This is a genomic window from Niallia tiangongensis, assembly GCF_044704065.1.
Lineage (GTDB): Bacteria > Bacillota > Bacilli > Bacillales > Cytobacillaceae > Niallia > Niallia tiangongensis.
Genome location: NZ_CP162613.1, coordinates 4,839,556 through 4,897,226 on the forward strand (window position 1 = coordinate 4,839,556; position 57,671 = coordinate 4,897,226).

52 protein-coding genes, 2 pseudogenes and 1 riboswitch (2 of these 55 only partly in view) are annotated in these 57,671 nt (G+C 37.2%); of the genes and pseudogenes, 17 read left to right on the forward strand and 37 right to left on the reverse strand.

The window, feature by feature from the left end; all coding sequences use genetic code 11:
* The 4 genes in view from AB3U99_RS22910 to cydC are tightly spaced (at most 12 nt apart) and all read left to right on the forward strand, a layout consistent with a single transcriptional unit that may run on beyond the window.
* A protein-coding gene (locus AB3U99_RS22910; protein ID WP_400244168.1) for a cytochrome ubiquinol oxidase subunit I crosses the window boundary here: on the forward strand, nucleotides 1-625 show its 3' portion. The gene continues 779 nt to the left of window position 1, outside the view; only the last 625 of its 1,404 coding nucleotides appear in the window; its start codon lies beyond the left edge, outside the window; it ends in the stop codon at nucleotides 623-625.
* Nucleotides 618-1,634 carry a cytochrome d ubiquinol oxidase subunit II gene (gene cydB, locus AB3U99_RS22915; RefSeq protein ID WP_400244170.1) on the forward strand — a complete coding sequence of 339 codons (1,017 nt, stop codon included), beginning with the start codon at nucleotides 618-620 and terminating at the stop codon, nucleotides 1,632-1,634. The genes AB3U99_RS22910 and cydB overlap by 8 nt, the downstream gene beginning before the upstream one ends.
* Nucleotides 1,634-3,334, forward strand: a complete 1,701-nt coding sequence (gene cydD / locus AB3U99_RS22920) for a thiol reductant ABC exporter subunit CydD (RefSeq protein ID WP_400244172.1) — start codon at nucleotides 1,634-1,636, stop codon at nucleotides 3,332-3,334. Before cydB ends, cydD begins: the two co-directional genes overlap by 1 nt.
* A 12-nt stretch (nucleotides 3,335-3,346) precedes the next feature.
* Nucleotides 3,347-5,080 carry a thiol reductant ABC exporter subunit CydC gene (cydC, locus tag AB3U99_RS22925; protein WP_400244174.1) on the forward strand — a complete coding sequence of 578 codons (1,734 nt, stop codon included), beginning with the start codon at nucleotides 3,347-3,349 and terminating at the stop codon, nucleotides 5,078-5,080.
* Nucleotides 5,081-5,252: 172 nt separating this feature from the next.
* Here cydC and AB3U99_RS22930 read toward each other — a convergent pair whose 3' ends face one another.
* On the reverse strand, nucleotides 5,253-6,152 hold the full coding sequence (locus tag AB3U99_RS22930) for an SDR family oxidoreductase (RefSeq protein WP_400244176.1): 900 nt from the start codon (nucleotides 6,150-6,152) through the stop codon (nucleotides 5,253-5,255).
* A 147-nt stretch (nucleotides 6,153-6,299) separates the two neighbouring features.
* Here AB3U99_RS22930 and AB3U99_RS22935 point away from each other — a divergent pair, with 147 nt between their 5' ends.
* The gene (locus AB3U99_RS22935; protein WP_400244177.1) at nucleotides 6,300-7,223 is read left to right on the forward strand and encodes an EamA family transporter; all 924 of its coding nucleotides are present in this window, start codon (nucleotides 6,300-6,302) and stop codon (nucleotides 7,221-7,223) included.
* A 55-nt stretch (nucleotides 7,224-7,278) separates the two neighbouring features.
* Here the strand turns inward: AB3U99_RS22935 and ybaK are convergent, their stop codons facing one another.
* Nucleotides 7,279-7,755: a Cys-tRNA(Pro) deacylase gene (gene ybaK / locus AB3U99_RS22940; protein WP_400244178.1), complete on the reverse strand. Its 477-nt coding sequence runs from the start codon at nucleotides 7,753-7,755 to the stop codon at nucleotides 7,279-7,281.
* Nucleotides 7,756-7,909: 154 nt separating this feature from the next.
* On the opposite strand from ybaK, the gene AB3U99_RS22945 reads away from it, so the two are divergent.
* The gene (locus tag AB3U99_RS22945) at nucleotides 7,910-8,632 is read left to right on the forward strand and encodes a class I SAM-dependent methyltransferase (protein ID WP_400244180.1); all 723 of its coding nucleotides are present in this window, start codon (nucleotides 7,910-7,912) and stop codon (nucleotides 8,630-8,632) included.
* A gap of 35 nt (nucleotides 8,633-8,667) precedes the next feature.
* Here the strand turns inward: AB3U99_RS22945 and AB3U99_RS22950 are convergent, their stop codons facing one another.
* The 5 genes from AB3U99_RS22950 to AB3U99_RS22970 all read right to left on the reverse strand — a co-directional run bounded on the left by AB3U99_RS22950 (nucleotide 8,668) and on the right by AB3U99_RS22970 (nucleotide 14,057).
* Nucleotides 8,668-9,576, reverse strand: coding sequence for an NAD(P)/FAD-dependent oxidoreductase (locus tag AB3U99_RS22950; protein WP_400244182.1), 909 nt, complete (start codon nucleotides 9,574-9,576; stop codon nucleotides 8,668-8,670).
* A 147-nt stretch (nucleotides 9,577-9,723) separates the two neighbouring features.
* Nucleotides 9,724-11,052: a 6-phospho-beta-glucosidase gene (locus AB3U99_RS22955; RefSeq protein ID WP_400244184.1), complete on the reverse strand. Its 1,329-nt coding sequence runs from the start codon at nucleotides 11,050-11,052 to the stop codon at nucleotides 9,724-9,726.
* An 827-nt stretch (nucleotides 11,053-11,879) separates the two neighbouring features.
* Entirely contained in the window at nucleotides 11,880-12,338 is a 459-nt protein-coding gene (locus AB3U99_RS22960) for a threonine/serine exporter family protein (protein ID WP_400244186.1), read from the reverse strand.
* A 15-nt stretch (nucleotides 12,339-12,353) separates the two neighbouring features.
* Nucleotides 12,354-13,118 (reverse strand): threonine/serine exporter family protein, encoded by a 765-nt coding sequence (locus AB3U99_RS22965; RefSeq protein ID WP_400244187.1) that lies wholly within the window; start codon nucleotides 13,116-13,118, stop codon nucleotides 12,354-12,356.
* 612 nt (nucleotides 13,119-13,730) lie between these two features.
* The gene (locus AB3U99_RS22970) at nucleotides 13,731-14,057 is read right to left on the reverse strand and encodes a MerR family transcriptional regulator (RefSeq protein WP_016202571.1); all 327 of its coding nucleotides are present in this window, start codon (nucleotides 14,055-14,057) and stop codon (nucleotides 13,731-13,733) included.
* A gap of 250 nt (nucleotides 14,058-14,307) precedes the next feature.
* Here AB3U99_RS22970 and AB3U99_RS22975 point away from each other — a divergent pair, with 250 nt between their 5' ends.
* Nucleotides 14,308-14,445, forward strand: coding sequence for a hypothetical protein (locus tag AB3U99_RS22975; protein WP_192840934.1), 138 nt, complete (start codon nucleotides 14,308-14,310; stop codon nucleotides 14,443-14,445).
* 321 nt (nucleotides 14,446-14,766) lie between these two features.
* On the opposite strand, the gene AB3U99_RS22980 is transcribed toward AB3U99_RS22975, so the two are convergent.
* The 13 genes from AB3U99_RS22980 to AB3U99_RS23040 form a co-directional block, all read right to left on the reverse strand.
* A complete protein-coding gene (locus AB3U99_RS22980; protein WP_400244191.1) occupies nucleotides 14,767-15,753 on the reverse strand; it encodes an ABC transporter permease in 987 nt (328 codons plus the stop codon).
* On the reverse strand, nucleotides 15,750-16,691 hold the full coding sequence (locus tag AB3U99_RS22985) for an ABC transporter ATP-binding protein (protein ID WP_400244193.1): 942 nt from the start codon (nucleotides 16,689-16,691) through the stop codon (nucleotides 15,750-15,752). The genes AB3U99_RS22980 and AB3U99_RS22985 overlap by 4 nt, the downstream gene beginning before the upstream one ends.
* 361 nt (nucleotides 16,692-17,052) lie before the next feature.
* On the reverse strand, nucleotides 17,053-18,189 hold the full coding sequence (gene ald / locus AB3U99_RS22990) for an alanine dehydrogenase (RefSeq protein WP_400244195.1): 1,137 nt from the start codon (nucleotides 18,187-18,189) through the stop codon (nucleotides 17,053-17,055).
* Nucleotides 18,190-18,649: 460 nt separating this feature from the next.
* Complete coding sequence (locus AB3U99_RS22995) at nucleotides 18,650-19,891, reverse strand: PucR family transcriptional regulator (RefSeq protein ID WP_400244196.1); 1,242 nt, start codon at nucleotides 19,889-19,891, stop codon at nucleotides 18,650-18,652.
* 112 nt (nucleotides 19,892-20,003) lie between these two features.
* Entirely contained in the window at nucleotides 20,004-20,201 is a 198-nt protein-coding gene (locus tag AB3U99_RS23000) for a hypothetical protein (protein ID WP_400244198.1), read from the reverse strand.
* Nucleotides 20,202-20,241: 40 nt separating this feature from the next.
* A complete protein-coding gene (locus AB3U99_RS23005; protein WP_400244199.1) occupies nucleotides 20,242-20,946 on the reverse strand; it encodes a hypothetical protein in 705 nt (234 codons plus the stop codon).
* Complete coding sequence (locus AB3U99_RS23010; RefSeq protein WP_400244201.1) at nucleotides 20,930-21,820, reverse strand: ATP-binding cassette domain-containing protein; 891 nt, start codon at nucleotides 21,818-21,820, stop codon at nucleotides 20,930-20,932. Before AB3U99_RS23010 ends, AB3U99_RS23005 begins: the two co-directional genes overlap by 17 nt.
* Nucleotides 21,821-21,822: 2 nt before the next feature.
* A complete protein-coding gene (locus tag AB3U99_RS23015) occupies nucleotides 21,823-22,194 on the reverse strand; it encodes a GntR family transcriptional regulator (protein WP_400244203.1) in 372 nt (123 codons plus the stop codon).
* A gap of 214 nt (nucleotides 22,195-22,408) precedes the next feature.
* The gene (gene chbG, locus AB3U99_RS23020; RefSeq protein WP_400244205.1) at nucleotides 22,409-23,110 is read right to left on the reverse strand and encodes a chitin disaccharide deacetylase; all 702 of its coding nucleotides are present in this window, start codon (nucleotides 23,108-23,110) and stop codon (nucleotides 22,409-22,411) included.
* A 59-nt stretch (nucleotides 23,111-23,169) separates the two neighbouring features.
* The gene (locus tag AB3U99_RS23025; protein ID WP_400244207.1) at nucleotides 23,170-24,501 is read right to left on the reverse strand and encodes a 6-phospho-beta-glucosidase; all 1,332 of its coding nucleotides are present in this window, start codon (nucleotides 24,499-24,501) and stop codon (nucleotides 23,170-23,172) included.
* Complete coding sequence (locus tag AB3U99_RS23030; RefSeq protein WP_400244209.1) at nucleotides 24,498-24,842, reverse strand: PTS lactose/cellobiose transporter subunit IIA; 345 nt, start codon at nucleotides 24,840-24,842, stop codon at nucleotides 24,498-24,500. The genes AB3U99_RS23025 and AB3U99_RS23030 overlap by 4 nt, the downstream gene beginning before the upstream one ends.
* Before the next feature lie 19 nt (nucleotides 24,843-24,861).
* On the reverse strand, nucleotides 24,862-26,220 hold the full coding sequence (locus AB3U99_RS23035; protein WP_400244210.1) for a PTS sugar transporter subunit IIC: 1,359 nt from the start codon (nucleotides 26,218-26,220) through the stop codon (nucleotides 24,862-24,864).
* 4 nt (nucleotides 26,221-26,224) lie between these two features.
* Entirely contained in the window at nucleotides 26,225-26,533 is a 309-nt protein-coding gene (locus AB3U99_RS23040) for a PTS sugar transporter subunit IIB (RefSeq protein WP_400244211.1), read from the reverse strand.
* A 273-nt stretch (nucleotides 26,534-26,806) separates the two neighbouring features.
* On the opposite strand from AB3U99_RS23040, the gene AB3U99_RS23045 reads away from it, so the two are divergent.
* On the forward strand, nucleotides 26,807-27,532 hold the full coding sequence (locus tag AB3U99_RS23045) for a GntR family transcriptional regulator (protein ID WP_400244213.1): 726 nt from the start codon (nucleotides 26,807-26,809) through the stop codon (nucleotides 27,530-27,532).
* A 400-nt stretch (nucleotides 27,533-27,932) separates the two neighbouring features.
* On the opposite strand, the gene thiW is transcribed toward AB3U99_RS23045, so the two are convergent.
* From thiW to AB3U99_RS23065, 4 genes are all read right to left on the reverse strand, one after another.
* Nucleotides 27,933-28,430, reverse strand: coding sequence for an energy coupling factor transporter S component ThiW (gene thiW / locus AB3U99_RS23050; RefSeq protein WP_400244215.1), 498 nt, complete (start codon nucleotides 28,428-28,430; stop codon nucleotides 27,933-27,935).
* 174 nt (nucleotides 28,431-28,604) lie between these two features.
* Nucleotides 28,605-28,714, reverse strand: a riboswitch (TPP riboswitch).
* A gap of 131 nt (nucleotides 28,715-28,845) precedes the next feature.
* Nucleotides 28,846-29,868: an ABC transporter substrate-binding protein gene (locus AB3U99_RS23055; protein ID WP_400244217.1), complete on the reverse strand. Its 1,023-nt coding sequence runs from the start codon at nucleotides 29,866-29,868 to the stop codon at nucleotides 28,846-28,848.
* A 164-nt stretch (nucleotides 29,869-30,032) separates the two neighbouring features.
* On the reverse strand, nucleotides 30,033-30,851 hold the full coding sequence (locus AB3U99_RS23060; protein WP_400244218.1) for an ABC transporter permease: 819 nt from the start codon (nucleotides 30,849-30,851) through the stop codon (nucleotides 30,033-30,035).
* A gap of 18 nt (nucleotides 30,852-30,869) precedes the next feature.
* On the reverse strand, nucleotides 30,870-31,637 hold the full coding sequence (locus AB3U99_RS23065; RefSeq protein ID WP_400244220.1) for an ABC transporter ATP-binding protein: 768 nt from the start codon (nucleotides 31,635-31,637) through the stop codon (nucleotides 30,870-30,872).
* Between the two features lie 302 nt (nucleotides 31,638-31,939).
* On the opposite strand from AB3U99_RS23065, the gene AB3U99_RS23070 reads away from it, so the two are divergent.
* Nucleotides 31,940-32,911, forward strand: coding sequence for a bile acid:sodium symporter family protein (locus AB3U99_RS23070; protein ID WP_400244222.1), 972 nt, complete (start codon nucleotides 31,940-31,942; stop codon nucleotides 32,909-32,911).
* Between the two features lie 51 nt (nucleotides 32,912-32,962).
* Here AB3U99_RS23070 and AB3U99_RS23075 read toward each other — a convergent pair whose 3' ends face one another.
* The 9 genes and pseudogenes from AB3U99_RS23075 to AB3U99_RS23115 form a co-directional block, all read right to left on the reverse strand.
* Entirely contained in the window at nucleotides 32,963-33,292 is a 330-nt protein-coding gene (locus AB3U99_RS23075) for a PTS lactose/cellobiose transporter subunit IIA (protein ID WP_400244224.1), read from the reverse strand.
* A gap of 22 nt (nucleotides 33,293-33,314) precedes the next feature.
* A pseudogene (locus AB3U99_RS23080) lies at nucleotides 33,315-33,635 on the reverse strand (PTS sugar transporter subunit IIB).
* Nucleotides 33,636-33,650: 15 nt separating this feature from the next.
* Complete coding sequence (locus tag AB3U99_RS23085; protein WP_400244226.1) at nucleotides 33,651-35,087, reverse strand: glycoside hydrolase family 1 protein; 1,437 nt, start codon at nucleotides 35,085-35,087, stop codon at nucleotides 33,651-33,653.
* Nucleotides 35,087-36,139: a mannonate dehydratase gene (gene uxuA / locus AB3U99_RS23090; RefSeq protein WP_400244228.1), complete on the reverse strand. Its 1,053-nt coding sequence runs from the start codon at nucleotides 36,137-36,139 to the stop codon at nucleotides 35,087-35,089. Before uxuA ends, AB3U99_RS23085 begins: the two co-directional genes overlap by 1 nt.
* A 116-nt stretch (nucleotides 36,140-36,255) precedes the next feature.
* Nucleotides 36,256-36,430, reverse strand: a pseudogene (locus AB3U99_RS23095) (PTS sugar transporter subunit IIC); the annotation flags it as partial.
* Nucleotides 36,431-36,785: 355 nt separating this feature from the next.
* Complete coding sequence (locus AB3U99_RS23100) at nucleotides 36,786-37,394, reverse strand: DNA-3-methyladenine glycosylase (RefSeq protein WP_400248162.1); 609 nt, start codon at nucleotides 37,392-37,394, stop codon at nucleotides 36,786-36,788.
* Nucleotides 37,395-37,499: 105 nt separating this feature from the next.
* Nucleotides 37,500-38,858: an FAD-dependent oxidoreductase gene (locus tag AB3U99_RS23105; RefSeq protein ID WP_400244230.1), complete on the reverse strand. Its 1,359-nt coding sequence runs from the start codon at nucleotides 38,856-38,858 to the stop codon at nucleotides 37,500-37,502.
* Between the two features lie 533 nt (nucleotides 38,859-39,391).
* Nucleotides 39,392-40,411, reverse strand: a complete 1,020-nt coding sequence (locus tag AB3U99_RS23110) for a PTS transporter subunit IIC (protein WP_400244232.1) — start codon at nucleotides 40,409-40,411, stop codon at nucleotides 39,392-39,394.
* Nucleotides 40,412-41,019: 608 nt separating this feature from the next.
* Nucleotides 41,020-42,225, reverse strand: coding sequence for an MFS transporter (locus AB3U99_RS23115; protein WP_400248164.1), 1,206 nt, complete (start codon nucleotides 42,223-42,225; stop codon nucleotides 41,020-41,022).
* Between the two features lie 350 nt (nucleotides 42,226-42,575).
* Between AB3U99_RS23115 and AB3U99_RS23120 the strand changes: the two genes are divergently transcribed.
* The 7 genes from AB3U99_RS23120 (at nucleotide 42,576) to hxlB (ending at nucleotide 50,022) form a co-directional block, all read left to right on the forward strand.
* Nucleotides 42,576-43,940, forward strand: a complete 1,365-nt coding sequence (locus AB3U99_RS23120; protein ID WP_400244234.1) for an MATE family efflux transporter — start codon at nucleotides 42,576-42,578, stop codon at nucleotides 43,938-43,940.
* A gap of 618 nt (nucleotides 43,941-44,558) precedes the next feature.
* Complete coding sequence (locus AB3U99_RS23125; protein ID WP_400244236.1) at nucleotides 44,559-45,344, forward strand: sugar phosphate isomerase/epimerase family protein; 786 nt, start codon at nucleotides 44,559-44,561, stop codon at nucleotides 45,342-45,344.
* On the forward strand, nucleotides 45,331-46,296 hold the full coding sequence (locus AB3U99_RS23130) for a sugar kinase (RefSeq protein ID WP_400244238.1): 966 nt from the start codon (nucleotides 45,331-45,333) through the stop codon (nucleotides 46,294-46,296). The genes AB3U99_RS23125 and AB3U99_RS23130 overlap by 14 nt, the downstream gene beginning before the upstream one ends.
* The gene (locus tag AB3U99_RS23135) at nucleotides 46,293-47,582 is read left to right on the forward strand and encodes an MFS transporter (RefSeq protein WP_400244240.1); all 1,290 of its coding nucleotides are present in this window, start codon (nucleotides 46,293-46,295) and stop codon (nucleotides 47,580-47,582) included. The genes AB3U99_RS23130 and AB3U99_RS23135 overlap by 4 nt, the downstream gene beginning before the upstream one ends.
* Before the next feature lie 93 nt (nucleotides 47,583-47,675).
* Entirely contained in the window at nucleotides 47,676-48,680 is a 1,005-nt protein-coding gene (locus AB3U99_RS23140; RefSeq protein WP_400244242.1) for a LacI family DNA-binding transcriptional regulator, read from the forward strand.
* Between the two features lie 153 nt (nucleotides 48,681-48,833).
* Nucleotides 48,834-49,481 carry a 3-hexulose-6-phosphate synthase gene (gene hxlA / locus AB3U99_RS23145; protein WP_400244244.1) on the forward strand — a complete coding sequence of 216 codons (648 nt, stop codon included), beginning with the start codon at nucleotides 48,834-48,836 and terminating at the stop codon, nucleotides 49,479-49,481.
* Entirely contained in the window at nucleotides 49,474-50,022 is a 549-nt protein-coding gene (hxlB, locus tag AB3U99_RS23150) for a 6-phospho-3-hexuloisomerase (protein ID WP_400244246.1), read from the forward strand. Before hxlA ends, hxlB begins: the two co-directional genes overlap by 8 nt.
* A 751-nt stretch (nucleotides 50,023-50,773) precedes the next feature.
* Here the strand turns inward: hxlB and AB3U99_RS23155 are convergent.
* Nucleotides 50,774-51,730, reverse strand: coding sequence for a LacI family DNA-binding transcriptional regulator (locus AB3U99_RS23155; RefSeq protein WP_400244247.1), 957 nt, complete (start codon nucleotides 51,728-51,730; stop codon nucleotides 50,774-50,776).
* A gap of 279 nt (nucleotides 51,731-52,009) precedes the next feature.
* On the opposite strand from AB3U99_RS23155, the gene AB3U99_RS23160 reads away from it, so the two are divergent.
* Nucleotides 52,010-53,776, forward strand: a complete 1,767-nt coding sequence (locus tag AB3U99_RS23160; RefSeq protein ID WP_400244249.1) for a glycoside hydrolase family 13 protein — start codon at nucleotides 52,010-52,012, stop codon at nucleotides 53,774-53,776.
* A 197-nt stretch (nucleotides 53,777-53,973) separates the two neighbouring features.
* Here AB3U99_RS23160 and pgmB read toward each other — a convergent pair whose 3' ends face one another.
* The 3 genes from pgmB to AB3U99_RS23175 form a co-directional block, all read right to left on the reverse strand.
* The gene (pgmB, locus tag AB3U99_RS23165; RefSeq protein WP_400244251.1) at nucleotides 53,974-54,633 is read right to left on the reverse strand and encodes a beta-phosphoglucomutase; all 660 of its coding nucleotides are present in this window, start codon (nucleotides 54,631-54,633) and stop codon (nucleotides 53,974-53,976) included.
* A gap of 105 nt (nucleotides 54,634-54,738) precedes the next feature.
* Nucleotides 54,739-57,015, reverse strand: coding sequence for a glycoside hydrolase family 65 protein (locus AB3U99_RS23170; RefSeq protein ID WP_400244253.1), 2,277 nt, complete (start codon nucleotides 57,013-57,015; stop codon nucleotides 54,739-54,741).
* A 12-nt stretch (nucleotides 57,016-57,027) separates the two neighbouring features.
* Nucleotides 57,028-57,671, reverse strand: partial view of a DUF1189 family protein gene (locus tag AB3U99_RS23175; protein WP_400244254.1) — the 3' portion only. Its footprint extends 229 nt past the window's final position; 644 of the gene's 873 nt are visible here — the last part of the coding sequence; its start codon lies beyond the right edge, outside the window; it ends in the stop codon at nucleotides 57,028-57,030.

Genomic DNA, 57,671 nt, shown 5'->3' on the forward strand with positions numbered 1-57,671 from the left:
TGAAGATCCAGCACCATGGACTGTTTTTGCCAATATCGATGTAGAAAACAAACAAAATAGCGCCGAATTAAAAATCCCTTATCTATTAAGCATTCTTTCTTATAACACATTGGATGGAAGCGTAAAAGGGATGAACGAGCTTCAAGCAGAGTATGTGCAAAAATATGGGGAAGGTGATTATATTCCTCCTGTCAAAACTACTTTCTGGAGCTTTAGAATAATGGTTGCAGCAGGAGTATCCATGATTCTCCTCGGCATATATGGCGTATATTTAGCATGGAAAAAGAAATTAGTCGCTAAGCCAAATAAATGGTTCTATCGCTTAATGGTAGCAGGAATATCTCTTCCTTTCATTGCCAATACTTCTGGATGGATTATGACGGAGATTGGGAGACAGCCATGGACCGTTTTCGGATTAATGACAACAGCAGATAGTATTTCTCCAAGTGTTTCAGCAGGGCAAGTCTTATTCTCCATTATTGCATTCTGTACTATCTATGCAGTATTAGGTGCAATCATGGTTTATCTATATGTAAAAGTTATTAAAAAAGGGCCATATATGATGGAAAAAGAAGATACAAAAGTAACGAATGACCCGTTTGCGAAGGAGGGTTTCCATGCTTGAGTTAAATGTTCTATGGTTTATTTTAGTCGCAGTTTTATTTATCGGGTTCTTCTTCTTAGAGGGTTTTGATTTTGGTGTCGGGATGTCAACAAAGCTTTTAGCCAAAAATGATATAGAAAAACGGATTCTCATTAATTCGATTGGTCCTTATTGGGACGCTAATGAGGTATGGTTAATTACTGCAGGCGGCGCTATGTTTGCAGCATTTCCTCATTGGTACGCTACGATGTTCAGCGGATTTTATACACCACTTGTAGTTGTTTTATTAGCACTTATCGTTCGGGCAACGGGCTTTGAATTCCGTGCAAAAGATAGCCACCCAACATGGAAAAAAGCATGGGATGCTTGTATTTTCTTAGGCAGCTTCCTTCCTCCACTATTATTCGGAGTGGTATTTGCTTGCTTCATGCAAGGTTTGCCAATTGATCAAAATATGGAATTAAACGCAGGATTCTTTGATGTTGTAAACTACTATACGTTAACAGGCGGTCTTACTGTGCTCGTCCTATGCCTTGTACATGGATTAGTATTCACCACATTACGAACTGTCGGTGATTTGCAAGAAAGAGCACGTAACTTAGCTCAAAAACTTTTACCTTTACTAGGTATATTATTAACACTGTTTTCTGCCTTAACGTATATCAAAACAGATATTTTCCAAGAACGTGGCTTAACCCTTTCCTTTATCTTCTCATTAGGGGTTATTGCCTTTGTAGTTGGCGGATTCTTTATTTCCAGAAAAATGGATGGATGGGCTTTCGGAATGACTGGTGCGGTTATCACCTTATCCTTTGCCTCTATTTTCATCGGCTTATTCCCTAGAGTAATGGTTAGTTCTATAAATGATGCTTTTAGCTTAACGATTCACAACGCAGCTTCCGGCCACTACTCCTTAAAAGTAATGACAATTGTAGCTTTAACTCTACTGCCATTCGTTTTAGGTTATCAGATTTGGAGCTATATTGTTTTCCGGAAACGTATTACTGAAAAGTCCCATTTAGAATACTAATGGACAAAAATCTAGTAAAACTTAATGGAATTAAGCCGATACTCACCCTTATTGGAATATTAACAATTGTAGAAGGAGCTGCTATTATTCTGCAGGCCAAATGGCTTGCAGAAATAATAGCCTCTTTATATAACGGAAACACCTTTCAAGAGCAGTATGTAAAAATCATATTGTTCTTATTAGCTTTTTTAGGACGACACTTCTTGCACACCATTCAGCAAAATATCGCGACCACGTTTGCTGAAAAAACAAGCAAGGAGCTTCGTTTTCATTTGATGCAAAAACTCTTTGAACTTGGTCCTAAATACACAAAAAAACAAGGCAGCGGGAACATTGCCACACTTGTCCTTGAAGGAGTAGCCCAATATAGAACTTACTTGGAGCTTTTCTTACCAAGAATGCTTGCTACAGGGGTTATCCCTGGCATGATTATACTATATGTATATTGGAATGATTGGCTCTCAGGTGTAATTTTAACAGTTACAATGCCGATTTTAATCATTTTTTTAATACTCGTTGGCATGGCAGCCAGCGGCCAAATGAATCGCCAGCTAGCAACATACAAAATATTATCTAATCATTTCTTAGACTCTTTAAGAGGATTAGAAACACTTAAATTTTTAGGAAGAAGCAGACAGCATAGCGGAAATATCGAAAAGGTTAGTGAACAATATCGAGGAGCAACGATGAAAACATTGCGATTAGCGTTTTTATCCTCCTTTTCCTTAGACTTCTTTACCTCACTTTCCGTTGCAGTTGTCGCTGTAAATTTAGGTTTACGCTTAATAAATGGCGATTTAGTGTTATTACCTGCTTTAATGATTCTTATTTTGGCACCAGAATTCTTTCTACCAGTGAGAATGGTTGGAGCAGATTATCACGCAACATTAGATGGAAAGGAAGCTGGAGAAGCGATCCAACAGATTATTCAACTTCCAAACCATGAACAGAGAACTGGGCAATCTATTTCTCTAGGCGACAAACCCTCCCTTACATTTCATGATGTTGCATTTCAACATCGTCCAGAGGAAGCAGTAACCTTAAGAAATCTTTCTTTTATGATTGATGGTTATAAAAAAATTGGCATTGTCGGTGAAAGTGGAGCAGGTAAGTCTACTCTTATTGACCTGCTAAGTGGTTTTTCAAAGCATTGTGAAGGGACCATTTCTTTAAATGGTGATGCAATTTCTAGTCTAATGGCAGATGAATGGAGACAGCTTACTACGTATATCCCACAATCTCCTTATATCTTTAGCATGACCTTACGAGAGAATATCGCTTTTTATCAACCAGAAGCTACGGATGAAGAAATTATCCAAGCATTAAAAGCAACTGGTTTATATGACATTTTCACTACCTTCCCTAATGGTCTAGATGAGGTACTAGGTGATGGAGGAAGGAATTTAAGTGGTGGGCAAGAACAAAGAATCGCTTTAGCGAGAGCCTTTTTAACGAATCGAAAAATCATGCTCTTAGATGAACCTACTTCCCATTTAGATATTGAAACCGAATTTGAATTAAAGGAAACGATGCTGCCACTATTTAAAGAGAAGCTAGTATTCCTTGCAACACATCGGCTTCATTGGATGAAGGACATGGACTATATCTTCGTTATGGATGAGGGCTCAATTGTAGAAACAGGCACACATGAAGAATTAATAGCAGCCAAAGGTTATTATTATAAGCTATTACAGCAGTAAGGAGGAGCTCAATTGAATGAAAATAAATGGATTTTCCCATTTCTAAAAGCAAATAAAAGCCGTATTATCTTAATTCTTTTTTTGAGCATCCTTGCTTTACTTACAGCTGCGATGCTTACCTTTACCTCTGGCTATCTTATTTCTAAATCAGCCATTCCTGTTGAAAATATTCTAATGGTTTATGTGCCGATTGTTGGTGTAAGAACGTTTGGTATTAGCCGGGCTGTGTTTAGCTATTTGGAAAAGTTGGCTGGTCATCATACCGTCCTGCGCATTTTATCAAAGATGCGCATAAAGCTCTACCGAATTTTAGAACCACAGGCTTTATTTTTAAAAAGCAGATTTAAAGTCGGCGATATGCTAGGTATTCTTTCTGATGATATTGAGAAACTACAAAATATTTATTTGCGGACTATTTTCCCGACTTTTGCAACAATGGTATTATATATCATCGTTGTCTGTGCAATTGGCATTTTGGATGTTCCTTTCGCTTTCCTTATGGCACTATATTTAGGATTGTTATTATTCATTTTCCCTGTTTTCTCTTTGGTGCTTATGCGCAAAAAACAGAGAGCATTTAAACAAAGAAGAAATGGACTCTATCAAAAACTAACAGATAGCATATTAGGAATGAGCGACTGGGTGATTAGCGGTCGTTCCAAAGGCTTTATAGAGGAGTACGAAAAAGAGGAAGCGATTGTTTCACGGATTAATCATCAGCTTGTTCAATTTACTCGTTGGCGCAACTTTGCTTCCCAAGCAGTTGCTGCTCTTATTATCCTTTCTCTCGTATTCTGGTCTAGCCAGCAATATTTAGAAGGAAATATACCCGTTACCTTAATTGCTGCTATCATTCTTGTTGCTTTACCAATTCTTGATGCTTTTTTAGTCGTTTCTGACGCATTTGAAAAGCTGCCTGCTTATCAAGATTCTCTAGCCAGACTTAGAAAACTAGAAGTACCAGTGCAGAAAAATGCAAATAATCGTCCGGCAATCCAAACCGATAAGGTGGATATTCAGGTTAATCAAATCTCTTGCCGCTATGATCGAGAGCAAGCATTATCTCTATCGAATGTAAGCTTGGACATTCCACAGGGGAAAAAAATTGCCCTAATTGGACGTAGTGGTGCTGGTAAGTCCACCTTACTAAAGTTACTACAAGGAGTTATCGAGCCAACAGCAGGTAGTGTAACATATAATGGTGAATCAGCTGCTTCCTTTCAAGCAGATACCTCTTCCATTATTTCTGTACTCAATCAAACACCTCATCTGTTTGCTACGACGCTGCGAAATAATATTTTACTTGGCGTGGAAGAAGCTACGGAGGAAGAACTAGCAAAAGCCATTAAATTGGCTCAATTAGAGGATTTGGTTTCATCTTTACCGAACGGTTTGGATACTTTTATGGAGGAAACTGGACAACGCTTTTCTGGTGGAGAGAGGCAAAGAGTAGCACTAGCAAGAATTTTGCTACAAAAGACTCCTATTGTCCTTATGGATGAACCAAATGCGAGTCTTGATCCAAAGACAGAAAAAGCGTTACTTAAAACAATCTTTTCATCGTTGAATGGAAAAACCATGATTTGGATTACCCACCATCTAGTAGGTGTAGAAGAAATGGATGAAATCATTTTTATGGATCAGGGCGAAATTGTTCTAAGAGGAATCCACCAAGAACTTCTTGAAACAAGTAGCCGCTATCAAAGGCTGTATGCTTTAGACCATCCAGAATTCCATGTGTCATAATAGGAGGCGATCTTCGTTAGAGGATCGCCTATTGTTTTTTATGGTAATGTTTGGAAAATAAAAAGATATGCTATCCATTACCTTGTTACTTTATTATCTTATCGAAAGGACATCGACAGAGAGTACTACCTTTTCCTATAGATTCTCCACATTAACACAAACTTCACTACTACTATGTCGTTACCATTTGCCCTCCATTTACATGAATAACTTCCCCTGTTGCATACATAGAATCATCAGAGGCTAAATAAACATATGCAGGAGCAAGCTCAAAGGGCTGCCCTGCTCTTTTAGCTGGGGAGTCGGTACCGAACTTCATTACTTTCTTCTCCGAGAAGCTTCCCGTAATTAATGGTGTCCAGAAGGATCCTGGCGCAATTGCGTTTACTCTTATTTTCTTCTCTACTAAGGAAAGCGATAATGATCTTGTTAATGTGACTACGGCACCCTTTGTAGCAGAATAGTCAATCAGCTCTTTAAATCCATTGTATGCAGTAATGGAAGCTGTATTAATAATAGAGCTTCCTGCTTTTAAATAAGGAAGTACTGCTTTAATTAAGTAAAAATAAGAAAAAACATTGGTTTTAAACGTATGCTCTAATTGTGCTTTTGAGATATCTAAAATACTTTTTTGTATATATTGAACGGCATGGTTATTGACAAGGACATCAATTTTACCGAAACGCTGCAAGGTTTTTTGTACGACTAAGGCTGAATTTTCTTCTATCGTTAAGTCAGCAGGAAGCAGGAAGCATTCTCCGCCTAGCTCTCTAATCCTCTGTTCTGTCTCCTCTGCATCGCGGTGTTCGTTTAAATATACAATGACTACCTTTGCACCCTCTTTAACGAAAGCATAAGCAGCCGCCCTTCCAATTCCACTATCTCCGCCAGTTATGATAGCGACTTTTCCCTTTAACTTACCGCTCCCCTTATAATTGGGATTTTCAGAAATAGGACGGGGATTCATTACATATTCAAACCCTGGCATTCTATCTTGATGCTGTGGTGGAAATGCAATTGGTACATCCTTTGTTTCTTTTTTATGACCATAATAAGGATATTCTGGATACATTCCTTTCCCTCCTCTAGGCGATTATCATTGATAAGATATGCGCGGAGGAAAAAAAGGTGCCCAGAAACACACTTTTCTGCATATTCAAACTTCTTTAATTTTTATATAATAGATACAAAATCTATTCTGACAAAAGAGGAAACATAAATGAAAAAAAAGTCTATCGGGATATTCCTTGTCCTAACTGCTGCTATTTCATGGGGAGTCTCTGGATCTGTAGCACAATTCTTATTTACTCAAAAACAATTTAGCACTGGCTGGCTTGTATGTATTCGCCTTCTTACTAGCGGCGCTATATTACTGCTTTATTTAGGGTTATCAAAAAACCCAGATATATGGAGTATTTGGAAAAGAAGAGCAAGCGTTGTAAATATACTTATTTTCGGACTGCTGGGGATGGCTGGAGTTCAGTTTACGTATTTTGCAGCGATAGAAAGCAGCAATGCAGCAACAGCAACGTTATTGCAGTACTTAGCACCTGTCCTTATTATTCTTTATACTGCTCTTAACAGGAAAGCTATTCCTCCTTTTCAGCATATAATTGGAATCGTTACTGCTTTACTAGGAACCTATTTTCTTGTATCTGCTGGAAATTTTTCGACCATTTCCATTAAACCTGAAGCTTTAGCCTGGGGATTAAGCTCGGCCTTCTTCCTTGCCCTTTACACCTTACAGCCTGCTCAGCTGTTGAAGGAGTTCGGTTCTACAGTGGTTGTTGCATGGGGAATGGTTCTTGGCGGTCTTGGTATGTCGTTTTTCTATCCGCCTTGGAAGACCGGGGATGGGATATTTTCCTTTTCTTCTATCCTAGCAATCGTATTTGTCATTTTATTTGGTACTTTGATCGCTTTCTTCTGTTATTTAGAAAGCTTAAAGCATTTGGAGGCAGCTGAGACTAGTTTGTTATCATGTGCAGAGCCATTGTCCGCAGCATTCCTTGCCGTTATATGGTTAAAGGTTCCATTTAGTATATTCGAATGGATTGGCGCTTTCTTTATTTTAACCACCATTCTATTGCTTTCTCTTAAGCGTAAAAGCACGACAAGAAAATTGGCAGAAAAGACAATTTAGCAAGTTAAGGGCTCAGCACGAAGATTTTTTATAGTGCATGAGCCGAATAATTTCTTCAATGAATAACCTCTTCCACCTTTGCATCTGTAACCTGGATTAACAGCTCGACATCAATTTCGATTTGAACACCAATCTTTCCTCCGCTAACAATAATCGAGGATTGCTTGTTCACGCTTTTATCTAAGATGGTTTCATATTTTTTCTTCATGCCAATCGGTGAACAACCACCTCGAATATAGCCGGTCATTTTTTGAATATCCTTTACCGCAATCATTTCGATTTTTTTAGCCTTGACTACTTTGGCTGCCTTTTTTAAATCAAGCTCTGCTGCAACAGGGATAACAAATACATAGATTCCTGAGCCGCCATCTTTTACCACAAGTGTTTTGTACACCATTTCTATTTCTTTTCCAATCTTGCCTGCAACGGAAATGCCATCAATTTTCCCATCCTTATTATCATATGTATGAACACTGTATGGAATCTTTTCGGCGTCCAAAATTCGCATTGCATTTGTTTTAGTAATAGCCATGTATAATCTTCCTCTCACAATCGAGTGTAAATACTTCCCTTCTTAAACCTTATCATAACAAAGTGAAAATGAATGTTAAATTATCTCGGAACCAAAGCTTCTTATTCTTCATATAGTAAGGAAAAGTAGAAATTGACTTGTTGGGAGGAAAAAGATGAAACCGACCTATCAAGATGCCCTTGCCTATTTCGGGGTAAGTGGTGCACATCCAGGTGGATTAACGCTAACGAAGTTCTTATTAGAGCAGGAAAAAATCACAAAAGAAACAACACTCCTAGATGGCGGCTGTGGAACCGGCCAAACATCTGCCTATATAAAAAAGAACTATCCTTGTTCTGTGACAAGTATTGACTACCATCCGACTATGGTAAAAAGAGCCAAAAACCGATTTGAAAAAGAAAAGCTTTCCATCCAATTAGTTCAAGGAAGCCTAGAAAAACTGCCCTTTCCTTCCAACAGCTTCGACATTATATTAGTAGAATCGGTGCTTATTTTTACTAATTGCAAAAACTCTCTTGCCGAAGTCAAAAGAGTGCTAAAACCAGGTGGTGTACTGCTTTTGCTAGAGATGACAGCCGAAAGAGCTCTTCATGCAATGGAACATCAGAATATGTGTGAAGTATATGGAATTGAGAAAGTTTATACAGAAAATGAATGGATCCATTTGATGAAGGAAGCGGGATTCCCAAAAGTAGAAGTAAAGCTTGGCCACTCTGTTTTTTCCCATATGATGACAGGAATGGAACCAGAGGACGAAGCAATCGATACGTCTGTGCCCGTAAATATGCAGCTAGAAGGAAAGCTGATGGACCACTCCTATATTCTTTATACGTATGGAAATATAATCGGCTATCGTGTTTATCGAGCTAACCTTTAAGAAGGAAGAGGTTCTCCCATTAAGAGAGCCTCTTTTTATTTCTCCCCCTCTTTTAACAAGGCTTTATGAATCCAAATAGCTGCTTGGGATCCTTCACCCATCGCGATTGTAACCTGTTCAGAATGGGCAACTACATCCCCTGCCGCCCAAACACCATCAATATTTGTCATTTTCGTACGCGGATTTACGATAATGTGATTGTTTTCCATTATTTCGACTCCTAAAGGTACTGCCAGGTCTGACTTTACTTTATTCCCTCCAAATGCAATAAAACTAGAGTGCGCTTCGATTTTCTTTCCATCCTCTAATTCATATCCTTTTATTTGGGAATCTTCTGCTATCACTTGTTTTATTTTTGCTGTAAAAACAGGAATATTCTTTGCGGCCAATTGCTTTTCCAATTTCTCCTCTAAAGCTTCTCCACCATGGTTAATGTATAGTATATCCTTTGTCCAATACATTAAAGTAATTGCCATATTTGCGCCGACATTTCCGTTCCCGATTACAATCGTTTTCTTATCCTTTACTTCATAGCCATCACAATCTGGGCATAAATAGACACTTACTCCTAGACAAGGATATAATTCAGGAAAGGGAGGAATATTATCCATTACGCCTGTTGCAATCAAGATTTTTCGAGAACGGATAATATCTGTTTCTGTTTGAGCAGTAAAGTAATTGCCTTCTTTTTTTATAGCCGTGACGGTGCTTTTAAGAAACTTTACTCCTAGGCCCTCTGCATGTTTTCTTCCTAAGCTTCGCAATTCATCACCGCTCACTCCATTCGGATAACCCAAAATGTTATGATAGCTTTTACATAAAGTAGAGCGGCCATCTTCTGCATCGATAATAAGCACTTCATGCTTGTATCTCCCTAATTGAATTGCTGCCTGTAATCCAGCAATGCCACCGCCAATAATAACGCAATCAAGAATTCTGGTCATCTTCGTTTCCCTTCTTTCCTTTCTAGTCATTTCTTTAGTTTTTACGGGGAATTGATTCTTATTCTTCCTTAACTGATCCATAAGGTAGAAATGAAAAATTAAAAAGGCTATATAAACGGTTTCCCGATTACATAGCCTTTTTTTCTTTTAAGAAATTACTTCTTCTTTAAAGAATTGTGGTAAGTGCTCTTTATGTGCCTCTAGCATTTCATCTAAAATTTGTTTTGCTACTTTATCAGATGGAAGCAACGGGTTGATTGTCATTGCCAGTAAGGCTGTATGATAATTCCCGGTCACCGCTGCTTCTGCCGACACCCTTTCGAAGGATTTAATTTGTTGAACAAGTCCGCGAACTGCTACAGGTAAATCGCCAATAGCAATTGGCTTCGGTCCGTCTTTAGTAATGATACTGCTAATTTCTACTGCTGATTCATCTGGAATACTAGCAATCGCTCCGTTATTTATCGTATTTACCGGCTGGATATCTCTTTTGTCGTTATACATTGAATCAATGAGACTACAAGCAGCATCGCTATAGTATGCTCCTCCTCTTTTTTCTAATTGTGGTGGTTTTATCGCTAAATTCTCATCTTTATAAAGCTCAAATAGTTCTTTTTCTAATTGCTGAACTACCTCAGCACGAGTACCTTGTTCCGCCGCCTCTTCTAGTTCATTTTGGAGCATTTCAGCTTGTTTATAATAATAACGATGGTATCCACAAGGAATAACGCCTAATGCTTTAATAAAATCCGGCTCCCAATCGATGGCTGCAATATTCTTCATCGTATCACTCTTATGCTTCGTCATTTCCTCTAAAAACTCTTGCGTTATATTCTTTCCGTCTAAGTATACATTTAAGCCAAATACCATGTGATTCAACCCAGCAAAATCTACATGTACGCGACTAGATTCTACTTCCAATAGCTTTGCAACTCCCATTTGAATAGAAATCGGTACATTGCATAGCCCAACGATTTTCTTCCAGTTACTATGGCGAAGAACCGCTTCTGTCACCATTCCCGCTGGATTCGTAAAGTTAATGAGCCAAGCATTTGGGCAAAGCTCTTCCATATCCTTTACAATATCCAAAATGACTGGAATGGTTCGTAAACCTTTAAACAATCCACCTGGTCCATTTGTTTCCTGTCCGATCACATTATATTTTAAAGGGATTCTTTCATCCTTTGCACGCGCAGCTAGCAAGCCGACACGGAATTGCGTTGTAACAAAATCAGCATCCTTAAGTGCCTCTCTTCGATCTAATGTTAGATGAATTTCAATCGGCACTCCTGCCTTTTTTACCATTCTTTTTGCCAAATCCCCTACAATACTAAGCTTTTCTTTCCCTTCTGGAATATCTACTAACCAAAGCTCACGAACAGGTAATGAATCATATCTTTTAATAAAACCTTCCACTAGTTCAGGTGTGTAGCTCGATCCTCCGCCGATGGTAACAATTTTAATTCCTTTTCCCAAAACCGATCGCCTTCTTCCTTTTATCTTTGCAACCCCTTACAAAATTAATCATTAAAAAGGCCCGCAAGTGTTTCTTCGTATATAACGTTACCTTCTAATCCATTTTAAGTAAATAGAATCAAGGGGTTTAGGACTTTTTCACACAGAATGGAACGTGTTCCAAAATAGTAACACCATGTTTCAATAGAGATTACAAGGAATAATTTTCTCCATAAAAATGAGGCTGGGACAAAACTAAATCGCCAATCTGTAAAGACGAATAATCTCTAATTTAGCTCTTAAATAAAGGCTACTTTTTCATATTAGTTATTTATGGTTTTAAATATATTCAATTGTAAAAACCAATTCGTTCCATTGCGCTACGGACACTCTATGCGCCGGGGAGGAAGCTGAGCCTCCTCGGCGCGCCTGCGGGGTCTAAAGCGTCCTCTACTTCCCGCAGGAGTTGAGTGTCCTCCGCTCCATTCCACTTCGTTTTTAAAGGCTATTCCCTAAAAAATATTGTTTTCCCAAGAAAAAATAAATTAGTTGGAAGAATGGAGCAGCCTGAATACACGTAGACGCCACTGGGATTAGCGAGACAGTCTGAGACCCTGCAGGCGGAAGCAGACCGCGGCTTTAGCGCGAGCCCCACGGAAAGCGAAGTGTATTCTGACTGCGGGTAATAGCAACAAACTTCATGGAACATCCTTTTTATAAACGAATAAAAAAGCCCAAACGATTATTCGAACCTTTCATTGGCATCTTCGTATAATCATTCGGGTTTATTTTAAGCTGGAATACTTATGTCCCAGCCTCATAAAAAATAGGAGCTTAATAAAGATTATTTACTCTTTATTAAGCTCCTTCTTCCGAGCATGTGCCCTAAATATTAATTGATTTATTACTTCTGAAAACATTAAGCCCATCGCAATGGAACCAGATATTAAACACACCTTTGCTGCAAGGCTAACAGCTAAATAATAGTCATTCTCTACAAAATGACGCATCGCATTATAGGCTGCTCCTCCTGGTACCAACGGAATAATCCCAGCGACACTAAAAATAATCACTGGGGATTTGTACACTCGGGCAAACACTTGACTTACAACCGCTACAAGAAAGGAACCAGATAACGCCGCTAGCACCTCATTATGATAAAAAAATACAATTGCCCAATAGGCCATCCAGCCCAGCATCCCTACAAATCCACATTGGATTAATAGCTTCCGAGGAATATGAAAGATAATTCCAAATCCAAAAGTCGCAACAAAGCTAGTGATTGCCTGTGCTAAAAATTCATTCATTGCTATTTCCTCTCCTTAAAAAACCAAAAATGCAACAGCGATTCCTGAACCAATTGCTGTAGCGGTTAAAATCGCCTCCGCTCCTTTGGAGATACCAGATACTAAATGCCCAGCCATCAAATCCCTTACTGCATTCGTAATGAGCAAGCCAGGAACGAGAGGCATCACAGACCCGATTATAATCTTATCTACTTCCGAGCCAAATCCAGTCGAAACAGAAAGAAAAGCTATCACTCCAATCACAAAAGCAGCAGAGACTTCAGCAAAGAACTTTATTTGCAAGACTTTGTGAAAATACAAGGAACATAAGAACCCTAGCCCACCTGCTAGAAATGCTGGAATAAAATCTCGCCAAACACCATCGAACATGATTAAAAAACAGCCACTTGCAATAGCTGCTGCCATTACTTGAAACAAATCAGAATACGTACATTTTTCATCTTCTACATCTTTCAATAAATGGTATGCTTCGTTCATGCTTACTGTCCCCGTACTTATTCTACGGGATATATCATTTACTCGAACGACCTTTTCTAAATTAGTTGTTCGCTCAATAATGCGATTTAATTTTGTCTTTGTTGGTTCTTCTCCTTCTAGCGATAAAATAATGCCTGTTGGTGTAACAAAGCAATCAGAGTCTTTCACTCCATAAGCAGTTGCAATCCTTGTCATCGTATCTTCTACTCGATGCGTTTCAGCACCATTCTGTAACATGATACTCCCTGCTAAAATGCAAATCTCCATAATGTCGTATGTTTTTTCCACCGAAATATATGTCATATTATCTCTCCATTGAAGAAAGGTATTAGCACCTCTTTAGTAGTCATCATTGTAAAAACAAAGCTGTTTTCGTAAAGTTTGTTGCTATGACCCTGAATACACTTCGCTTTCCATGGGGAGAGCGCCGAGCCGCTTCGTCACTTAAGTTCCTGCAGGGTCTCGGACTTTCTCGCAGCTCCCGTAGGAGTCTACGTGTATTCAGGCTGCTCAGTATTTCTACTTAATTTATTTACCTATTGAGAAAACAACACTCTTTTAGAAAACAGCCAAAAAAAATGAGGAACTGCCGCTATCTTTACTGACGTAAGCAAGACCCATTACTTTTACAAGTCATTTGGTGCAAAGCAATTCTTATAAAATTACATTTATTATAGGGTATCACAAAAAATGGTCATTCCATCTAACCTGAATTCCATTTTTCGTTTTCTTTCTATTTTTATTCAACGAATTACAGTTTATATGAAATATGGTTATTTTATCAATATTTGAGGAGAAAGAAAATAGATGGGATTTTTACGAGGAAGAAAGGAAGGTGGAAAAAATTTTTTCCAAAATAAAAAGTCCATTATCGCATTAAAATGGACTTAACAAAAAGACATATATTTGTTTCCATTAATCGTTCTGAATTCCAAATCTCGCATTAATTTGACCACGAAGCATTTGTTTTTTTATTTTGCGTTCTTCTTCTTCTTTGTTCTTTTTCATAATTTCTTGTCTAATTTCGTGTGTACGAACCCCTTCTTCTCGTTTATTAGCAATCTCTATGAGTCTTTCTACATCGGAGAATGAATATTTTCGATTTCCTCTTTCTGGCCTCTCTGGAAAGATTAACTTTCTTTGTTCATAATATCGAATCTGTCTTTCCGTTAAACCAGTTAGTTCACTTACAACACCAATGGTTATTACCTTTCTTTTCTTATAGGATGGCTCATGATCCATTACTTCTCACCTCATGAAGTTAAATAGTATTCTCACTTGTTTTAATTATAATACTTTTCAGACAAAACAGAACTTATTTTGTTATATTTCCTAACACGAAAATCAAAAAATAGGTAAGATTTCCTTACATTTTTAATGATTTTTTATTTATTTTCCGTTAAAATGCTAAATGTATAAACTATTACTTGAAGTTCTTTACAAGGAATAGGTATTAGGTATTATTTTTATGAATGGAGAGGAGCCTTCTTACATGATAACCAAAGAAGCAGTTGATTTAGCTAAAAAAATCGTGGAGCTTGATCTTATGAGAGACGAGATTTGGGAACACTTAGCAGAGGTTGCTGGTGAACACGCCCACGAACTTCTTCGAATGGTTCAGAATAGCTAAATAAAACTGTATAGCCTTTACACTTCATGTTCTTTATATATGGGAAATTCCACGCCGAACAAGGATTGTGGGATTCCCATCTTTTATTTAGCGTTATTTTTTAGATTCTTACATGCATTAAATTTTTTCAATACACGTCCACCAAAATCTCCATTTAAGTGATAATTAATTCTCTCCGTTGTTAATAAATCTAACATCATTTTATAAGAATCCTTCCATTACTGCAAGCGAATGTCTAAATTTTTTTAATACTCTAATAAAAAAAAGACCATCTATCCCGATTCCCGTAAAAGCAGGGACCGGATAGATGGCCATTATATATTAAATACTAACATCCTTTTTTTGGAAAAAACCAAAAGTAATTATCATAAATAGAGCATAATAGATGAATAGGATACCTAAAGATACTGGCATCGTTATTGTCTCGATTATTTTATCCTGAAATACGAAAATCGTTTGATCCAAATGTGGGAATGGCAATACTTTTAACCAAGTATATTCTGTCGCTAACATTTGAATAATTTGCCCAATTGTCGAGGAAACAAACAATACAAACACTCCGACCCCAACAGCTATAGCCTGATTCTTAAATAATGTCGATAGCATAAAGGACAAGCTTAACACAAGCATTAACCCCGGCAAGTAATAAAGAATCATTTTTAAAAATAACATTCCGCCACTTGCTATGATCTCACCACTCGGCCCCATAACACGTACATTATCCCCAAAACTTCCTATACCAAAGAACGCAATGCTTATCAAGTACCCAACAATCATTAAAAAGACGATTAAACTGGCAGTATAAATTAATACAGCAATATATTTTGACAGGAGAATACCCCAACGTTTATGTGGTCTAATGAGTAATTGCTTAATCGTTCCATCAGAGAATTCAGAGGAAACACTTCCAGCACAAATAATTACCACAAATAAGGTAATTAAAGATTTCATTCCAATAACCATTCCATTCATATTTGACCAAGAGGTTGTATATGGACTAACATCATTCTCTAAATCACTTTTATAACCTTGAATTTTCATTTGAATTGCTTCTTTTGTTTCATCCCAGTTGAAATCTTCTCCACTTTTCATTAAGCTTTCTTCCGTCTTTGCTGTAGGAAGCTTCTTTTCGAGACTGTTTATTTCTGACTGTACCGATTCACGCCAGTCATCACCCTTATATTGCGGGTTCATCTTCATCTCTAAAACACTTCCACCAATTAGAGCAAATATAAGAATAATAGGGAATATCCAGCTATTTTTCTTTTCCCAAATTTTGATTAATTCATTTTGTACTAACCCAATCATTTTGTTTCCTCCTCTCTCTTCTGATTGGTAATTTCTAAGAAACGGTCTTCCAACGTTGCTTTTACTACATAAATTCCGTATACAGCAATTTGTTTTTCAACAAGTAGCTTATTAACCAGCGGAATTGCTTCTTTAGCCAGCTTCACGACCAACGCTCTATTTTTCGCAGACATGACATCTACTTTGATTTCACTAGCTGTAAGTAAATCAACAGCTTTTTCTGGTTCCTCTAATTCAAACGTTACTTCTCTTACACTTACCTCTTCCTCAGAAACCGTTTCGTCCATATTTGAAATATGAATTAATTTCCCCTTTTCAATAATTGCAAACCGATGACACATTAATTGCATTTCCGATAAGAGGTGGGAAGACACTAAAACAGAAATCCCTTCCCTAGCTAATAAATGCAAATAATCTCGAAACTCCCGAATCCCTTGTGGGTCTAACCCATTTGTTGGTTCATCTAAAATCAGAAGAGCAGGTTTATGTAATAACGCCTGTGCTACCCCAAGACGCTGTCTCATGCCTAGCGAATAGGTTTTTACTTTTTGATGAATGGCATTTTCTAATCCTACTAGTTTAATAACTTCGTTAAAGCGATCTTCTGATATTGGTTCCTTCGCCATTCTGGCATAATGCTTCAGATTCTTATATCCACTCATATATTTATAGAACTCTGGATTCTCTACAATTGCCCCTAAGCTGCTCATCGCTTCTGAAAAGTTATTATCAAGATTATAATTATCGATAACAACACTTCCATTTGTTCTATTAATTAGGCTAACAATCATTCGGATAATGGTTGTCTTTCCTGCTCCATTAGGTCCTAACAACCCAAATATTTCTCCTTTTTCAACAGAAAAACTAACATTATCAACAATGTTCCTTCCTTTGATTCTCTTTGTGAGATTTTTGACTTCCAATGCATTTAAGCTCATCCTTTTCTCCCTTCTATATCATCACTATAAATTTCTTCCGCTCCCCACAAGATGTATTAATACACTTTTCTTTTACTAATACGATTTTCACTGGGAAAAGTTTCAATCAGTTAAACTTTTTTTGGAAAATACTTTACACTTCCCGCAGGCAATACTAGCTTTTTCAGCAACGACGCCTGCTATGTCTACCCTTTCTTACTGATCCCCATAGCCGAAGCCTCTTCGTGTATTCAGCCTGCTTCATCATATATTTTCACACAGTCATTCTAATTGGATTTTTCTAAAAACCAACGAAAAAACCGCTCTCTCTTGTATTTTTCCAAGGAAGAACGGTTGTGGATAAGCTTATAATTTTTAAAGTTTAGACAGTGGTTGTTGATAAATTGTTGATAAGTTCTTGGACTGGTGTATAGTCATAGCCAAGATCTGACGCCACTGGAGCATAGGTGATTTTTCCAGCGAAGGTATTTACGCCTTGTTTAATAGCGTAATTGTTTTCGATTGCTGCTACCGCCCCTAGATTTGCTATTTGAAGCGCATATGGCATCGTTACATTTGTTAATGCAATAGTAGATGTTCTTGGAACTGCCCCCGGCATATTAGCAACAGCATAATGTACTACCCCATGCTTCACATAGGTAGGATTATCATGTGTTGTAATATGATCTACTGTTTCGAAAATTCCTCCTTGGTCAATTGCCACATCAACGATAACAGAGCCTGGAGCCATTTTCTTTACCATTTCTTCTGTTACTAGCTTCGGTGCTTTTGCACCTGGAATTAATACAGCACCAATTACTAAGTCTGCATTCACAACTGCTTCTTCGATATTTGCCGGGCTCGAAATAACAGTGCTTAGGCTTGCGCCAAATTGATTATCTAATTCTCTTAATCTTTCCGGATTTAAGTCTAATAACGTTACATTTGCCCCAAATCCAATCGCTATTTTCGCTGCATTCATACCAACAATGCCGCCGCCAATGATTGTTACATTTCCCTTTTTCACACCAGGAACGCCTGCTAATAAGATTCCTTTTCCTCCATGAGGCTTTTCTAAGAACTGGGCGCCGATTTGGACAGCCATTCTGCCAGCAACCTCACTCATCGGTGTTAGTAATGGCAATTTGCCATTTACTTCTATCGTTTCATATGCTATTCCAATTACACCGTTTTCCGTTAAGGCCTTAGCCAGTTCTGGTTCTGCAGCTAAATGTAAATACGTAAACAAAATAAGTCCTTTATGAAAATACTGGTACTCGGATGCTAATGGTTCTTTTACTTTTATAATCATTTCTGCTGTATTCCATACTTGAGCTGCTGAGTCGATTATCTTCGCACCCGCTGCAGCATATTCTTCATTTGTAAAGCCACTGCCGATTCCTGCATTTCTTTCTACTAGAATTTCGTGTCCACTATTTTTTAAATAAGACACACCGGAAGGAGTAATTGCGACCCTATTTTCATTGTTTTTAATTTCCTTTGGGATACCAATAATCATTAGAATTCCTCCTTGTTATAAAACCTAACATAATTTGTTAGATATCTTAATATTATAATAGGACGAATTCTGAAAATTATCTTTGTTAAAATTAATGAAACAAAAACCGCTCATTTGTGAAAAAACACAAAGAGGAGAAGAGGAAGAGGCTGGGACAAAACGAAATAGCCAATCTGTAAAGACGAACAATCTCTAATTTAGCTCTTGAATAAAGGCTACTTTTTCATACTGATTATTTATGATTTTAAATATAGTCAAGTGTAAAAACTAATTCGTTCCATTGCGCTACAGACACTCTATGCGTTAGGGAGGAAGGCTTTAGCCTCATTCAGGCTGCGGGTAAGACCACCAACTTTACTGAAACAGCCTTTTATAGACTGATCAAAAACAAGAACAACCATATATCAGTCGATTGTTCGAATTTGTCTATAGTTGGAATAATTATGTCCCAACCTCAATTCTATTCTTTCTGCCAATGCATTAATTTTAAATCTAAGTAGATCATAAACTTTTGACTTGGGATCGATAAATCAACTTCCATAATCTCTACCATCCGCTTTAAACGATAAGCAAGCGTATTAGGATGAATATGCAAACGGGCTGCAGTCTTTTGAATACTTTCACTTTCATCTAAATACACCTCAAGCGTTGCTAATAATTCTGTATTATGCGTTTTATCATATTCTTTTAGATTTCGGATAGCGATATTTTCCGATCCATCCTGTCTTCTCTTTTCTAAAAGGATATCTAAAAACTGATAGATACCTAGTTCTTGATAATGGTAAAATGCACCTGCTTCCTGAGGGAATTTCTCTCGCACCTCTAAAACGGTTCTCGCTTCTCTGAAACTCTTTGGGACATCTCGATACTGTTTGTAAATTCCCCCAAACGTTCCATTCACTTCTTTAATAGAAAATCTTTCTTCTAGGTTTTGTTGAAAACTACAGATGAATTTTTTAAAACAAGCAATAGAATTCCCTTTATCCTCAAGAGGAGTTGCCAAAATAACCAATTCATTATCTTCAATGGTTGAGAAGAAAATTTTCACATCCTGAGACACCTTCAATAGATAAAGTATATGCTTTTCTATTTCCTTTGTAATCATTTTAGAAAACGGAAAAATCATCACCGTAAAGCAAGCTAATGAAGGCTTCCCCATTTCCTTTAATTTTTCGTCCACGTCCGCCTCTTTCACATATCCCGTTAACATTCTCCAGAAGAATTCCTGGTTATCCTGTAAAGTAGGGGTTTTACTTGTAGCAAAACGCGACAAAAGATGACGTGCTACCGATGCCGCGTTCTCTAAAAACCCCATCTTTTCCTCCGTTAAAGGGGTCCCCATTTCGATGGCCCAAATATATCCGATTACCTCATCCCCCCTCCAAATGGAAACAGCCACCCGATTTCCAAGACCAATTTCTTTTTTCCCTTTAATCCGAATTGGCTTTTTACTTTGAAGAAGCTGTGGAATCACTCCATCCTTCCAAAAACGATTGATTACTTTCTCCGGAACTCTGCGACTAATAATGGTAGAAATTCTGACCATATCCGTTTCTTCGTCATGACTGCTGTATACTAGCACACGATGATGGGGATCCTCCAACGTAATCGGACATCCTAATAATTCACTAACATGATCTGCAAAGCTTTCGAGGGAATCATACATATCCCTTCTAAACGGATTTCGCGGCTCACTTGTCATTTATCTACCCCTTTCCAAAACACGATCTAAATTCGTTCACAACATTATCTCTTTATATTTTATCGCGTTTGGAAGGCATTCAACAATAAGAATCTTTAGAAAAATACATAAACTAGCTTTTCTTTTCCTTCATCGCCTGTGAACCAATCAACCCTATAATTAATACAATAATGGATACAATACTATAATCCTTAAAAAAGGTAGTAAATGGTATGTCTAAAAACATAAAGACCAAAGTTATTAATCTACCAACCATTAAAACCAATCCAATGACAAGCAGCCAATTAAATAATTTTTCTAAAAACATCATCTGAAAATTCTCCTTTATCAGTTACTACCTTCTATAGATATTACTTCATTTTGACAGCTACTTTTTTTAACGTTATTCGATTTATCCAAAGCACGAATAGGATCAACAAAAATGTCCCTAAAAAAGAGATAGCCACAGAAAATTCTATTCCATTTAAAAAGTGTATTTTTCCAAAAATATCCTTTAATTCAAATGCCCAAAATCGATCTATAATAGAAAGGATTAGAACTGCTAAAGCGATATATGCCATGCCTATTAGCACACCGAAACGATAAAACCCAGCTCCTATTAACCATCCCACCACAAAGTATCCCAAAACGTTTAAGCTATAGATAAAGAAGAGAAGTAGCCAGGATGGATCTTGCCCCAAATAGCTCTCTATATGAATATCTGAAACAAATCCTTTTTCTACTAAAGCAATTATTAAACCAACAAGCATCATGCTAAATGAAACGATTACAGCAGAAATTGCCTGCCCATAAAAATAGTCTTTTCTCGGAATTCCTTGCTTCACATAAAAAGTTAAGAAGCCTGCTACAGAAATAATCCCTACTACCAACATAAAGATTTTAATTGGTCCATAGACGAAAGGAAAGAATCCTTGTTGAATAAATTTCTCTTCCCCATTAATAGATCGCAAAATAGTATAGACGATAAATACAATTGGGATAACCCATAATGCCCAAGTGAATTTCAGCCATGACAAATCCATTGCAATTTTAAAAATATTATTTTTGGACTTCATACTCTTCCTCCTCCTTCGTTAAGTGGATAAATAAATCTTGTAAGGAAACAGGTCCGATTTCTAATCCTTTCATTCTTGCTTGTTCTCTTTTTTCGTTTGTAAGTTCTTCATAGACCATAACCGATTTCGTCCCGCCTAAAGTTTGCGAATTAAGCTGTACCATGTCTTGAACAAACTCTTCTACCGCCTGTTTAGAGCCCGTGATAGCTGCTCCCTTCTCTAATAAGAGATCAATCGGCTCCTTTATGATTACTTCTCCTTTTTTAAGAATCACCACTTCTTCAAATAAATAATCCATTTCAGATACTAGATGCGTCGAAAGAATAATCGTCCGAGGAAATCGTTCGTAATCTGCCAGTACTTCTTTATAGAACTTTTCCCTTGTAGGAGCATCCATGCCATTGTAGGCCTCATCAAAGATCGTAATTTTAGATCTGCTCGCCAATCCCAAAGTGACATTAAGGGCTGATTGCATTCCCTTTGATAATTTTGATACATACTTATCTAAAGGCAATTTAAATAACTTCACTAACTCCAATGCATATTGGCGATCGAAGTGAGGACGATATCTTTCTACTGCTTCGATCATCCCCTTCACCTTTTCTGTCTCTGCGCTATAATCTGTTTCAAAGACAAAGGTTACTTCTGACATAATCGCAGCATTTTCGAACGGATCTTGATCCGCAATGTTTATGGATCCGGCTGTTGGCTGAGTAAAAGACGCTAGTAAAGGTAATAACGTAGACTTTCCAGCCCCATTCCTGCCAATCAGTCCGTATATTTTATTCGCTTCTAAATGCAAACTAATATCTTTTAATGCCTGGTATTTCCTAAACTTTACAGAAACTTGATTCATCTTTATATCAAAACCCATATTTAATCACTTCCTTTTAATTGATTCATCATATTTGAAATATCTTCCTTTGAGAGACCTAATTTATTTGCCTCTTGGATCATGGGAAGTAAATATTGATCAAGAAATTGTTCTTTCCTCTGGGTTAACAATTTCTCTTTCGCTCCCTCTGCCACAAACATCCCTACACCCCTTTTTTTATAAATAATCCCATTCTCGACAAGCAAATTGATTCCTTTAGATATCGTTAAATGATTGATTTTATAAAAGTTAACAAGCTGTGTAGTCGAAGGGATTTGTTCATTTTCCCTTAACTGATCGTTTACGATTTGATCTTCTATTAGCTCCTTTATTTGCAAAAAGATTGGCTTGTTGTCACTAAATGGTGTGTTCAATGAATGATCACCGCCTTTCTTACTTTACTGTTATATGGTTATATAGTTATGTATATAACCATATATAATTTATTGTTTTCAGTCAATAGGCCATTTCAAGATTTTTAGGTAGATAATTATCTAGGGATACAGCAAAAACGGAACTCCTTATCAAATTTCAAACCAAAAAGACCTTTTAAAAGAGTATTCCTCCTTTAAAAGGTCCTTGTTATTACTATATATTCTGTTTTATAGTCCTTACTTCCATTAAGATCCTTGTTTCCTTTAGCCTCTGCATATTATAAGAAGATTCCTGCATCAATGTTTCATCCAAATAGGCAGGATGGGTCATTACTTCGATGCTTTTTCCAACTTCCACTTGCTCATGAAAATTTTCAAAATAGCTATCCGTAACCCCATCGCCATAAAAATCATCTAAAAAGACATCTGTTAATGTTTGAATATCCGTAAAATGAGGGCCTGCATTTCTTACAGGTAACCCGTATTTTTCAGAAAGCTTTTTTATTACTGGATAAAATTCTTTTATTCCATGCACATGATGATGGCTATCTAAATGTGATGGAGTAAGATCGGCATCTAAGCATTTCTCCATTTGCGCTGTCCATTCTCTTTCTAAATCATCCAAGCTTATTGAAAACGGATTTCCGTAAACAAAGATTTGCTTTTTAAAATTCCCCGCTTCATCTACGAGGCTTGGAACATCTTCTAAAAGCGGCCTTCCCCATGTTAACACAAGATGGACACCTACCTTTAAAGACGGTGTATCTTTTGCTAAGGATACGGCATGCTTTGTTGCCTTTGCATTCATCATCATTGTTGCAGAAGTAACAATTCCCTTGAGATGGGCATCAATAATTCCATAGTTAACCCCTCGACTAAGACCGAAATCATCTGCATTAATAATCACTTTAGTCATGGATTCGTCTCCTTTTAAAGCCTATGGAGCCATGAATTAATTTACACAGCTCTGCTTTTTTATACGAACACTTTTTTCCGAAAAAACTGTGGTAAATACGCTTTATGCGCCTCTAGCATTTCGTCGAGAATTAGCTTTGCTACTCGGTCACTTGGCACGAGTGGATTAATGGTCATGGCAAGCAGCGCTTTCTCATAATCGCCAGAAATAGCTGCTTCAATAGCTACTCTTTCAAAGGATTTGATTTGCATAACTAATCCTTGAACCGCTATTGGAAGCTCGCCAACTGTGATTGGCTTCGGTCCGTCTTTCGTAATGATACAGCTTACTTCTACTGCTGATTCATATGGAATTCCAGTAATTGCCCCATGGTTCACTGTATTGACCGCTTGAATATCACATTTATCCATATACATAGAGCGAATTAGACGAACAGCAGCATCGCTATAGTAAGCGCCTCCACGTTTTTCTAATTGGGGAGGCTTAATAGCAAGTTCTGGATCTTTATATAATTCAAATAATCCCTCTTCTAATTTTTGCACCACTTCAGCACGTGTTTCCCCTTTTTCTGCATCCTTTAGCTCCTGTGCAAGTACATCTCCTGTTTTGTAATAATAGTTGTGATAAGGGCAAGGAAATAAATTTAATCCTCTTAAAAACGCAGGCTCCCAGCCCATCGCATGAATATTTTGCATCGTAATTGCTTTTTCAGGATCCGTTATTAATTCGATTATTTCACTCTTCACACTTTTCCCATCAACATAAACATCAAGTCCATAAACCATATGATTCAGTCCCGCGAAGTCTATTCTTACTCTTCCAGGATCGACATTCAATAGGTCTGCAACTCCTCGTTCCATTCCAATCGGTACATTGCATAAGCCAACTACTTTTGAAATCCCACTGTAGCGTAGCACTGCTTCTGTTACCATTCCAGCAGGGTTTGTAAAGTTAATTAACCACGCGTCGGGACAAAGTTCTTCCATTTCTTTCGCTATTTCTAAAATAACTGGAATGGTCCGAAATGCTTTAAATAATCCGCCAGGTCCATTTGTCTCTTGGCCAATCACGCCATGCTTCAACGGAATTTTCTCATCAAGTGCTCTTGCCGCAAGCTGACCTACCCGCAATTGGGTTGTAACAAAGTCAGCTTTCGCAAGTGCCTTTTTCCGATCTAATGTGAGAAAAATATCAATGGAAACTCCAGCCTTTGCTACCATTCTACGCGCTAATTCGCCGACAATTTCCAACTTTTCTTTGCCTTCTTCAATATCAACTAGCCATATTTCCTTTACAGGCAATTCTTCATGGTACTTAATAAAGCCCTCGATTAGTTCAGGCGTATAGCTTGAGCCTCCACCTATTGTAACGATTTTTAAGCCTTGACTCATTCTGCCATCCCCCTTCTCGTTGTCTCTTGCAAAACTTCTTCTCGCAATTCAATAATCTCAAGAGCAAGGTCTTTCAATGTCATTGCAGTCATTAAGTGATCTTGTGCATGGATAAGGATAATCGGAATCGTAAATTGGTCCCCACCAGCCTCCAGATGGAGTAATTTTGTCTGAATTTTATGAGCCTCTGCTAGTTCAGTATCCGACTCTGTTAACTTCTTTTTAGCAGCATGAAAATCCTTTTTTTTCGCATCCTGTATGGCTTCCATCGCAAAGCTTCTCGCATTTCCGCTATGTAAAATCAGCTGAAAGGAGAGTTGGTATAATTCTTCCGCATTCACCTTATTTCACTACTTTCTTTTAGACACTTACAGAATCGGAATCTTTTGTAAGCTCTGTTTTATTTTTGGAATCAATTTTGACCTGCGCATAAACAAATGGTAAATAAACAACCGTTGATATAAGTAAATTTAAGGCAGCCAAACCAGCCCCCAGAAAGCTTCCCCCAGTCGCTAAATAGCCGCCGACTATCGGTGGAGTTACCCACGGAATTTTCGCCGTCACTGGTGGGACAATTCCGTATTCTACTGCAAGATAAGAGATAATTGTTGTGATAACAGGTCCAAGTACAAATGGAATAAACCAAATCGGATTTAAAACAATTGGTAGACCAAAAAGGATTGGCTCATTAATTTGGAAAACACCTGGCGCCCCACCAAGACCAATCATCTGTTTATACCGTTTTCTTCCTGCAATAATCATGGCGATAATTAATCCTAAGGTTGCGCCTGATCCTCCTAAATACACAAACGCATCTAGAAATGATCCAGCAAGTATATGATATTCTCCTAATGCTTGAACTCCTGCTTGCGCTAAATCAATATTTTCAGCACCTGTTTTTTCAAACAATGGTGTCGTTATTCCCCCTAATATATTGGGACCATGTAAGCCTACCATCCAGAATAAATGAACCAATAAAACAATTAATACTGCAAAAGGAAGGGAGTCAACAGCATTTGTTAATGGGGATACAATAACCGTATTTAACCAATCATTCAGTACCTTTCCATCTGTTACCATTCTGAAAACTACCCCAAATAGCCCTGCTAAAAAAATCGTTCCCATGCCTGGCACTAATTTTGCAAAGGATTTAGAAACGGCTGGCGGTACTCCATCTGGCATTTTAATCACTAAAGCTTTAATTTTAGATAAACGCAAGAAAATTTCTGTAGCGATCAATGCTACGATAATGGCTGTAAAAAGAGCAGTGGCGTTGAAATAATTAACAGAGACTAATCCCCAGACTCCACCTGCAACTGTTTCGGTCGCTGCTTCATCTATTGGTAACGTGACATTGGCTGTTTGGGGCAATAATAAGAAAAAACAGGCTGCAGATATAAGCATTGCTTCAAAGCCATCATCTCCATAGGATCTAGCTAATTTATAGGAGATACCAAACACTGCAAATACGGAAAGAAAAGCAAATGTTCCAAACCATATATCCCCACCTAATGTTGACCAGTTAGAACCAAATATCGCTTCCATCATTCTTCCGTAAGGTGGAATAATTTGTCCAAGATTATTAAAAAGTACTGCAAAAGAACCTACAATAGTAATAGCAATCATTCCAATTAATGTATCCCTAATCGCAAGCAGATGCCTTTGATTACCGAGCTTCAATGCAAAAGGCATAATAAATTTTTCAATAAATCCCATCATTTCTTTATTCCCCCTTAATTAAAGTAGTGGCTTGTTCCAACACTTTTTCACCATTACATAGTCCGTAGTCCTGCGGATTAATGGTAGCAACAGGGATACCTTTTTGATCGCCTGTTTTTTTTACTTGTGGCAAAAGAAATCGTACTTGAGGACCTAGTAAAACGACATCAGCATTCTCTATCTCGTTGTTCACTTCAGATGCTGCTATCGCCCAAATTTTGCAGTCTATCCCTTGATTTTTTGCGCTTTGTTCCATTTTCGAAACTAATAAACTTGTAGACATTCCAGCTGAACAACATAGTAGAATATTCAATAATTCATCCCCTTTTAATTGATAGATTATTCTGACTTTTAATCATAAAAAAACAGTGATCCTTTCTGATTTTTGTTACGTACGAATTCCTTTCAACAAGCCTTCCTATCTTAAGCGAAATAAAGAAATAGGGAAAACCTATACTCATATTGTAATAACAAATCTTTTATATTTCAATATATTTTTATTTGTTATTACAAATTTATTAATTATTTGCTTATTAAGTATAGAAAAGATATTCTATAAATAGAGACGTTACGGAGGGAAACGATTGTGGAAGAACTAAACAAAGAAGCTGCACTACACTCAATTGTAAAAGAGTCCATTATCACCATGATTAAAAGTGGCGAATATCAACCAAACACTAAATTGCCAACTGAGGCAGAATTTTGTAAAACATTTGGAGTTAGCAGAACAACCATCCGCACAGCACTGCAACAGCTAACGATTGAGGGATATGTGTACCGAGTACAAGGCAAAGGTACCTTTGTCGCGGAAAATAAAGTAAAACAATCTTTAACTAGCACGGTGGAGCAGTTCTCTGAACAAATTATGATGCAAGGGAAAGATCCATCTATAAAGGTACTGCAGCTTAAGGTCATAGAAGCCACAGACTTTCTTGCAAAACAATTTAACCAAAACATAGGAGAGCCCGTTAACTGCCTAGAACGTATGCGGTATGTAAACGATGCTCCTCTTCAATATGAAATCTCTTACCTACCCTGGTACAAAGTGCCTGGATTAGATAGTGCGGCATGCGAAAAATCCTTATACAAAATGCTTGAAACAAAATACAATATTAAAATAAGCAAAACAGTAGAGCATCTCGAATTGATTTTGGCGGATGACACGATTTCTAGGATGCTTGAGATACCTACTGGCTCCCCTTGCTTTTTACTTGAAACCTTTGCTTACGCCGAGGATGAAACAGCTATTGAATATTCAAAGACCATTTACAGAGGTGACAGAGCGCACTTTGTCATAGAACGGAATTATTGACACTTCAGGACAAGTGAATATTTGTTATTACAAATATTCACTTGTGTGTCAAAAGGTGCTTTTCTGATGAAGGAACTTAAATTGGAGATTTGGTTATATTTATTTTTTTATTGTCTTTATGAAACGCTCTTTTTCCTCGCTTACCAACAAAATGTGGCTTTCATTCTCTTTATGAACGCCTTTTTCTACACTAAGCCTTGAAAAGCAGGTTTCATTGATTTTCCTCTTGATTGCTCTATCCACAAAAAATCTTTCTTATCTCCTCTTTTTTTCATAAAAACCACCGAAACAACTATATTATCCACAGATTATCCACGATTTATAATAACTTATCCACAAAAAAAACCGATTTTCCTCTGTCATTGTAGACTAAGTACTAATCGGTCCTTCATCTATTCTATTAATTTTGATTCAACATTTGAAATGACTTTATTTTTACCAAACGACTAACTAGCACTAAGCCGATAATGGATCCTGCAAAACTGCTAACAGCGAAGGATGGCAGGTAAAATAAGGCTCCTGTCTTTGCGCCTAAAAAAACGGAAGCATACGGTACGGCTACCAAGGAAGCAATAATTCCTGTGCCAACGAATTCTCCTAATGCTGCTAAAATAGGCTTTGATGTTTTATGGAATAGATATCCAGCAAGAAGTGCACCAATCATACTTCCTGGGAAGGCTAATAAAGATCCCGTTCCCAATAAATTTCTTAACAGTGAAGTTGCAAAGGCAATGATCACTGCCGGAATTGGACCAAGTATGACTCCCGCTATTACATTTAACGCATGTTGAACTGGGTATGCTTTGGCAATACCTGCCGGAAACCAAAGAAGGGTGGAACCGTATGTCCCAATAGCAGTAAACATGGCCATTAGAACCAATAATTTTGTTCTTTTCATCGTATCATTTCCTCCACTCAAACAATTTTAAGCACGAAGACAAAGCAAAAGCCTAATCTCTATTGACTAGTAGACAGGAAAGAATTTACACAGGGGGTCTACTACAGTACGGACTTTTCACACAACAAAAAAGCCAGATCTAAACAGACCTGACTGATAAAGTCAAAAAGAAATAGAGTTAATCCGCTACTTCCCTACGCTGGTATGATCCAGATCAGGTCTTTAGGGTTAAAAAACGAACAGGTTTTTCTCTCAGCCAACACATGGCACCCCTAGTAGTCAATATATGCTTATGCTCTCTATTGTAACTTATTTCCTTTATAACGAAAAGCACTATTTTCCTGACATTAAAGGTGTTTGAGCAACTTCGCGTCAAAGCTTTCAACTAATTAGTCTGGAACACAACTAGGCTTCTTTACTCTTTTGACAATTTATCCACAAATTGCATGTCGATTAATTCATCGTATATATATCCTTCTGTATATACACCTGTTTTTTCTACGACATCCATCGGTTTTGCTACAGATTCTTCGGAAATATAGCCATCTTTACTCCATAATTCATCTGCATAGGCTCGATCTAATGATGCCTGCAGACTTTCCACTGAGGTTGAAGGGAATTCTGCTTTTAGCACTTGCATGGAAAGTTCAGGATTATCCTCTACTTTCTCTAATCCCTTTAATACTGCTCTGACAAAGCTCTCTACTACTTCTGGCTCTTTTTCTATGGTTGACTTTTTGACACTGACAACCGAATATGGATAATCTCCTAAACTAGCAAAGCTGTAAAACGGTTCTTTCCAGACGCCTTTGTTAATTCCCTCTGTAATTTGTGGTTCTCCTCCGTTTGCAATATCTGCATTTCCTGTTTCAACTAAGGAAACGACGGCACTTGCATCTGCTGGCTCTTCTAATATTACATCTTTTTCAGGATCCAATCCTAACTCCATTATTAACCATCTTGTCAAAAGGTTTGGACTTCCGCCATATCGACCAGCAGCAATCGTTTTTCCTTTTAAATAATTTGCCAGCTCTTCCTCATTCTCACTATCAACCGGTTCATCTGAACTTCCCATCAAATAGACATTGGCTCGATTGACAACATTGACTACTGACTGAATAGGGTCGGAGCTTCCCAGATTCGCCATTTGATTAGAATCTGGTCCGCCAATTACTCCCCAAGCATCGCCACTAACAACAGATGTAACATGGGCTCCTCCTGTTGCAGTGATAACTTCTACTTCCAGTCCCTCTTCTTCAAAATATCCTTCCTCCATCGCAACATACAACGGAAGATATCCAATCAAGTGGACTGGCTCAGAAATGATAAGCTTACGCAAACCATCCTTTGTTTCCTTTGCCCCCTCATTTGAACTACATCCAGCAAGGACCAACACGATACTAAGACAAGCAAGTAGAAAAAGCCTGCTCTTTTTCAAAGGTAATGCCCCCTTTTTCATATATAAATAGAATAGGAAATTTATTAGTGGATTGAAAAATGAAGATGAATATAGAAGTTTAATGTGGATGATGGAACTACATATTCTATTTCATATATATGGAACATTTTTTCTCATTATGTGCTTTCTAAAAGGAAAATATCTTATTCGCCATTTCTCCCTTTTAAAAGAAGCTTTTCTAGCCATACAGTAGCAAAGTACATAACAATTGATAGGATGGACAATACTGCTACTCCGACCCAGACAAGATTAATGTTCATAATTTGACCGGCATATAGAATCATTCTGCCAATGCCTTGTCTGGAGCTAATAAATTCACCAACGATGGTACCTGCTAAAGCTAAGGCAATATTTATTTTCAAGCTACTTACAATCCATGGCATGGTAGTTGGTACGACTACTTTTGTGAAGACATGCCATCTCTTTGCACCGAGAGAGTACATTAATTTTTCCAAATCCTTATCTACAGCCTTCACACCACTATATGCCGCAAGAGCTGTTGTAATAATGGTCATCATAAAGGCAAGAACTACTTTGGAGCCAAAGCCTATTCCAAATAAAATAACAAGGACAGGTGCCAAGGCTAGTTTCGGGATGGCATTAAATGCAATTAAATACGGTTCTGATATACGAGAATAATAGTAGGACCACCAGAAGGAAAGACCTAATAATGCGCCAAAAAAGGTTCCTAATCCAAAACCAAAGATGGTTGCTCCTGATGTGTATAATAAATCGTTCCATAATGAGCCTTCTGTCCAGGCTATATAACCTGTTTTCCATATCGTAGATGGGCTGCTCCAATAATAGGAATCAATGATTTTCCATTTGGAAAGCAATTCCCATGCAAGGAGAAAAATTATTCCAAAGCTCCATTGTCCTATCCGAGTAAAATTCTTTCTTTTTTTCGCAATTGCTTCTTCATCCTCGATATAAAGCTGCTCTGTTTTTGTTTTTGATCCCATCGTGCTTTTCCTCCCTTCTTATTCTGTTTCTTCAATCGATTTCAGCGATTGTAAAACGTATTCCTTTAATTGAATAAACGCTGAGTCTAGAAGTGTTTGTTCATTTCGCGGTCTTGGTAAATCAATCGAAACCTTTTCTTTAATCGTTCCTGGTCTTGGTGTAAGAATATATATTTCATCTGATAAAAAAATGGCCTCATCAATGTCATGCGTGATAAATAGAATTGTTTTCTTAAAATCACCCCATATTTGTAAAAGCCATTCCTGCATAAGCATTCGTGTTTGGGCATCTAATGCGCCAAAAGGTTCATCCAGTAAAATAACATCTTGATCATAAAGCAAGGTTCGTAGCAAAGCCGCCCGCTGTCTCATTCCCCCAGATAGTTCCTCTGGAAAATGCTTCTCAAATCCTTCTAATCCGTATCTTTCCAACAAAGGCAAGGCTCTTTGGATTGCCTCCTTTTTCGGAACACCTTTTACTTCTAAGCCTAAAATCACATTATGGAGAATATTTCTCCACGGCAGGAGTAAATCTTTTTGCAGCATATAGCCGACATGCCCACTTTTACCAACAATATCTTTACCGTCTAAAAGGACATGACCGGTAGATGGTTTTATTAATCCAGCAATAATATTAAATAACGTTGATTTCCCACAACCACTAGGACCAATTATGCTGACAAATTTCCCCTCTGGAATCTGCAAATTCGCATCCTTTAATGCGAAAAATTCTTTTCCATTTTTCCGAAAAACCTTACTACTGTTCATTACCTCTAATTTATGCAACCTGCGTCCCTCCCCATTCTAAAATATTCGATGTATTCGAGTACTTTTTTAATCAAAAATTCTTGATTGCCAATGAACATTCCACAGTTCTAAACTCATTCTTGCTATACTATATGTAAAAATAGGCGAATGGGATAATTAATATAGAAAAAAAGAGTTAATCGTAAAATAGAAGATAAACGGATATGCTTTTTTTAAAATCTAACTCATTCTTTTTTAATAATCTGAAAATTTTAATAAACATAGATAAATTCTATGTTAAAATGAACGTATATTTTTTTACAAGAACTGGAGTCCTTTACATGTTACAAAAAATGAATGCTTTTCTTGGAAAGTGGATGCCGCTTATAACTCCTGTGAGTGTAGTCATAGGTGTATTGCTAGCTGGTATATTGCATTATGCCGCTTTCTTAGTACCATGGATTTTTGCGGTTATGACTTTTGTAGGTAGCTTGACATCTAACTTGAAATCGGTGAAATATACGATTACTCACCCACTTTCTTTACTGTTAACACTGGCTATTCTTCATATCATCACTCCTTTATGGGCTTTTATGATCGGACATCTATTTTTCCAAGGGGATGCCTATACCATTACTGGTCTTACTTTGGCTGTTGTTATTCCTACTGGGATTACAAGTGTTATTTGGGTTAGTCTTTATAAAGGAAACATTGCGCTTACGCTTGCTATTATTTTGATTGATACCTTGCTTTCTCCATTTCTTGTACCTTTAAGTATGAGTCTATTTGTTGGAGAAACGGTTCAGCTAGAAGTTTGGGGAATGATGAAGGGACTTCTTGGAATGATTGTTCTGCCTTCGATTGCAGGCATGCTATTTAATCAATTCTCAAAGGAAAAAGCAAAAGCATGGAATCAGACACTTTCCCCTTTTTCCAAAATTGGCTTAGCACTTGTTGTTAGTATTAATAGTTCGGTAGTAGCACCTTACCTGCGGAATATTGATAAGAAGTTTCTTCAAGTAGCACTTACTGTTTTTATCATTGCATTATCTGGTTACATTTTTGCCTGGATATTAGGAATTTTAACAAAACGAAGCAAAGAGGAAATTATTTCCATGATTTATTCTGGGGGCATGAGAAACATTAGTGCAGGGGCAGTGCTGGCTGTAAGCTTCTTCCCGGCAGCAGTAGCTGTTCCCGTTGTTATCGGCATGCTATTCCAACAAATCTTAGCAGCTTTATATGGCTATTTCATCAAAATAGTGTATGAGAAACCTTTCGTTGGAAAAGTAAAGGAAGGGAAAATTTCATAGACAAATAAAAGGGGTAACGCTCACCAAAGAGAAGGTTACCCTTACTTTCCTTTATGATGTTTTATCGAAAATCATGGCACACATTTCTACCATTTCACTTGCCATAATCTTTAAGGTTTCGGTTGTTAGCATCTGGTCTTCTGCATGCATTAGAATGAGGGAAAAAGGCAGTTGTTCCCCAGCAGCTTCCCTTTGGATAAGAGAAGCATGGACTTTATGAATTTGATTATAAAATTGAACACCTTCTTCTATTTTTTTCTTAGCTTCTTCCAGCGTTCCATTTCGCGCAATCTGTATGGCTTCTACATAACAACTTCTTGCCTCTCCAGCAAATGATATAATTTGAAAGGCTGCTGTTTGCATTTCTTCTAACGTATTCATTTCACCACCCCTATACTTTTCGTTAATTTTTGGCTAATGATAATGCGTGATCTAGTATTTTCTTTCCATTTGCTGTACCGTATAGCTTCGTATCAATAACGTCAACTGGAATACCATATGGCTTCACAGCATTTTCAGCAGCTTTTTTCATAAATCGCACTTGTGGTCCTAATAGAATAGCCATTACCCCCTCACTTGAAGTGGCTAATTCATCAGCAATTGCTCCTTCTGGAATGGCATAAACATCTTTTTCTTCTCCTCTAGCCTTAATAGCCGTCTTCATTTTTGATACAACAATTGAAGTAGACATTCCTGCTGAACAGGCTTATATAATCCTTTTCATTGTAAAGTCCTCCTGTTATTTTATTAAATCGTCATTCTTCACCATTATTTCTCTAGTGTTAATCATTTCTTTATACCAATAAGCAGACTTCTTCATTTTTCGATTTCGATTCTCTTCTAAGTTAATTTCAACTAATCCATATCTGTTTTTGAAAGCATTCATTGGCGAAACATTATCCGTAAATGCCCAAAGCATATATCCTTTACAGTTTGCTCCTTGTTCTACTGCTTCTAATAACCATTTAAGATGTTCACTTATAAATTCAATTCGATAATCGTCTTGGATTACTTCATTTTCATCCTTATACTTAAATTCATTTTCTACACCCATTCCATTCTCTGCGACAAACCATTCAATATTGCCATAATCCTCTTTCAAGCGGGTCGCCATATCGAACATAATTTGTGGATAGATTTCCCATCCTCGAAATGGATTCATTTTCTTGCCTGGCATATCAAACATTTCATAATAATAGGATGGGTGAAATGGAGTATTTTCGTTCCAGACTGTTGTTCTTGCTTTAACGCGATGTGGATAATATAGATTAATGCCAACATAATCAACCGTGTTATTTTTTATTACAGTTAAATCTTCCTCTGTATGCTCAAATGAAATATCGTGTTTTTTTAGAAGATCCATTAATTCCTCTGGATACTCCCCTTTAATCGATGGGTCTAAAAATACCCGATTAAAAAACAGGTCATAAATGCGGGCCGCATCCTGGTCATGTGGAGCTGAAGATCTCGCATACGTAACTTCCGGATTTAGAATAACACCGATTTTTGCCCCTTGCTCATGCAACTGTGTGTCTTTAAATAACGCAACAACTTTAGCGGTAGCAAGTGCTTTATGATAGTTCCACTGCATCCATTTTTGTGTGTTTTGCTCAAATGGATAACGTATCGCATCTAAATGAACTCGTGTCTGTACAACAATCGGTTCATTGAAAGTAAACCAGTGCTTCACTTTATTACCGTAACGATCCAATACTTTTTCTGCATATTTAACGAATAAATCAACAACATGTCTGTCATTCCATCCGCCATATTTTTCGAAAAGAGTGGCTGGCAATTCATAGTGCTCTAAACAAATCATTGGTTCTACGCCTTTATTAATTAGTTCATCAATGACATTGTCCATATAACAAGCGTATTCTTCATCCACTACTACATTTTCATAATCAGTCAAGAAACGGGACCAATTTATCGATGTACGATAGTGGGTCAAGCCAATTTCTTGCATAATTCCAACATCTTCTTTATATCGATCGTAAAAATCTGTTGCAACCCCCGGCCCATAGCCATTGTGCCAAACATTTTTATTATTTTTGTACCAAATATCCATATAAGAATCTTGTGTATCCTTTTTTCCTGTCCAGCCTTCTGTTTGCCATGCTGATGCAGCTGCACCTAAAATAAAGTTTTCTGGAATCCTTTTTTTGATTTGTTCCATTATATCTCCTCCTTGCTTCTTTGAATCGTCTCCCAAATACCTGTTAAATAGACGCTTCCTAACGCACGGTCATAAAGCCCATAACCTGGCTTACCTGTTTCTCCCCATATCATTCTCCCGTGGTCAGGACGTATATATCCGGAAAAGCCGGAATCATTAAATGCTTGTAAAATATCCACCATATTAAGACTTCCACAAAGGGAATAGTGTGCAGACTCTTCAAAATCATTATTATCCAAAATTTTCACATTTCGTAAATGTGCGAATGGTACTCGATTTTTTCTAGCATACTTATCAACAAGTTTGACAAAGTCATTCTCCCTCGAACAGCCCAGTGAACCACTGCATAAGGTAATCCCATTTGCCTCACTATCATACAGAGCTAGAAAACGATCTAGATTGCTTTCATTCGTGATAATTCTTGGAATTCCAAATATATTCCATGGTGGATCATCAGGATGTATCGCCATTTTTATACCGACTTGTTCAGCAACAGGAATAATTTTTTGGATAAAATAGGAAAGATTCTCCCATAAGCCTTCCTCACCCAATAGCTTATACTTTGCTATTAATCCATTAAGCTCTTCCTTCGTATAAGAGGTATCCCAGCCTGGCAATGCTAATTCGCTTGTTTCAGGATTCATCTCTTTTAATTGGTCTTGGTAATAGACAAGCGTTGTTGAACCATCTTCTAGCCTTTTATCTAATTGTGTCCTCGTCCAATCAAACACAGGCATGAAGTTATAACAGATAACCTCAATTCCAGCTTTGGCAAGATTCTTTATATTTTCAATATAATTTCCAATAAGTTGATCTCGATCTGAGAGTCCTAGTTTAATATTTTCATGAACAGGGACACTTTCTACTACTTTGAATTCTAATCCTACCTTTTCAATTTCTTCCTTCAATGACTTAATCTTAACTAATGGCCAAATTTCTCCAACTGGAACATCATATATGGCACTTACAATTCCAGTCATCCCCGGTATTTGCCTGATGTAAGAAAGTGGGATTGTATCCTCTTGCCCATACCATCTAAACGTCATTTTCATCTTTACCCTTCCTTTCCTCTTTCCGTATTATTCGTCTGGAACAGTAGGGGCTTTATTGGCAATCAGAACAAATGGCAAGTAAATAAGAATCGAGACAACAATACAAATGACTTGTGTAATAACGGCTCCCTTATCGGTTTTACCATTTGATTTCTGCGAATACCAATCACCCAGAAAAACAGTGCAACAAACATAAGAATAAGAAATTACTGGAAGCCTTTGCATTACACTTTCTAAAGGCTTCTGTACAATGTTATATACTGCTTTATACAAATAAATTCCTGTAATTTTTTTAACTATTCGGCACTAAAGTACCAAGATTCTATGAGATAGCCTTGGTTATGCTAATTTTATTCTCATTGGGACCGCCAAAAGCTACCTAACCACCTTGTCCGAAAGTTCGGATGTATGGTTACTTTTTCTTAAGATATTTGCTGCTCCATTCAGGTCTGTATTCACTAAAATAGACATAGCTGTTTTGTAAAGACCTCGATACGCTCGTTTTCCAAAGAAAACGGGAAGAGAGAACACCCACGACTTTTTAACAAATTCCTTTCAAAACTTTCCATTACTACCCACTTTGTAGATAGCTACATCATATCTTATTAGTCCATCAAAAGAAAGCGCTTTCTATCCAAATCCTTCTTTATCCATGAAGCCAATATTCCTCTACTGTCAAAGTCTCTCTCTTTTTCATCCCAGAAACAAAAGGATGCCCTTTTACATAATATCTAAGCGGCATAGAGGTCCACTCCTCTTTATTGGGAATCCCGATTCTCGGCGATTCCACTATTTGTGTTGGTGTTTTTCCATCTTTAATAAATAAAGAACTTTCATTTAGTAAATCCCCATCTAATATTTTTGTGATTTCCATTGCCTTCGTTAATTTCCCTGGCCCATTACAGATTGTTACGCCTGTAGTATTTCGATTCCGTTCCATCCATTCTATTCCACCAAGGGGTTCGATTGCTCGAATCAGGACAGCCTGCGGATTGCCCGTTTTTTTTGTTACAATATTTAGCATCTGATGGGTGTGCATGGTGTAAATATAAATTGTCCCACCAATTTTATACATCGATTCTAACCTAGGAGTTCGTCTTCCAGCATAGCTATGACAAGCCATATCCTCCACCCCAATATAAGCCTCTGTCTCTACAATATAACCACTATACGAATGGGTCGGCGTCTGATGAATAAGAATCTTCCCTAAAAGTTGTCTTGCTATTTCCTCTGTCGACTGGTTTATGTAATCAATCATTGTCTTTCTCCTCATTTATTTCTTATAGTATACGTTTCTTTTCCCCAAAAAAGAAAGAATCATCCCTTTAATTAAAGAGATGATTCCGTTTCTTCTGACTACTTATTGCTCAATAAGTTCTTTCTCTTTCGCTAAGGCAGCTAATCCTGCCTGATTCAATGTATTCCACGGTTTATTGAAATGTGGTTGGAAGAAGAAATCGATAAATCCTAATTGCTCTATCGTCATTTTAGTTTGAATGCATACAGATAATGTGTTCATCATTTGGGTAACATCTGCTTTTGAAATCAATTGTGCTCCTAATATATTTCTAGTCTCTTTATGGAAAAGTACTTTTAAGCGAATTTCATGGAATGTTGGCATAAATTCAGGGCGATCATTATCGATTACTTCTACTACTTCATAAGGAATATGATTAAGCTTTGCAGTTACTTCTGTTAAACCAGTAGATGCCATATTCAAGCCAAAAATATGCAACCCTGAAGTCCCTTGTGTCCCCATATACTTCAATGGCTGCCCCGCAATATTGTGGCCTACTAATGTCCCCATTCGAACAGCATTGGTTGCAAGAGGGATATATACTTTTTCTCCTGTTGGATTATAATTAACGGCACAGCTGTCACCAGCTGCATAAATATCTGGGTTGCTTGATTGCATATATTCATTAATCTTAATCGCACCGTTAGGTAATAGGTCTACTTTTCCTTTTAAAAGAGTCGTGTTTGGTCTAAAGCCGACACATAAGATAACTAAATCTGTTTCATATTCCCCTTTTGTTGTGTAAACCTTTGTTACTTTTCCTTGTTGATTTCCTTCGAATTTCGTTACCGTCTGTTGTAAAGCTAAGCGAATATTGCGCTCTGCAAATTCATCCTCTACTACATCTGTAAATTCCTTATCTAAATACTTATTTAAGATTCGATCTTCGCTATCAATTAACGTTACGTTTTTTCCATTTAACGCAAATGCTTCCACTAACTCGACACCAATATATCCAGCACCAATTACTGTAACGTTCTTCACATTCTTGGATCGCTCAATAATTTCATTTGCTTGATTATAGTTTTTTGATAGCAAAATATTATCTAAGTTAATCCCATCGATTGGCGGAATAATTGGCCAAGAGCCTGTTGTCATCACCAATTTTTCATAATGATCAATCTTTTCTTCTCCTGTATTTAAGTCTTTCACACGCACTTGTTTGTTTACTGTATCAATATCCAATACTTCATGCTCCATATGCATGGTTGCACCGAGGGATTTCAGTTCTTCTGGTGAGGAATAAAATAATTGACTAGCATCCTTTGCCACACCACCAACATATAAAGCAATTCCACAGGATAAAAAAGATACATTATTATTTTTTTCATACACGGTTATATCTATATTTTTATTTAAATTCGCTAACGTTTTTACTGCTGCTGTTCCAGCATGTGTACATCCAATTACAATTACTTTCATCGTTTAAAACTCCTTTTGTAATAGATTTAATGTGAAACTCTTCACTTAATTAGTGAAATAAATCACATATATTGTGACGTCATTCACATTTTGTTCACACTTTTATTATACATCGAATATTTCTTAATGCAACTATTTTGTGATAAAATTCACAAGAAAATAATTCCTTCCTATATTGCCCTATCTTTCTTGTATCATTCTTAACATATTAAAAGAGGCTGGGACAAAACTAAATAACCAATCTGTAAAGACGAACTATCTCTAATTTAGCTCTTAAATAAAGGCTACTTTTTCATGCGCCTCCGACAGAAGTCTAAACTGAAGTTTGTCTGTCCTCATAATCCACAATTATTTCAAATTTTTCTTGCGCTGAATAAACATTTTTCGCCATGAAAAAGCCCCCAATAAAGTAAACAGATTTTTTACTATTTCATCTGTCTACTTTATTGGGAGCATATCAAACTCTCGTATGGTTGTTCGGGTTTGTCTATGGCTGGAATTCTTATGTCCCAACCTCTTTTAACTCTCTACTATTACTGTACTCTCATTGCCAAATCTCCTGTTTTCACCCAACCTACACGAAGAATGACGAAATAAAGTGGCAGCGTAATTACAATTGGAAGAATCATGCCAACTGCTGCGTAGATTAAAAATCCATTCAATCCTTGTGTTGCCATAATACTAATTGGTGCAATTAAGGAGTTCAATCCTAATCCAGCTAATTCATACGTTGCAGTGAACCCAAATCCTAGTGTGGCAATCGGTGCACAAATAACAGCTGCTACAAAAGGAGGGATGATTAGCAATGGGTTTTTCACAAGATTTGGAAACTGCACTTTTGGTGTAATGATGGATTGTGCAAGAAATCCTCCTAAATCATTTTGACGAAGAGACATTGCGGTAAATCCGACAAATTGTACCGTACAACCGATTAAAGCAGCTGCGCTTGAAACGGGATCCATTTGTAACGCGATTGCTAAAGCTGCCGATGATGCTGGAGTCATTAGTAGGATGCTCCATACTAATGAGATAACCATTGGCGCAACTAATGGATAGCCTTGAACGGAAGTAGTAATTTGGGCACTAATCCATTCCAACATTGGTGTTGTTACTGCCGCTAAAGCCACTCCTGCCATGCCTCCAACTAGAATTGCTGCAGCTGGAATTGCTACCATGTCTAAGATCGTTTTTCCATTCACCCTTTTACCAACGTATGTTGCGACAACTGCAGCTAATACCGCGCTGATTGGTTGTCCGGAAACCAGTACCATTCCTGCATCCGTTGCGTGTAGGGCATTCCCTCCAATCGTACTACAGACCATCGCACTAAAAATCACTAACGTGTTCCCGCCTAACTGATAGGCAATTCCTGCCCCAAATGCAGGTGCTAGCAATACCTTTGCTACTCCGCCAATTTGTATTAATACATCCCAGCCAAATGCTTTTCCAATCGATTCTAACAGCAATCCCATCCCTAATGTTACAAGGACTGCATTTGACATTCCTGCTGAGGCTTTATACATTCGTTCCATAAAATATTCTTTGTTTTTCATCGTTCTCTTCTCCTCTATTAGAAAATAATTCTATAAAATAAAATCAAAAGGCTGTTTTCGCCTATTTTGTTTTTTGAACAGTTAAACGATAGAAGTAAAGTGGGTTTACTCCATTTCACTCGCGATTTAAATAATATCGAAGTAACAATCTTTACAAATAGCCAATAAAAACAAAAAAACCTGTCCAATATTTGGATAGGCACCTTCAAGTCTTTCAAACTGTTTAGCGCCTTGTTTTTTAATAACAAAAACTGGACTAAACAATTCCCAATATAATAAAGAGGGATTATTTAATCCTAAGAGCATAGTATGAGTATAATAATCAGTAATGTATTTGCTTTGATCTTCATGATATGCTCCTCCTAAACCGTTTAATTATTGTGTAGTTATAATATCACCAATATTCTGAAAATGTAAATAATTATTTTATTTCAGAATATATTAAAGCGTTATCATCAAAATCATATTGTAAAATTCTTTTTTTATTTTTGGGAAAAATGATTAATATTTTAGAGAAATAATATCGATATGAAGGATAAAATGGATACTTTTTAATAAAATGAAGTTTTGTCAGAATATTTAACAAAAAAAAGAGTGGCGAACCACTCTTAGATAATTTCTGTATTCTTTGTTTCTTTTCCAAAGAACAGTACAACTGCAGCACCAATTAAAACAGCAATACAAAAAATGGTGAAGATAGATGGAATCGATACATTTTGTGCTGTTAAGTAAGGCACTAATAAAGGTCCTAAAATTCCTCCAACTCTTCCTATAGCTGCTGCCATTCCTGCACCTGTTCCACGAACTTTCGTAGAATATTGTTCCGGCGTATAAGCATAAAGCGCTCCCCATGCTCCTAAATTGAAGAAGGATAAAAGAATTCCTGCCGTAAGCAGCATTGCTGTGCTATCTGCTAGCCCAAACATAAACGCACTTCCTGCTGTACCAACTAAAAATAATACTAGTACAAATTTTCTTCCTGCTTTTTCTATTAGGTAGGCTGCAACTGCATAGCCTGGCAATTGTGCCAATGTCATAATTAATACGTATTGAAAGCTCTTAATCATACTAAATCCTTGTGAAACCATTACACTTGGAAGCCATAAAAACATTCCGTAATAAGAGAACACGACACAAAACCATAAAATCCATAATGTTGCCGTTTGCTTCCGGTTTTCCTTTGACCAAATTGCCTGCATGCTTTCCTTAATCGTTAATTTCTTTTCCTTATCTACTTTTAAAAATTTCGGTGAATCTGGCAAATGCAATCGTAAATAGATGGCATAAAATGCTGGAAGTACGCTAATTAATAGTGCTGCTTGCCATCCATACTTTGGAATGACAAAATAGGAAATTACTGCTGCAAGTAACCAGCCAAAAGCCCAAAAGCTTTCAAGTAGCACTACCACTCTTCCACGTTTTTCCTTTGGAACACTTTCCGAAACGAGTGTAGAAGCTACCGGCAATTCTCCACCCAGTCCCATTCCAATAAAGAAACGCAGAATTAAAAAGATTGTTAAAGAACTAGTGAAAGCGGACAATCCACTACCAATCGAAAATAATAACAAAGTAATCATAAATACATGTTTTCTTCCTACTCTATCTGCCATTAACCCAAAAATAAGTGCTCCGACTGCCATTCCAATGGAATTCATGCTGCCAATCCAGCCCATTTCTTTTCCCGATAATCCCCAATCCGCTTGGAGTGCTGTAATAATAAAAGAGAGCATCCCTACATCCATCGCATCGAACATCCATCCTAATCCTGCGATGCCAAGAATCTTTCTTTGTGATATTTCTTTTTTCATTGCTATCCTCCCATTTTTTCCTTATGTTTCCCACTGCTCGTTTATTTATGAAAACTATCTACTATAATAACACTTGTCATGACATCCATCATTACATTTCATCCTTTTTCTCCAATATTTTTTCAGATCAAACAATGATTGATTACTCTTCAAAAGCTATTTTCTAGTGGTAAATAGTGGACTGATCCCATAAATAAATCCATAAATATATGGCGAAAATGCGCAACTATTGCTTTATTCAAGACTTTTGATAAATCCCCTAAAAAATTTGGCATTTCCCCTTTACTTTCTTCTAAATAAGCATAAAATGGTTCTTATGTTTGCTAATATTTTAAATGTAAAGGGGAGCTTAACTGTTGAGCGTTTCATCAACAAAAATACAAAACCAGTCTCTTTTTAATATATCTTGGCCATTGTTTATTGAACTTGCTTTACACATGGGGATGGGTGTTACTGCTACTTTAATGTTAAGCCATTATTCAGATGGCGCAGCTGCAGGGGTTGGGGTTGCCAATCAACTTCTTGGAATTTTTATCCTTGTCTTTAATGTTACCTCTATCGCTGCTATGATTTTAATTGGACAAAAACTAGGAGCTAATGAGCTTAACAAAGCTAGAAGGTTTGCCCGTTCTGCAGTTGGTCTAAACTTCTGGTTTGGAATAATAATCGCAGCCCTCGTTGTTGTCTTCGGTGAACATTTATTACGACTATTTGATATCCGCGGTGAAGTATTAGAATACGGATTAATATTTGTTCGTATATGCGGTGCGTCCCTCTTCTTAGAATCTCTCTCACTTGCACTTAGTGCTGTATTAAGAAGCCATGGTTTTACTAAAGAATCCATGATTGTTAGTGTTTTGATGAACGTGATAAGCGTATTAGGTTATGCCATTAGTATTCTCGGAATTTTTGGTCTACCTATTACAGGTGTTGTCGGTGTTTCTTGGACGATTGTTGTTGCTAGAGCATTCGCCGTACTCGTTTTGCTTTATCTTGTTTACAAACGAATCGCTTTAACTTTTAAAGTAAAAGATTTTATCAAAGTGAATAAACAGGATATACGAGACATGTTATACATCGGAATTCCTTCTGCTGGTGAAAATTTATCGTATCAATTTTCCCAATTGATGATTACTGCAATCGTCGCTTCTCTTGGAGATGCTTCCTTAGCAGCAAGAGTTTATATTAGTAATATTTCGATGATCTGCTACTTGTTTACTTTAGCGATTGCTGAAGGAACTCAACTTCTTGTTGCCCGCTATATTGGCGGAAAGCAGTTTGATCGTGCACTAAAACGTGGAATTAAAACACTTAGACTTGCCATGATGGTTTCATTGGCTGCTGCATTGGTGATGGCATTTATCGGTCAGCCAATTTTAGAGCTATTCACGAACAACTACGAAATTATCGCCATTGGATTACCTATTCTATGGGCAGTTGTATTTATAGAACCTGGAAGAGCAATGAATATTGTCTTAATGAGTTCCTTAAAATCTTCTGGAGATGTACGTTTCCCTGTAATAATCGGTATAATTTCTATGTGGGGAATCGCCGTTACATTGAGCTATGCATTAGGAATTACATTAGGATTAGGTCTACTCGGAGTGTGGTTAGCTCAAGGAATGGACGAATGGTTTAGAGGCATATTTGCCTATAGACGTTGGAAATCAAAGCCTTGGGAAAGAGTGAAGGTTAATCGTGCTATGAAGGAGCATGCATAAAGCATTTTTTCATATGAGGCTGGGACATAAGTATTCCAGCCATAAACAAACCCGAACAATCATATCAAATTCCATGTGATTGTTCGGGTTTTTATTGGTTTATAAAAGGCTGTTTCAGTAAAGATGGTGTTATTATCCGCAGCCTGAATACACTTCGCTTTCCATGGGGCGAGCGCCGAGCCGCTTCACAGCTCACGTTCCTGCAGGGTCTCGGACTTTCTCGCTGCTCCCATAAGAGTCTACGTGTATTCAAGCTGCTCCGTCTTTCCAATTAATTAATTTTTTCTATTTCCATAATTGTTTATAGAAAAACAATCTTTAAAAACGAATTATTTTTTACACTGACTATATCTAAAATCATAAATAACTAGCATGAAAAAGCAGCCTTTATTTAAGAGCTAAATTAAGGATTGTTCGTCTTTACAGGTTGGCTATTTAGTTTTGTCCCAGCCTCTTTTTTGTTTGGCTGATAAATTGTGTTTTTCGCAAATCAACCTCCCCCGACTTTTTCCCTAATTATCGAAAAATTAAAATTAAGTATTGAAAAGCGCTTTCACACCACTTATAATACAACTAAACCGGTTTACTAAATCGTTTTATGAGAGGTGAGATGAAAAAATGTCTGAAATATATATCCCTTTAAATTCCTTTTTCGCTGAAAAAATATCAATGAAAGACTTACTTCAGGCCATTTCTATCGTTGGAAAATCAAAAGCATCCGGAATAGAAATTAGAAGAGAATTATTAAGGGAACAGGATTTACTATCAGTCTTACAAAATATACAACCCATTCTTCACAAAGCTAACTTAACTACCGTTTACTCTGCTCCAATTCCAATATGGAATAGCACAGGCTTCATAAACGAACAGGCACTTCAAACTATCTTTGAAGAATGTAACTGTATCTCAGCAAAATGGGTGAAACTTCCCTTGGGTCATTATATGGAAGAGAAATCAGATCTCCAATCGTTATGGAAGCTTTTGAAGGACCATCCAAATGTCTCTTTATTAGTGGAAAATGACCAGACGATGGAAGGCGGAAAAATACAGCCACTAGCGGCCTTTTTTGAAAACGCTTCTAAACTAGAAATGCCAGTGGAAATGACATTTGATATTGGTAATTGGGCTTTCCAACAAGAGGATGCTTATGAAGCTTTTCAAATTTTCCAACCTTATATTTTCTATTTTCATTTAAAGCATGTAGTTAAGCAGGATAATCTTTTTTTTACCGTGCCCTTACCACCTGAACAAACTGCTGATTGGCGAAAGATGGATCAATGTATCTCAGCCTCCATCCCAAGAGCATTGGAGTTTCCCCTCGAGAGATCGATGGAGGAAATTAATAAATATATAGATATTATTCAATCCAATCAAGGGAGGGAAAATTCACATGCAATCAATTGATGTCATTACATTTGGTGAGGCAATGGCTATGTTTATTGCCGATTCATGTGGTCCATTACACGAGATAGATCATTTCACAATGGAACTTGCAGGGGCGGAAACAAACGTAGCAATTGGTTTAGCCAAATTAGGGTTCAATGCAAGCTTTGTCAGTAAAGTAGGTACTGATGCTTTTGGTAAATTTATTATCGATAAACTCCAGAAACATCGTGTTCATGTAGATCAAATCATAACAGATATTCATTTTCCGACTGGCTTTCAGTTAAAATCACGTGTGACACAAGGGGATCCAGAAGTACAATACTTTCGAAAAGGTTCTGCTGCGAGCCATCTATCTATCTCAGACTTTAATGAGCGCTACTTCCAAAAGGCAAAACACCTGCATATGACAGGCATTCCATTAGCACTTTCTTCAGATACTAGAAATTTTGCCCAACATGCGTTAACCTTTTTTAAAAGCCAAGCTAAAAAAATCTCTTTTGATCCAAACCTAAGACCAAAACTCTGGAATTCAGAAAAAGAAATGATTGATACCATTAACATCTTCGCTAAACAAGCTAACTACGTTTTACCTGGACTAGAGGAAGGTATAAAACTAACTGGATTTAAAACGCCTGCTGATATTGCCTCCTACTATTTAGATGCTGGAGTGGAATTAGTTATCATAAAACTTGGTGAGCATGGTGCCCATTATAAATCACCTACAGAAGAAGGAACAATAAATGGCTACCAGGTAGAAAATGTGATCGATACCGTTGGAGCAGGTGACGGTTTTGCAGTTGGAGTAATAAGCGGTTTATTAGAAAAGCTTCCTGTAGAAAAGTCTGTTCAAAGGGGGAATGCCATTGGCGCGTTAGCCGTTCAATCGCTTGGTGACAATACTGGATATCCAGCGAAACAAGAACTTATTTATTATATAAACAATCAATCTCAAAGGAGTGTAAGTATATGAATACCCTTTCTAAAAAAAGATGGATTCGTCTTATCCCGATTGTTTTTATTACCTATAGCTTAGCATATTTAGACAGAGCAAATTATAGCTTTGGGGCTGCTGGTGGCTTAGCTGAGGATCTAAATATTACTGCAGCTACCTCTTCTCTGCTTGGTGCATTATTCTTTTTAGGTTATTTCTTCTTTCAAATTCCAGGCGCACATTATGCCGAGAATAAAAGTGCGAAAAAGCTAGTTTTTTGGGCGCTAATCCTTTGGGGCATATTAGCAACTGCAACTGGTCTTATTTCAAATGTCAAAATATTATTCGTTATACGTTTTAGCTTAGGTGTGGTGGAAAGTGCTGTTATGCCTGCTATGTTAGTATTTTTAAGTCATTGGTTTACAAAAGCAGAACGTTCTAGAGCCAATACTTTTTTAATACTAGGAAATCCAGCAACTGTTTTATGGATGAGTATTGTATCTGGCTATATTTTGGAATCCCTTGGTTGGAGATGGATGTTTATTTTAGAAGGCTTACCTGCAGTTATATGGGCATTTTTATGGTGGAAGCTAGTGAATGATCATCCCAAAGATGCAAAATGGCTGGACAATGAGGAAAAAGCAGCCATTAACCAAGCATTATTAGAAGAACAAAAAGAGCTTAAGCCTGTGAAGGATTATAAAGAAGCATTTAAATCAAAGACTGTTATTTTGCTTAGTCTTCAATATGCACTTTGGAGCATCGGTGTATATGGCTTTGTTATGTGGCTTCCTACTATTATTAATTCCGCACCAAATGCAAGTATTGTTACAACCGGTTGGCTTGCATCGATTCCTTATGTATTAGCTTGTGTTCTTATGTTAACGGTTTCTTATTTCTCTGATAAATATCAAAATCGTAAGCTATTTGTTTATCCGTTTCTTTTGATTGGAGCCATCTGCTTTTATGGATCCTATTTAATCGGAACAAGTAATTTCTGGTTATCCTTTATTCTCCTTTCCATTGCTGGCGGGGCAATGTATGCTCCTTATGGTCCGTTCTTTGCTATCATTCCAGAAATACTTCCTAGAAACGTCTCTGGTGGTGCAATGGCTTTGATTAATAGTATGGGGGCATTAGGTTCTTTTGCTGGAGCATATATTGTTGGCTATTTAAATGATTTAACAGCCGGCTTTGGAGCTTCCTACAATTTCATGGCCATTGCCTTATTATTGTCGGCTATTTTAACCATCATTGCGACGAAAAATGAAAAGAATGTGCTGAAGAAGAAAACAGAATTATCACATCAGCCATTACACGACTAATTTTTAAGCGTTTTCCTCTTTCCCTTTCCATGTACGAATAGATTGTTTTATACTAGTACAAGAATCTATTAATGTAGTGAGAGAGGAAAACAAATGGCGAAAGTAACCATGGCAGATGTAGCAAAATATGCTGGTGTTTCCAAGAGCACCGTTTCCCAATATATCAATAAACGTTATGAGTACATGGGAGAAGACACAAGAGAAAAAATTAAGCTCGCAATTGAAGAGCTAGGCTATCACCCAAATTATATTGCACGTAGCCTTAAACAAAAGAAGACTTCCATGATTGGGATTATTGTAGCTGATATTGTACATCGTTTTTCGACTGAAATCTGCCGTTCCATTGAAGATTATTGCTTTGAGCATGACTATCAGGCGATTATTTGTAATGCTGACAATAATCCTACAAAGGAAAGAACGTATATAGAAACATTGCGTGCCAAACAGGTGGATGGTCTTATTATTTTTCCAACAGGGCAAAATACAGATATTTATGCAAAAATGATAGAAGAAGATTATCCAGTCGTATTTATGGATAGAGATATACTGGGAATAGAAGCTCCCTTTATCCTTTCCACAAACGTGGATTCTAGCTTTCAAGCAGTCCAGTTATTTTTGGAAAATGGACATACGAATATTGCTATTTTGACGCAGCCATTAACTATTTCTACAAGAAAAGAAAGAATTGAAGGGTATAAGAAAGCTTTACAAGCATACTCGATAGACATTCGTGAAGACTATATCATCAGTTCCGAAATCGCAAATGTGAAGATAGCATTGTCTGAGCTTTTTCAGAAGGAGAAGCCCCCGACTGCTATTTTAGCTGGAAATGATTTAGTATTCTTAGAGACTTTAGCTTTTTTACAGGAAAATCACCTTCGTGTTCCTGAAGATGTTTCCCTTATTGTATTTGATAATTTTCCTTTTGCCCATCTTTCCAATCCTCCCGTGACCAGCATTGCACAGCCGGCTTTTGAAATGGGAAGAAAGGCAACTGAGGTACTTCTTAAAGAAATCAATAAGGAATCCTATCAAAAGGAAAAAATTATTTATCCATGTGAATTGATTGTGAGACAATCATCGATCAAAAAGATTTAATAGTTTTGGTAACGGGGAAGCGTTCCTTCAAGTTCTAACGATTTTGTATCCCAAGAGAATAGAATAATGCTCCCCCCATAATTAAATTTTCAAAAAAATTTTTGTTGTTTTGATAAATCGGTTTAGTAATGAAAGAAAGGACTGTTCGTACAAATGAAAATTCAATTGGCTTTAGATCGATTAACGATTTCTGAAGCAATCCGCTTAACTCGTTTAGTAGAGTCTGATATTGATTGGATTGAAGTAGGAACCTCTCTTATCAAAGAGTTTGGTATGGAAAGTGTTCGAGAAATGAAAAAAGCATTTCCTCATAAAACAATTCTTGCTGACACGAAAACAATGGATAATGCAAAATACGAAGCGGAGATTAGCTTCACTGCTGGTGCTGATATTATCACCGTTATGGGAAATGCCCCAAAAGTAACCATTGAAACTTGTATAGAAATGGCTAGAACCTATCAAAAAAGAGTGATGATTGATTTATTAAATACGTCCAGTGAACAGCTGAAGTCTCTTCTCACGATTGAGGATGCTATTTTCTGCTTACATATCAGTAAGGATGAACAAGAATTAAGTGGTAAAAACGAATGGAAAAATAGCGAGATTCCAGCTGCATATCCAACTCCTTCACACACAATTGCAGCGGCAGGAGGAATAACCATCGATTCCTTATCACAGCTTCTTGCAGGTGGTATCGATATAGCCATTATTGGCTCTGCTATTACGAAAGCTGCCAATCCATCTGAGGCAGCAAGACAATTTAATCAACTAGCAAAAGGAGGCGTTTTTATCAATGAGTAAGCTTACTGCTATTCAACAGGAAATCCAAATCGTTTTAGCACAGGTCGATGAAAACTTATTATTAGATGCAGCAGATTTAGTTAAAAGAAAAAAGAGAATTTTTGTTGTCGGGGAAGGAAGATCCGGCTTAATGGCCAAATCCTTTGCGATGAGATTGATGCATTTAGGAGCAACTGTTTATGTAGTTGGAGAGACCATTACCCCTTCTATTTCCAATGAAGATTTATTAGTCGCTATCTCTGGGTCTGGTAAAACAAAATCCGTCATTTGGACAGCCGAAACAGCCAATAAACTAGGTTGCAGTGTTTTAGTCTTAACTACTGATCCTAGCTCCCCGCTTGTGGAAGAAGCAACGAATACAATCTGTATTCCCGCAAGCACAAAATATCGGAAGGCAACGGAGACGAAAACCATACAGCCCCTTGGTTCTTTGTTTGATCAATGCGCACATATCGTATTTGATACCATTTGTCTAAACTTTGCTGAATTAAATGAGATTGGCTTCACGCAGGCCTTTAAGCGACATAGTAATATGGAATAACTAATTTGTACTTTTCAAAAGAAGAGGCTGGGACATAAGTATTCCAGCCAAAGTTAAAGCCAAACAATTACACGAAAATTCGTATGATTGTTTGGCTTTTTAATCGGCTTGTAAAAATGCTGTTTCAGCTGTTATTACCCGCAGCCTGAATACACTTCGCTTTCCGTGGGGCTCGCGCTAAAGCCGCGGTCTGCCTTTGGCCTGCAGGGTCTCAGGCTGTCTCGCTAATCCCCGTGGCGTCTACGTGTATTCAGGCTGCTCCATATTTCCTACTAATTTATTTTTTCTTGAAAAAACAATATTTTTTAGGAAATTACCTTTAAAAACGGAGTGGAATGGAGCGGAGGACACTCGACTCCTGCGGGAAGTAGAGCAAAGCCTAGACCCCACAGGCTTTATAGGCACTGAAAAAGTGATTAATCTGAGAAAGTAATGTGGATTTCATCAATATATATACAATATGAAGAAGTTACCCACCTATATATAGTAGGTGATTAACTTCTTTTTCTCATTTCATGGACTTTTTCAGTGCCCTCCAGGCTTTAGCCGAGGAGGCTTAGGTTGCTCCCCTGCGCATCATGTGTCTGTATGTGTCTGTAGCGCAATGGAACGAATTGGTTTCCTCACTTGACAATAATTTAAAACATAAATAACCAAAATGCGAAAGCAGCAATTATTTAAATAGCTATATTAGATATTATTCGTCTTTACCCATTATATATTTTGTTTTGTCTCAGCCTCTTCTTTTCCTCTAGGCATCTAGTATAGTAGATGCCCGAACAATGAGCTTCGGTTCAAAAATATGTTTTCCTTGATTTTTATTTCGTTCATTAATTTTCTTAAGGAGCATGCGGGCACATGCTTCTCCCATTTCCATTAATGGTTGTTTGATCGTCGTGATTTTAGGAGAAGAAATTCTGTCTAAAAAAACGCCATCAAATCCTGTTACACCATAATCTTCTGGCACGCTTTTTCCCGTCTTCTGTATCGCACGAATTACACCTGTAGCAATGCGATCAGAAGCGCAAACAAATCCGAATTGGCCCTGTTTCTTTGCTAAGAAATCGTATACCTTCACCTCTGCCTCTCTTGAACTGTTTTTAACTCTTAAAATGGTTCCTTCTGCATTTATTTCGGCGAGCGCCTCCATAAACCCGGCCTCACGAAGCTTTTCAAATGGCTCTTCCTCGTCAATTCCAATAAAAACAAGCTGTTTATATCCTAAGGCTAAAATATGTTTTGTCGTAACATAGGTACCCTTTTTATTGTCCACATCGACAAAGTCGTATCCATGCAAATTTTCTCCAAATAAAACGACAGGAATCGTTAATTTTTCGATAAAAGAATAGTCAGATTCCCGCATTCCTGTGACAATAATTCCATCGCATTTTCCTATGTTAAGCGATGTCCTTGTTACAAGCTGTAAGGAATAATGGTTCTTGTCTAGCTCTCGGCTCATTCCAGTTAATAAATTCATATAATAAGGCTCTACAGTATCCATTTCTTCTAAAATTAATAATTTTATCACTTGTGTCCGATTATTCACCAATGCCCTTGCTGCATAATTAGGGACATAATCTAATTCCTGCATGGCTTGATATACTAGTTGTTTTAATTCATCTGTTACTTGCTCTGGATGGTTTAATACTCTTGATACAGTCATTTTCGAGACATTTGCTTTCTTTGCCACATCTGAAAGTGTTGCCAAAGGAACTCCCCCAGTATTTATATAATTTATTCGCACACAAAATGTAAGTGATTAACCATTCTACCTATCATCTTAATTTATTCTATAACAATAATTCTACACATAAACTATAGGTGGAGATATACCAAATTTTTTTTACAAATCGCTTGATAAAAAAAGAAAATGAGTTGATAATAGAGGAGTGCAAACGTTTTCCTTTTATCTATTTATATTATAATTGTATTTTGCTCGATACTCAACTTCAAAATATGCAAACGCTTGCGTAGAAAGGGAGATTTTATGTTAAAAGAAGCTATTTATCATCGACCTGGCAATAATTTTTCTTATATTTATAAAGACGACACCGTACACATCCGCTTGCAAACAAGGAAATCAGATATAGATTCTGTACAGCTCGTTTTTGGAGACCCTTACATTTTTGTAAATCAGGCATGGAAATACGAAAAAGCATTCATGAAAAAAAGTGGAAGCACAGAGCTTTATGATTACTGGTTCATCGAAATAAAGCCTGAATACCGCCGTTTACGTTATGGATTTGAGCTTCTATCAAATGAGGAGACACTTATCTATACGGAAAAGGGATTTTACGAAGAAATTCCAACGGACGACACTGCCTATTATTTTTGTATTCCTTATGTGCATAAAGAAGACTCTTTTCACGCTCCTGACTGGGTAAGCGATACTGTTTGGTATCAAATTTTCCCAGAACGCTTTGCTAACGGGGATCCAGCACTTAACCCTGCCGATACGCTAGAGTGGGGAAGCACAGAGCCAACACAGACCAATTTCTTTGGTGGTGACTTTCAAGGGGTTATTGATCACGTAGATTACCTTGTCGATTTAGGCGTTAATGGGGTTTATTTTACACCAATCTTTAAGGCTTACTCCAACCACAAATATGATACGATTGACTATATGGAAATCGATCCACAGTTTGGCGATAAACAAACGTTCCAAAAGATGGTAGATGTTCTCCATGATAATGGCATTCGGATTATGTTAGATGCTGTATTTAATCATAGTGGCTATTTCTTTCCTCAATGGCAGGATGTTATGGAAAAAGGAGAAGAGTCCGCTTATAAGGATTGGTTCCATATTCGTGAATTCCCAATTCAAACAGCACCAATTCCAAACTATGATACTTTTGCCTTTACCCCATTTATGCCAAAGCTAAACACAAGCCATCCAGAAGTAAAGGAATATTTGCTAGAAGTTGGTCGCTATTGGGTAAGAGAATTCGGCATTGATGGATGGAGACTTGATGTTGCAAATGAGGTAGACCATCAATTTTGGAGAGAGTTCCGTACAGAAGTAAAGCAATTGAACCCAGATGCTTATATCCTTGGAGAAATATGGCACGACTCTATGCCTTGGCTGCAAGGGGACCAGTTTGATGCCGTAATGAACTATCCGTTTACTACAGGTGCTGTAAATTACTTTGCGAAGGATTTGATTACTTCCACAGCGTTTAAACATACGATTACCAATGTGCTTCATATGTATCCAAATAGTGTGAACGAAGTATCCTTTAATCTATTAGACAGTCATGATACCCCGCGTATTTTGACACTCGCCAATAATCGAAAGGATAAAGTAAAGCTCCTCTATTTATTCCTATTATCTTTCACTGGAACACCTTGTATCTACTACGGGGATGAGATAGGAATGGATGGTACACAGGATCCAGGATGTAGAAAATGTATGATTTGGGAAAAAGAGAAGCAGGATCTTGATTTGTTTGCCCATATTCAAAAGTTAATTACTCTTCGTAAGAACCATCTGGCATTTGGTAACAAAGGTTCATTTGTCTTATTGGAGTCAGATAATAATATTGTTATCTACCAAAAAACATATAATGAAGAGCATATTATTTTCTCTATTAATAATACGGATCAAGAACAAACTTTTACAATTCCCGTACAAGATATCCATAATAAAAATGTTCATGATCTTTATAATGACAAAGAGATTATCTGGAGTTTGGAAAAAGAATTAACACTTTCTCCAGGTGAATTTTCCATTTTGCAGTTTAAGACTTCTAATTAATTTACAAGAAAGCCGTTTAGGAAAGTGAGACTTAGGAGCAATATTGGAGGTCTCGCTTTTTTGGTTTTTGTTTATCCTATGAACGCCTCTTTTTCTGTTACCCCTCTACTTTTGGCTTTCATCCACCTTATAAACCATTTCATCCAAAACAAAAAAAGGAACAGAGCGCACTATACACTCCATTCCCTGTAACCCTATTACTCTCCTAACCTCTCCTTTAACCGAGCCAGAGTAATTTCTGTTGTACTGCCTACTTGCCAATCTGCTAATTTCATCCGGTCAGGTGTGCCAACACCAACTGCAAATATATTTGCCCCTTTTATTGCCTGAATCCCTGCTTCTGCGTCTTCCATGCCAACACATTCATTTACTTGTAATTGCAACTGTTCTGCTGCTTTTACAAAGATTTCCGGGTCAGGCTTGCCTTTTTTCAATTTCCCAGGATCTACGATTGTATCAAAAAAGTTAGTTACTTCTAATCTGTCTAAGATTACCGGTCCATTTTTGCTTGCCGATGCAAGACCAATTTTCAAACCTGCTTCCTTACATTCTTCCAAAAACGCTTTTATCCCTGGCAGCAGATCCTTAGGGGTTATTTCTTTGATTAGTTCTTGATAATAAGTATTTTTGTCGTGCGCCAGCTCTTCCACTTGCTCTTCGGAAAATTGCCCGCGAATTTCGCCATGGTCCAATATTTTGTATAAAGAGTCCATTCGACTAACACCTTTTAACTCTTCATTAAACTCACGATCGAAAGGAACACCAATTGCTTCAGCCGTTTTCTTCCACGCTAAATAATGATATTCCGCTGTGTCTGTAATAACTCCGTCTAAATCAAAAATAATTCCTTTTAACATATTAATTCCTCCCTATAAAAAAGGAGCCCTGCTTCCATTATTCTAATGCTTTTTCCCCTAGCATTAGAATCACAATCCATCAGCGGCTCCTTTCTTCCACACTATCTATTTCTTCTCAACATACTCTTTTTCGAGTAATACATCTTTTCCATATAACTGAATTTTTATCGCGTTCCCAGATAGAAGTTCCAATTTTACATCCTCAAAAGTTGTTGTTACGCGAATTAATCGATTACGATAATTGATTGTAAACGAGTAACTATTCCAGCCTTTAGGAACAAATGGTGCAAAGGAAAGGGTTCCTGTTGCTGTACGCATCCCAGCAAATCCTTGTACGATAGCTAACCAGCTTCCAGACATACTTGTGATATGCAGTCCATCTTCTGTATCATTATTATAATTATCTAGGTCTAATCTAGCCGTACGCTGATACATTTCATATGCTTTTTCCTCTAGCCCAATTTCTGCTGCTAAAATAGAATGAACACATGGTGATAGACTTGATTCATGAACAGTCATCGGTTCATAAAAATCAAAATTGCGCTTTTTCTCCTCTAAGCTAAACTCATGATTTAAGAAGTACATTCCTTGTAATACATCAGCCTGTTTAATAAAACAAGAACGCAAAATTTTATCCCAAGACCAATTTTGATTAAGCGGCCTTTCTTCTTTTAATAAGGTATCTACTGGACGAAGATCCTTATCTAGGAATGTGTCATGCTGGACAAAGATACCTAATTCATTATCTACTGGGAAATACATCTTATCGATAATTTCCTGCCATTTTGCCAATTCGCTTTTTCCAATGTTTAAATCTGTCTTTCTTTGTGGACCTGCTTTTTCAAGTAATTCTAATGTGTATCTTAATGTCCAAGTCGCAATCTTATTTGTATACCAATTGTTATTTACATTATTCTCATATTCATTTGGTCCTGTTACACCATGCATCATGTATTGATCATTCTTTTTTGAATAATGTACACGATCTGCCCAAAAGCGGCTGATTCCTACTAACACATCTAATCCTTCATTTAATGCATAGGTTTCATCACCTGTATATGTTGCATAATTAAAAATGGCATGGGCTATCGCACCATTACGGTGTATTTCTTCAAAGGTAATTTCCCATTCATTATGGCACTCTACACCAGTGAAAGTTACCATTGGATATAATGCTCCTCTAAGCCCTTGCTGTTTCGCATTATGTTCTGCACCAGGGAGCTGTTGACGACGATAATGTAATAACTGTTCTGTTACTTTAGGCTCTGCAACAGCTAAATACATCGGTACAATATATGCTTCTGTGTCCCAATAGGTTGCCCCACCATATTTTTCTCCTGTAAAACCTTTTGGTCCCACATTTAAACGGGCATCCTCACCATAATAAGTAGAGAATAATTGAAAAATATTAAAACGAATTCCTTGCTGTGCTTCTTCGTCTCCCTCAATTTGAACATCCGCCTTTTCCCAGCGTGCTGCCCATGCAGCAATATGCTCTTCTTTTAAAGCAATATATCCTTTTTCCTTCGCTTGCCTTGCTAACATATCGGAAACAGTTGCTAATCTTGCTTCTTCCCAATCACGAGAGGTGGAGACCGCAACATACTTCTGAAGGTGGATCGTTTCCCCTTGTTTAAGCTTATTATTATAAGCATTGGCAACATACATTGTCTTTTCATTATATGAAGTTACTTCTTGGTGATTAATTGTATTAATCATGGAAGCAGATACCGCGAATCTTGGCGTTCCAAATGGATTATCAACCGTTTTCATTATTAGGTTGCCTGCATTTGCCTCTACTTTTCTGCCTATCTCTCCCCAAAATTTTTCCTCATAGTTAGAGTCTTCATTTGTAACATCACCATCTAAAAACGGAACCAATTCAATCTTATGCGCTCCAGTTAGTGCTGTTACCTTTATATCTATTGCACAAACTTCTTTTGCAATGATACTTAAAAAACGTTCAAACTCAAACTGGATTCGATTTTCTCCTTTTTGAAGGATGAAGCTTCTTTTTAAAATCCCTTCCTTCATATCTAGCTCAAGGTGGAAATCAGTAATGTTTTCCTTATATAAATCCACTTTGGTACCGTCGACATAAATATCAACACCAATGAAATTTAGCGCATTGATCACTTTACCAAAATATTGAGGATAGCCATTTTTCCACCAGCCAACTCTTGTTTTATCAGGGAACCATACACCTGCAATGTACGTACCTTGGTGGAAATCCCCTGAATAGCCTTCTTCAAAGTTTCCGCGCATCCCCATATATCCGTTTCCAATGGAGGTTAGACTTTCCTGCAATCGCTTTTCTTTTTTTTCCAACTTATTTGATATTAGCTTCCAGCTGTTTATTTCGAAAAGACGCTTATTTGACATAATCTTCTCTCCCTATGCTTTATCTGAATCTACCTTAAATCCTTTTTCTTTAAAACCTGTTCTAAAAAATGTAAATGCAATCATTAATACTGTCCCAAGTCCTTGAATCATGATTAATGTCGCAACATCAAATTGAATAAACCCATAAATCACTGCTAAAACGGTTGGTAAACCTGCTGCGTTTAGGACAATGTTTGCTGCCTCTTTAAAGGTTCGTATATCGGTAATATTAGATTTCTTTGTTAGCCATAATACGAGTGACATAAATAGAAATTGCAGCACATTCATTGCTATATATAAACCAGCTAGTAATAGTAACAGGATTGGCAGAAGAAAGGCTTTGTTCTGCACATACCATAAAGTTCCGATATATTGTAGAACATCTTCCTTGCTTTCTACGTTAAAAGGATATTTCTCTTCATTTGTTGGATAATACAATTGAAATCCGAACCCATTATCTTCAGCAATTACTGCATAGTCTTCTTTAAAAACAACGGCATTGGCATATCCTTCTATACCAAATGTCTGATCTTCCCCAGTAATCTCATATTTATTGTCTTTGTCAATTGCAATAACATTTCCACCTATTTCTTCTGCATATTGATTATCTATTCCCATTAGTTTCCCGTCTTTCACTTGCTTAGAGGACAAAGCTT

Coding starts and splice junctions, on each gene's coding strand:
- cydB (WP_400244170.1), top strand. CDS start 618: ATGCTTGAGTTAAATGTTCTATGGTTTATTTTAGTCGCAGTTTTATTT.
- cydD (WP_400244172.1), top strand. CDS start 1,634: ATGGACAAAAATCTAGTAAAACTTAATGGAATTAAGCCGATACTCACC.
- AB3U99_RS22930 (WP_400244176.1), bottom strand. CDS start 6,152: ATGTATCCAGAATATCCTTATTATGGTCATAAAAAAGAAACAAAGGAT.
- AB3U99_RS22935 (WP_400244177.1), top strand. CDS start 6,300: ATGAAAAAAAAGTCTATCGGGATATTCCTTGTCCTAACTGCTGCTATT.
- ybaK (WP_400244178.1), bottom strand. CDS start 7,755: ATGGCTATTACTAAAACAAATGCAATGCGAATTTTGGACGCCGAAAAG.
- AB3U99_RS22945 (WP_400244180.1), top strand. CDS start 7,910: ATGAAACCGACCTATCAAGATGCCCTTGCCTATTTCGGGGTAAGTGGT.
- AB3U99_RS22950 (WP_400244182.1), bottom strand. CDS start 9,576: ATGACCAGAATTCTTGATTGCGTTATTATTGGCGGTGGCATTGCTGGA.
- AB3U99_RS22960 (WP_400244186.1), bottom strand. CDS start 12,338: ATGAATGAATTTTTAGCACAGGCAATCACTAGCTTTGTTGCGACTTTT.
- AB3U99_RS22965 (WP_400244187.1), bottom strand. CDS start 13,118: ATGACATATATTTCGGTGGAAAAAACATACGACATTATGGAGATTTGC.
- AB3U99_RS22970 (WP_016202571.1), bottom strand. CDS start 14,057: ATGGATCATGAGCCATCCTATAAGAAAAGAAAGGTAATAACCATTGGT.
- AB3U99_RS22975 (WP_192840934.1), top strand. CDS start 14,308: ATGATAACCAAAGAAGCAGTTGATTTAGCTAAAAAAATCGTGGAGCTT.
- AB3U99_RS22980 (WP_400244191.1), bottom strand. CDS start 15,753: ATGATTGGGTTAGTACAAAATGAATTAATCAAAATTTGGGAAAAGAAA.
- AB3U99_RS22985 (WP_400244193.1), bottom strand. CDS start 16,691: ATGAGCTTAAATGCATTGGAAGTCAAAAATCTCACAAAGAGAATCAAA.
- ald (WP_400244195.1), bottom strand. CDS start 18,189: ATGATTATTGGTATCCCAAAGGAAATTAAAAACAATGAAAATAGGGTC.
- AB3U99_RS22995 (WP_400244196.1), bottom strand. CDS start 19,891: ATGACAAGTGAGCCGCGAAATCCGTTTAGAAGGGATATGTATGATTCC.
- AB3U99_RS23000 (WP_400244198.1), bottom strand. CDS start 20,201: ATGATGTTTTTAGAAAAATTATTTAATTGGCTGCTTGTCATTGGATTG.
- AB3U99_RS23005 (WP_400244199.1), bottom strand. CDS start 20,946: ATGAAGTCCAAAAATAATATTTTTAAAATTGCAATGGATTTGTCATGG.
- AB3U99_RS23010 (WP_400244201.1), bottom strand. CDS start 21,820: ATGGGTTTTGATATAAAGATGAATCAAGTTTCTGTAAAGTTTAGGAAA.
- chbG (WP_400244205.1), bottom strand. CDS start 23,110: ATGACTAAAGTGATTATTAATGCAGATGATTTCGGTCTTAGTCGAGGG.
- AB3U99_RS23025 (WP_400244207.1), bottom strand. CDS start 24,501: ATGAGTCAAGGCTTAAAAATCGTTACAATAGGTGGAGGCTCAAGCTAT.
- AB3U99_RS23035 (WP_400244210.1), bottom strand. CDS start 26,220: ATGATGGGATTTATTGAAAAATTTATTATGCCTTTTGCATTGAAGCTC.
- thiW (WP_400244215.1), bottom strand. CDS start 28,430: ATGAAAAGAACAAAATTATTGGTTCTAATGGCCATGTTTACTGCTATT.
- AB3U99_RS23060 (WP_400244218.1), bottom strand. CDS start 30,851: ATGGGATCAAAAACAAAAACAGAGCAGCTTTATATCGAGGATGAAGAA.
- AB3U99_RS23070 (WP_400244222.1), top strand. CDS start 31,940: ATGTTACAAAAAATGAATGCTTTTCTTGGAAAGTGGATGCCGCTTATA.
- AB3U99_RS23075 (WP_400244224.1), bottom strand. CDS start 33,292: ATGAATACGTTAGAAGAAATGCAAACAGCAGCCTTTCAAATTATATCA.
- AB3U99_RS23085 (WP_400244226.1), bottom strand. CDS start 35,087: ATGGAACAAATCAAAAAAAGGATTCCAGAAAACTTTATTTTAGGTGCA.
- uxuA (WP_400244228.1), bottom strand. CDS start 36,139: ATGAAAATGACGTTTAGATGGTATGGGCAAGAGGATACAATCCCACTT.
- AB3U99_RS23105 (WP_400244230.1), bottom strand. CDS start 38,858: ATGAAAGTAATTGTAATTGGATGTACACATGCTGGAACAGCAGCAGTA.
- AB3U99_RS23110 (WP_400244232.1), bottom strand. CDS start 40,411: ATGAAAAACAAAGAATATTTTATGGAACGAATGTATAAAGCCTCAGCA.
- AB3U99_RS23125 (WP_400244236.1), top strand. CDS start 44,559: ATGTCTGAAATATATATCCCTTTAAATTCCTTTTTCGCTGAAAAAATA.
- AB3U99_RS23130 (WP_400244238.1), top strand. CDS start 45,331: ATGCAATCAATTGATGTCATTACATTTGGTGAGGCAATGGCTATGTTT.
- AB3U99_RS23135 (WP_400244240.1), top strand. CDS start 46,293: ATGAATACCCTTTCTAAAAAAAGATGGATTCGTCTTATCCCGATTGTT.
- AB3U99_RS23140 (WP_400244242.1), top strand. CDS start 47,676: ATGGCGAAAGTAACCATGGCAGATGTAGCAAAATATGCTGGTGTTTCC.
- hxlA (WP_400244244.1), top strand. CDS start 48,834: ATGAAAATTCAATTGGCTTTAGATCGATTAACGATTTCTGAAGCAATC.
- hxlB (WP_400244246.1), top strand. CDS start 49,474: ATGAGTAAGCTTACTGCTATTCAACAGGAAATCCAAATCGTTTTAGCA.
- AB3U99_RS23160 (WP_400244249.1), top strand. CDS start 52,010: ATGTTAAAAGAAGCTATTTATCATCGACCTGGCAATAATTTTTCTTAT.
- pgmB (WP_400244251.1), bottom strand. CDS start 54,633: ATGTTAAAAGGAATTATTTTTGATTTAGACGGAGTTATTACAGACACA.
- AB3U99_RS23170 (WP_400244253.1), bottom strand. CDS start 57,015: ATGTCAAATAAGCGTCTTTTCGAAATAAACAGCTGGAAGCTAATATCA.